Origin of the sequence: Streptomyces sp. NPDC001599, assembly GCF_042893535.1 — a bacterium.
GTDB lineage: Bacteria > Actinomycetota > Actinomycetes > Streptomycetales > Streptomycetaceae > Streptomyces.
Genome location: NZ_JBIAVA010000001.1, coordinates 851,093 through 905,037 on the forward strand (window position 1 = coordinate 851,093; position 53,945 = coordinate 905,037).

The 53,945-nt window shown below is 70.9% G+C and carries 60 protein-coding genes (1 of these 60 cut by a window edge); 43 read left to right on the forward strand and 17 right to left on the reverse strand.

Annotated elements, in window-relative coordinates; genetic code table 11:
- On the reverse strand, nt 1-918 hold a 918-nt coding region (locus ACFYZ3_RS03850; protein ID WP_388513780.1), incomplete at its 3' end, for an ABC transporter ATP-binding protein.
- Between the two features lie 85 nt (nt 919-1,003).
- Complete coding sequence (locus ACFYZ3_RS03855) at nt 1,004-1,792, reverse strand: AAC(3) family N-acetyltransferase (RefSeq protein WP_352176898.1); 789 nt, start codon at nt 1,790-1,792, stop codon at nt 1,004-1,006.
- Nucleotides 1,793-1,962: 170 nt separating this feature from the next.
- Between ACFYZ3_RS03855 and ACFYZ3_RS03860 the strand changes: the two genes are divergently transcribed.
- From ACFYZ3_RS03860 to ACFYZ3_RS03920, 13 genes are all read left to right on the forward strand, one after another.
- A complete protein-coding gene (locus ACFYZ3_RS03860; protein ID WP_003976893.1) occupies nt 1,963-2,721 on the forward strand; it encodes a metalloregulator ArsR/SmtB family transcription factor in 759 nt (252 codons plus the stop codon).
- A complete protein-coding gene (sufB, locus tag ACFYZ3_RS03865) occupies nt 2,718-4,139 on the forward strand; it encodes a Fe-S cluster assembly protein SufB (protein WP_003976894.1) in 1,422 nt (473 codons plus the stop codon). The genes ACFYZ3_RS03860 and sufB overlap by 4 nt, the downstream gene beginning before the upstream one ends.
- A gap of 63 nt (nt 4,140-4,202) precedes the next feature.
- On the forward strand, nt 4,203-5,387 hold the full coding sequence (sufD, locus tag ACFYZ3_RS03870; protein WP_388513782.1) for a Fe-S cluster assembly protein SufD: 1,185 nt from the start codon (nt 4,203-4,205) through the stop codon (nt 5,385-5,387).
- The gene (locus ACFYZ3_RS03875) at nt 5,384-5,701 is read left to right on the forward strand and encodes a non-heme iron oxygenase ferredoxin subunit (RefSeq protein ID WP_003976896.1); all 318 of its coding nucleotides are present in this window, start codon (nt 5,384-5,386) and stop codon (nt 5,699-5,701) included. The genes sufD and ACFYZ3_RS03875 overlap by 4 nt, the downstream gene beginning before the upstream one ends.
- Before the next feature lie 7 nt (nt 5,702-5,708).
- Nucleotides 5,709-6,473, forward strand: coding sequence for a Fe-S cluster assembly ATPase SufC (gene sufC / locus ACFYZ3_RS03880; protein WP_031046948.1), 765 nt, complete (start codon nt 5,709-5,711; stop codon nt 6,471-6,473).
- A complete protein-coding gene (locus ACFYZ3_RS03885) occupies nt 6,470-7,726 on the forward strand; it encodes a cysteine desulfurase (RefSeq protein WP_388513784.1) in 1,257 nt (418 codons plus the stop codon). Before sufC ends, ACFYZ3_RS03885 begins: the two co-directional genes overlap by 4 nt.
- A 17-nt stretch (nt 7,727-7,743) precedes the next feature.
- Nucleotides 7,744-8,214, forward strand: coding sequence for a Fe-S cluster assembly sulfur transfer protein SufU (gene sufU / locus ACFYZ3_RS03890; RefSeq protein ID WP_030868583.1), 471 nt, complete (start codon nt 7,744-7,746; stop codon nt 8,212-8,214).
- Complete coding sequence (locus ACFYZ3_RS03895; RefSeq protein ID WP_003976900.1) at nt 8,211-8,543, forward strand: metal-sulfur cluster assembly factor; 333 nt, start codon at nt 8,211-8,213, stop codon at nt 8,541-8,543. Before sufU ends, ACFYZ3_RS03895 begins: the two co-directional genes overlap by 4 nt.
- 101 nt (nt 8,544-8,644) lie before the next feature.
- The gene (locus tag ACFYZ3_RS03900; RefSeq protein WP_003976901.1) at nt 8,645-8,965 is read left to right on the forward strand and encodes a multidrug efflux SMR transporter; all 321 of its coding nucleotides are present in this window, start codon (nt 8,645-8,647) and stop codon (nt 8,963-8,965) included.
- Nucleotides 8,965-9,558, forward strand: a complete 594-nt coding sequence (locus tag ACFYZ3_RS03905; RefSeq protein WP_388513786.1) for a TetR/AcrR family transcriptional regulator — start codon at nt 8,965-8,967, stop codon at nt 9,556-9,558. Before ACFYZ3_RS03900 ends, ACFYZ3_RS03905 begins: the two co-directional genes overlap by 1 nt.
- A 9-nt stretch (nt 9,559-9,567) precedes the next feature.
- The gene (gene dapD, locus ACFYZ3_RS03910) at nt 9,568-10,557 is read left to right on the forward strand and encodes a 2,3,4,5-tetrahydropyridine-2,6-dicarboxylate N-succinyltransferase (protein ID WP_109031970.1); all 990 of its coding nucleotides are present in this window, start codon (nt 9,568-9,570) and stop codon (nt 10,555-10,557) included.
- A 247-nt stretch (nt 10,558-10,804) separates the two neighbouring features.
- Entirely contained in the window at nt 10,805-12,553 is a 1,749-nt protein-coding gene (locus ACFYZ3_RS03915) for an ATP-dependent endonuclease (RefSeq protein WP_388513788.1), read from the forward strand.
- 423 nt (nt 12,554-12,976) lie between these two features.
- Nucleotides 12,977-13,528 carry an HD domain-containing protein gene (locus tag ACFYZ3_RS03920; RefSeq protein WP_388513790.1) on the forward strand — a complete coding sequence of 184 codons (552 nt, stop codon included), beginning with the start codon at nt 12,977-12,979 and terminating at the stop codon, nt 13,526-13,528.
- Here ACFYZ3_RS03920 and ACFYZ3_RS03925 read toward each other — a convergent pair.
- The gene (locus tag ACFYZ3_RS03925; RefSeq protein WP_189749928.1) at nt 13,525-13,995 is read right to left on the reverse strand and encodes an NUDIX hydrolase; all 471 of its coding nucleotides are present in this window, start codon (nt 13,993-13,995) and stop codon (nt 13,525-13,527) included. The two genes, ACFYZ3_RS03920 and ACFYZ3_RS03925, sit on opposite strands and share 4 nt — an antisense overlap.
- 51 nt (nt 13,996-14,046) lie before the next feature.
- Nucleotides 14,047-14,778, reverse strand: coding sequence for an XRE family transcriptional regulator (locus ACFYZ3_RS03930; RefSeq protein WP_381667246.1), 732 nt, complete (start codon nt 14,776-14,778; stop codon nt 14,047-14,049).
- Between the two features lie 152 nt (nt 14,779-14,930).
- Between ACFYZ3_RS03930 and ACFYZ3_RS03935 the strand changes: the two genes are divergently transcribed.
- From ACFYZ3_RS03935 to ACFYZ3_RS03980, 10 genes are all read left to right on the forward strand, one after another.
- Entirely contained in the window at nt 14,931-15,287 is a 357-nt protein-coding gene (locus tag ACFYZ3_RS03935) for a hypothetical protein (protein WP_326653622.1), read from the forward strand.
- A gap of 2 nt (nt 15,288-15,289) precedes the next feature.
- Nucleotides 15,290-16,645: an FtsK/SpoIIIE domain-containing protein gene (locus ACFYZ3_RS03940; protein WP_388513791.1), complete on the forward strand. Its 1,356-nt coding sequence runs from the start codon at nt 15,290-15,292 to the stop codon at nt 16,643-16,645.
- A gap of 44 nt (nt 16,646-16,689) precedes the next feature.
- Nucleotides 16,690-17,355, forward strand: coding sequence for a DUF2637 domain-containing protein (locus tag ACFYZ3_RS03945; RefSeq protein WP_388513793.1), 666 nt, complete (start codon nt 16,690-16,692; stop codon nt 17,353-17,355).
- A 20-nt stretch (nt 17,356-17,375) separates the two neighbouring features.
- Nucleotides 17,376-17,567 carry a mobile element transfer protein gene (locus ACFYZ3_RS03950; protein WP_007387681.1) on the forward strand — a complete coding sequence of 64 codons (192 nt, stop codon included), beginning with the start codon at nt 17,376-17,378 and terminating at the stop codon, nt 17,565-17,567.
- Between the two features lie 12 nt (nt 17,568-17,579).
- A complete protein-coding gene (locus tag ACFYZ3_RS03955; RefSeq protein ID WP_063789674.1) occupies nt 17,580-17,735 on the forward strand; it encodes a hypothetical protein in 156 nt (51 codons plus the stop codon).
- 23 nt (nt 17,736-17,758) lie between these two features.
- Nucleotides 17,759-18,076 carry a SpdD-like protein gene (locus tag ACFYZ3_RS03960; RefSeq protein WP_361461873.1) on the forward strand — a complete coding sequence of 106 codons (318 nt, stop codon included), beginning with the start codon at nt 17,759-17,761 and terminating at the stop codon, nt 18,074-18,076.
- Nucleotides 18,077-18,164: 88 nt separating this feature from the next.
- Nucleotides 18,165-18,362: a hypothetical protein gene (locus ACFYZ3_RS03965; RefSeq protein ID WP_191850935.1), complete on the forward strand. Its 198-nt coding sequence runs from the start codon at nt 18,165-18,167 to the stop codon at nt 18,360-18,362.
- Nucleotides 18,359-19,744, forward strand: a complete 1,386-nt coding sequence (gene repSA, locus ACFYZ3_RS03970; RefSeq protein WP_191850937.1) for a replication initiator protein RepSA — start codon at nt 18,359-18,361, stop codon at nt 19,742-19,744. The genes ACFYZ3_RS03965 and repSA overlap by 4 nt, the downstream gene beginning before the upstream one ends.
- A 2-nt stretch (nt 19,745-19,746) precedes the next feature.
- The gene (locus tag ACFYZ3_RS03975; RefSeq protein WP_153180436.1) at nt 19,747-19,947 is read left to right on the forward strand and encodes an AlpA family transcriptional regulator; all 201 of its coding nucleotides are present in this window, start codon (nt 19,747-19,749) and stop codon (nt 19,945-19,947) included.
- A complete protein-coding gene (locus tag ACFYZ3_RS03980) occupies nt 19,947-21,227 on the forward strand; it encodes a tyrosine-type recombinase/integrase (protein WP_388513797.1) in 1,281 nt (426 codons plus the stop codon). The genes ACFYZ3_RS03975 and ACFYZ3_RS03980 overlap by 1 nt, the downstream gene beginning before the upstream one ends.
- A gap of 49 nt (nt 21,228-21,276) precedes the next feature.
- Here the strand turns inward: ACFYZ3_RS03980 and ACFYZ3_RS03985 are convergent, their stop codons facing one another.
- Both ACFYZ3_RS03985 and ACFYZ3_RS03990 read right to left on the reverse strand, forming a co-directional pair.
- The gene (locus tag ACFYZ3_RS03985) at nt 21,277-21,993 is read right to left on the reverse strand and encodes a DNA alkylation repair protein (protein WP_388513798.1); all 717 of its coding nucleotides are present in this window, start codon (nt 21,991-21,993) and stop codon (nt 21,277-21,279) included.
- 56 nt (nt 21,994-22,049) lie between these two features.
- Nucleotides 22,050-22,238 (reverse strand): hypothetical protein, encoded by a 189-nt coding sequence (locus ACFYZ3_RS03990; RefSeq protein WP_388513799.1) that lies wholly within the window; start codon nt 22,236-22,238, stop codon nt 22,050-22,052.
- A gap of 119 nt (nt 22,239-22,357) precedes the next feature.
- Between ACFYZ3_RS03990 and ACFYZ3_RS03995 the strand changes: the two genes are divergently transcribed.
- Nucleotides 22,358-22,621 (forward strand): hypothetical protein, encoded by a 264-nt coding sequence (locus ACFYZ3_RS03995; RefSeq protein WP_388513800.1) that lies wholly within the window; start codon nt 22,358-22,360, stop codon nt 22,619-22,621.
- On the opposite strand, the gene dapA is transcribed toward ACFYZ3_RS03995, so the two are convergent.
- Nucleotides 22,606-23,523 (reverse strand): 4-hydroxy-tetrahydrodipicolinate synthase, encoded by a 918-nt coding sequence (gene dapA, locus ACFYZ3_RS04000; protein ID WP_388513802.1) that lies wholly within the window; start codon nt 23,521-23,523, stop codon nt 22,606-22,608. The genes ACFYZ3_RS03995 and dapA overlap by 16 nt on opposite strands.
- A 181-nt stretch (nt 23,524-23,704) precedes the next feature.
- Here dapA and ACFYZ3_RS04005 point away from each other — a divergent pair, with 181 nt between their 5' ends.
- From ACFYZ3_RS04005 to ACFYZ3_RS04015, 3 genes are all read left to right on the forward strand, one after another.
- Nucleotides 23,705-24,124 carry a phage holin family protein gene (locus ACFYZ3_RS04005; protein ID WP_226030390.1) on the forward strand — a complete coding sequence of 140 codons (420 nt, stop codon included), beginning with the start codon at nt 23,705-23,707 and terminating at the stop codon, nt 24,122-24,124.
- Nucleotides 24,121-24,585 (forward strand): DUF3618 domain-containing protein, encoded by a 465-nt coding sequence (locus ACFYZ3_RS04010; protein WP_388513803.1) that lies wholly within the window; start codon nt 24,121-24,123, stop codon nt 24,583-24,585. Before ACFYZ3_RS04005 ends, ACFYZ3_RS04010 begins: the two co-directional genes overlap by 4 nt.
- A gap of 153 nt (nt 24,586-24,738) precedes the next feature.
- Nucleotides 24,739-25,446: an antibiotic biosynthesis monooxygenase gene (locus ACFYZ3_RS04015; protein ID WP_388513804.1), complete on the forward strand. Its 708-nt coding sequence runs from the start codon at nt 24,739-24,741 to the stop codon at nt 25,444-25,446.
- Nucleotides 25,447-25,486: 40 nt separating this feature from the next.
- Here ACFYZ3_RS04015 and ACFYZ3_RS04020 read toward each other — a convergent pair whose 3' ends face one another.
- Entirely contained in the window at nt 25,487-27,325 is a 1,839-nt protein-coding gene (locus tag ACFYZ3_RS04020; protein WP_388513805.1) for an endonuclease/exonuclease/phosphatase family protein, read from the reverse strand.
- Nucleotides 27,326-27,541: 216 nt separating this feature from the next.
- Between ACFYZ3_RS04020 and ACFYZ3_RS04025 the strand changes: the two genes are divergently transcribed.
- From ACFYZ3_RS04025 to ACFYZ3_RS04040, 4 genes are all read left to right on the forward strand, one after another.
- On the forward strand, nt 27,542-28,969 hold the full coding sequence (locus tag ACFYZ3_RS04025) for a hypothetical protein (RefSeq protein WP_388513806.1): 1,428 nt from the start codon (nt 27,542-27,544) through the stop codon (nt 28,967-28,969).
- A 236-nt stretch (nt 28,970-29,205) separates the two neighbouring features.
- Nucleotides 29,206-30,684 (forward strand): PhoX family protein, encoded by a 1,479-nt coding sequence (locus ACFYZ3_RS04030; RefSeq protein ID WP_388513807.1) that lies wholly within the window; start codon nt 29,206-29,208, stop codon nt 30,682-30,684.
- A gap of 490 nt (nt 30,685-31,174) precedes the next feature.
- The gene (locus ACFYZ3_RS04035) at nt 31,175-32,776 is read left to right on the forward strand and encodes a TROVE domain-containing protein (RefSeq protein ID WP_388513809.1); all 1,602 of its coding nucleotides are present in this window, start codon (nt 31,175-31,177) and stop codon (nt 32,774-32,776) included.
- A 37-nt stretch (nt 32,777-32,813) separates the two neighbouring features.
- On the forward strand, nt 32,814-33,374 hold the full coding sequence (locus ACFYZ3_RS04040) for a TetR/AcrR family transcriptional regulator (protein WP_388513810.1): 561 nt from the start codon (nt 32,814-32,816) through the stop codon (nt 33,372-33,374).
- Between the two features lie 49 nt (nt 33,375-33,423).
- Here ACFYZ3_RS04040 and ACFYZ3_RS04045 read toward each other — a convergent pair whose 3' ends face one another.
- From ACFYZ3_RS04045 to ACFYZ3_RS04080, 8 genes are all read right to left on the reverse strand, one after another.
- Complete coding sequence (locus ACFYZ3_RS04045) at nt 33,424-34,623, reverse strand: TerD family protein (RefSeq protein WP_388513987.1); 1,200 nt, start codon at nt 34,621-34,623, stop codon at nt 33,424-33,426.
- Between the two features lie 85 nt (nt 34,624-34,708).
- Nucleotides 34,709-34,927 (reverse strand): hypothetical protein, encoded by a 219-nt coding sequence (locus ACFYZ3_RS04050; protein ID WP_388513812.1) that lies wholly within the window; start codon nt 34,925-34,927, stop codon nt 34,709-34,711.
- A gap of 149 nt (nt 34,928-35,076) precedes the next feature.
- On the reverse strand, nt 35,077-36,066 hold the full coding sequence (locus ACFYZ3_RS04055) for a zinc-dependent alcohol dehydrogenase family protein (RefSeq protein WP_388513813.1): 990 nt from the start codon (nt 36,064-36,066) through the stop codon (nt 35,077-35,079).
- Entirely contained in the window at nt 36,063-36,941 is an 879-nt protein-coding gene (locus tag ACFYZ3_RS04060) for a carbohydrate ABC transporter permease (RefSeq protein WP_388513815.1), read from the reverse strand. The genes ACFYZ3_RS04055 and ACFYZ3_RS04060 overlap by 4 nt, the downstream gene beginning before the upstream one ends.
- Complete coding sequence (locus ACFYZ3_RS04065) at nt 36,938-37,882, reverse strand: carbohydrate ABC transporter permease (protein ID WP_003976920.1); 945 nt, start codon at nt 37,880-37,882, stop codon at nt 36,938-36,940. Before ACFYZ3_RS04065 ends, ACFYZ3_RS04060 begins: the two co-directional genes overlap by 4 nt.
- Nucleotides 37,879-39,249, reverse strand: a complete 1,371-nt coding sequence (locus ACFYZ3_RS04070; RefSeq protein ID WP_388513816.1) for an ABC transporter substrate-binding protein — start codon at nt 39,247-39,249, stop codon at nt 37,879-37,881. Before ACFYZ3_RS04070 ends, ACFYZ3_RS04065 begins: the two co-directional genes overlap by 4 nt.
- A gap of 100 nt (nt 39,250-39,349) precedes the next feature.
- Entirely contained in the window at nt 39,350-40,126 is a 777-nt protein-coding gene (locus ACFYZ3_RS04075; protein ID WP_388513818.1) for a DeoR/GlpR family DNA-binding transcription regulator, read from the reverse strand.
- Nucleotides 40,127-40,409: 283 nt separating this feature from the next.
- Entirely contained in the window at nt 40,410-41,219 is an 810-nt protein-coding gene (locus tag ACFYZ3_RS04080; RefSeq protein WP_388513820.1) for an NAD-dependent epimerase/dehydratase family protein, read from the reverse strand.
- 235 nt (nt 41,220-41,454) lie between these two features.
- On the opposite strand from ACFYZ3_RS04080, the gene ACFYZ3_RS04085 reads away from it, so the two are divergent.
- From ACFYZ3_RS04085 to ACFYZ3_RS04095, 3 genes are all read left to right on the forward strand, one after another.
- Entirely contained in the window at nt 41,455-42,405 is a 951-nt protein-coding gene (locus ACFYZ3_RS04085; protein WP_388513822.1) for a 5-dehydro-4-deoxyglucarate dehydratase, read from the forward strand.
- The gene (locus ACFYZ3_RS04090) at nt 42,402-43,574 is read left to right on the forward strand and encodes a hypothetical protein (RefSeq protein ID WP_388513823.1); all 1,173 of its coding nucleotides are present in this window, start codon (nt 42,402-42,404) and stop codon (nt 43,572-43,574) included. Before ACFYZ3_RS04085 ends, ACFYZ3_RS04090 begins: the two co-directional genes overlap by 4 nt.
- 78 nt (nt 43,575-43,652) lie before the next feature.
- Nucleotides 43,653-44,045, forward strand: a complete 393-nt coding sequence (locus ACFYZ3_RS04095) for a VOC family protein (protein WP_388513824.1) — start codon at nt 43,653-43,655, stop codon at nt 44,043-44,045.
- Here ACFYZ3_RS04095 and ACFYZ3_RS04100 read toward each other — a convergent pair.
- Nucleotides 44,034-45,278, reverse strand: a complete 1,245-nt coding sequence (locus tag ACFYZ3_RS04100; RefSeq protein ID WP_388513825.1) for an MFS transporter — start codon at nt 45,276-45,278, stop codon at nt 44,034-44,036. The genes ACFYZ3_RS04095 and ACFYZ3_RS04100 overlap by 12 nt on opposite strands.
- A gap of 141 nt (nt 45,279-45,419) precedes the next feature.
- Here ACFYZ3_RS04100 and ACFYZ3_RS04105 point away from each other — a divergent pair, with 141 nt between their 5' ends.
- The 9 genes from ACFYZ3_RS04105 to ACFYZ3_RS04145 form a co-directional block, all read left to right on the forward strand.
- Nucleotides 45,420-46,019, forward strand: coding sequence for a TIGR03086 family metal-binding protein (locus ACFYZ3_RS04105; protein WP_361007775.1), 600 nt, complete (start codon nt 45,420-45,422; stop codon nt 46,017-46,019).
- Nucleotides 46,020-46,200: 181 nt separating this feature from the next.
- Nucleotides 46,201-46,869 (forward strand): GntR family transcriptional regulator, encoded by a 669-nt coding sequence (locus tag ACFYZ3_RS04110; RefSeq protein WP_388513827.1) that lies wholly within the window; start codon nt 46,201-46,203, stop codon nt 46,867-46,869.
- Nucleotides 46,866-47,774 carry a dihydrodipicolinate synthase family protein gene (locus ACFYZ3_RS04115; RefSeq protein WP_388513828.1) on the forward strand — a complete coding sequence of 303 codons (909 nt, stop codon included), beginning with the start codon at nt 46,866-46,868 and terminating at the stop codon, nt 47,772-47,774. The genes ACFYZ3_RS04110 and ACFYZ3_RS04115 overlap by 4 nt, the downstream gene beginning before the upstream one ends.
- Nucleotides 47,771-49,501 carry an L-arabinonate dehydratase gene (araD, locus tag ACFYZ3_RS04120; RefSeq protein WP_388513830.1) on the forward strand — a complete coding sequence of 577 codons (1,731 nt, stop codon included), beginning with the start codon at nt 47,771-47,773 and terminating at the stop codon, nt 49,499-49,501. The genes ACFYZ3_RS04115 and araD overlap by 4 nt, the downstream gene beginning before the upstream one ends.
- Nucleotides 49,502-49,619: 118 nt before the next feature.
- The gene (locus ACFYZ3_RS04125) at nt 49,620-50,555 is read left to right on the forward strand and encodes a carbohydrate ABC transporter permease (RefSeq protein ID WP_109031995.1); all 936 of its coding nucleotides are present in this window, start codon (nt 49,620-49,622) and stop codon (nt 50,553-50,555) included.
- Nucleotides 50,552-51,448, forward strand: a complete 897-nt coding sequence (locus tag ACFYZ3_RS04130; protein WP_003976934.1) for a carbohydrate ABC transporter permease — start codon at nt 50,552-50,554, stop codon at nt 51,446-51,448. The genes ACFYZ3_RS04125 and ACFYZ3_RS04130 overlap by 4 nt, the downstream gene beginning before the upstream one ends.
- A complete protein-coding gene (locus ACFYZ3_RS04135; protein WP_388513832.1) occupies nt 51,445-52,602 on the forward strand; it encodes a Gfo/Idh/MocA family protein in 1,158 nt (385 codons plus the stop codon). Before ACFYZ3_RS04130 ends, ACFYZ3_RS04135 begins: the two co-directional genes overlap by 4 nt.
- A complete protein-coding gene (locus ACFYZ3_RS04140; protein WP_388513833.1) occupies nt 52,599-53,444 on the forward strand; it encodes a PmoA family protein in 846 nt (281 codons plus the stop codon). The genes ACFYZ3_RS04135 and ACFYZ3_RS04140 overlap by 4 nt, the downstream gene beginning before the upstream one ends.
- Nucleotides 53,441-53,945: the 5' end (the start) of a family 43 glycosylhydrolase gene (locus ACFYZ3_RS04145; protein ID WP_388513835.1), read on the forward strand. The gene runs 1,070 nt beyond the window's last position; 505 of the gene's 1,575 nt are visible here — the first part of the coding sequence; its start codon is at nt 53,441-53,443; its stop codon lies beyond the right edge, outside the window. The genes ACFYZ3_RS04140 and ACFYZ3_RS04145 overlap by 4 nt, the downstream gene beginning before the upstream one ends.

Consider the following 53,945-nt stretch of genomic DNA (forward strand, 5'->3'; position numbering starts at 1 on the left):
GCGCAGCTCCTTGCCGGTCAGCTCCAGAAAGACGTCCTCCAGTGTGTGCCGCTCCACCGAGATGCGGTCCGGCATCACCCCGTGCTGGGCGCACCAGGAGGTCACCGTCGCGAGCAGTTGCGGGTCGACCTTGCCGTTCACCCGGTAGGAGCCCGGGGTCAGCTCGGCGGCGGCGGAGTCCGGGGGCAGCGCCTTGAGCAGGGACGCGACGTCCAGTCCCGGGCGGCCCGTGAACCGCAGGGTGTTCTCGGCGCCGCCGCGGCACAGCTCCTCCGGGGAGCCCTGGGCGACGACCCGGCCGGTGTCGACGATGGCGACGTCGTCGGCCAGCTGCTCGGCCTCGTCCATGTGGTGCGTGGTGAGGATCACTGAGACCCCGTCCCCGCGCAGGTCCCGCACGAGGTCCCAGGTGGCCCGGCGGGCCTGCGGGTCCAGGCCGGCGGTCGGCTCGTCCAGGAACACCAGCTCCGGGCGGCCGACCACGGCCATCGCGAGGGCGAGCCGCTGCTGCTGCCCGCCCGAGAGCCTGCGGTACGTGGTGCGGCCGCACGAGCCGAGACCGAGCCGCTCGATCAGCGCGTCGACGTCCAGCGGGTGGGCGTGCAGCTTCGCGACGTGGCGCAGCATCTCGTCCGCGCGGGCACCGGAGTAGACGCCCCCGGACTGGAGCATCACGCCGATGCGCGGGCGCAGCTCGGCGCCCTGCCGCACCGGGTCCAGGCCCAGGACGCGCACCGTCCCGGAGTCCGGTCTGCGGTACCCCTCACAGGTCTCGACCGTGGTCGTCTTGCCCGCCCCGTTGGGGCCGAGCACGGCGGTGACGCCCGTGCGGGCCACCAGGTCGAGGCCGTCCACCGCGGTCTTCGTTCCGTACCGCTTCACCAGGGCCTGGACCTGGACCACGGGCTCGCTTCGCATGGGTCACGAGTTTAGGGAGACGGACGACCTGCCGGGCGCGGGGGTGTGGAAAACCGTGGGTAACCCCTCCGGCCCGGGGCGGGGCTCACTCGCGGGGGCGGTGCAGGGGCAGCCACCGCTCGGCGTACGCGACCGCGTCGGTCAACGGGAACAGGCGTGCCTCGGCCGCGCCGACCCTGCCGCGCACCACGGGGCGGTCCCGTTCGAAGTCGTGGCCCAGTTCGTCGAAGCGCTCCGAGGTGATTGACACCTCCGTCACCCGCTCCCAGCCCACCGGCCCCGGGCGCCCCACCTCCACCAGCGGGGCGTGGATCCGGTACTCGGCGAGGTGGAAGGCGGTGCACGCGTCGTAGCCCGCGCCGAGCAGCAGGACGCGGGCGTCCAGCCGTTCCAGCGCGGCCAGGGGGCTCCGCTCGCCCAGCCGGCAGTCGGTCGCGTGGTCGGCGACCACCTCCTCGGCGCGGGCGCCGAGGGCCGCGAAGGAGGTCTGCGGATGGGCGCTGCGCCGGGCACCCGGCCAGGTGCGCACCGTCTCGGGGACCACCCCGACGCCGCGCGAGGGCGTGATCAGCGGGTCGTAGGCGGGCGTCGCGGCGCGCACGGTCTCCCACCACTCCTCGGGCACCGGCGGGCTGGTCCACAGGGCCGGGTCGGAGAGGTCGCCGGTCTGGGTCGGGACCACCAGGGTGCCGCTCGGGCCGAGGACGTCGAGCAGCGCCTGGACCACCGCGACGGGGCCGCCGCAGACCCAGCCGAGGGAGCTGAGGGAGGAGTGCACGAGGAGGGTGTCGCCGGTCCGCACACCCAGTTCGCGCAGCCCGGCTGCGATCGAGCCGCGGGTGACGAGTGGGCCGGTCGGAGGCGGTGTGGGCATGCGGGGGAGTGTTCCGGAAGCCGGTCGTGGACGCCAGTGGATTGCTCCCGGCTGATCGATCAAAGATCGTTTCCGCAGGTCAGTTTAGGTATGCCTAAGTGACGCAGGGCACCGTCCGATGATCCGGACGCGGCTTGCCCGCCCCGAAGGAATTACGCAACAATGGCGTTGTGAAAAACGTCGGTGAGGCTCCGCAGGAGGAACTCGCGACCGGTGAGCGGTCCACCCGCAACCGGGTCGCGCGCTCCATCCTGGACCACGGGCCGTCCACTGTCGCCGAGCTCGCCGGACGCCTGGGCCTGACCCAGGCCGCCGTCCGGCGCCACCTCGACGCCCTGGTCGCCGACGACGTGGTCGAGCCCCGCGAGCAGCGGGTCTACGGCGCGCGCACACGCGGGCGGCCCGCCAAGGTCTTCGCGCTCACCGACTGCGGCCGGGACGCCTTCGACCAGTCGTACGACAAGCTGGCCGCCGACGCCCTGCGCTGGATCGCCGAGCAGGAGGGCGGGGAGCAGGCGATCGCCGCCTTCGCCCGCGCCCGGATCGCCGCCCAGTCGGGCGCGTACCGCGCGGCCGTGGAGTCCGTCCCCGCCGAGAAGCGCGCCGAAGCGCTGGCCAAGGCCCTGAGCGAGGACGGGTACGCTGCTACCGCGCGGAGCGCACCCCACCCCCAGCAGGGCGAGCAGCTGTGCCAGCACCACTGCCCGGTCGCCCACGTCGCGGAGCAGTTCCCGCAGCTGTGCGAGGCGGAGACGGAATTTTTCGCCGAGCTGCTCGGTACGCATGTACAGCGTCTCGCGACCATCGCGCACGGCGACGGGGTCTGCACCACGTTCATTCCGAAGACTTCGCACGCGCCACCCCCGGCGCGCGCGTCCGAGAACACCGCTAACGCATCTGCAAGCACGGCCGGGAGGAACCCCGCATGACTCTCCCCACGGAGACTGCTCACCCCGAGCTCGAGGGCCTGGGCAAGTACGAATACGGCTGGGCCGACTCCGACACGGCCGGCGCCTCTGCCAAGCGCGGCATCAACGAGGACGTCGTCCGCGACATCTCCGCGAAGAAGAACGAGCCGGAGTGGATGACCAAGCTCCGTCTCAAGGGCCTGCGCCTCTTCGAGAAGAAGCCCATGCCGAACTGGGGCTCGGACCTGTCGGGGATCGACTTCGACAACATCAAGTACTTCGTGCGCTCCACGGAGAAGCAGGCGGAGTCCTGGGAGGACCTGCCCGAGGACATCAAGAACACGTACGACAAGCTCGGCATCCCCGAGGCGGAGAAGCAGCGCCTCGTCGCCGGTGTCGCCGCGCAGTACGAGTCGGAGGTCGTCTACCACCAGATCCGCGAGGACCTGGAGGAGCAGGGCGTCATCTTCCTGGACACCGACACGGCCCTGAAGGAGCACCCGGAGCTCTTCAAGGAGTACTTCGGCACCGTCATCCCGGTCGGTGACAACAAGTTCGCCTCGCTGAACAGCGCCGTGTGGTCCGGCGGCTCCTTCATCTACGTGCCGAAGGGCGTGCACGTCGAGATCCCGCTCCAGGCCTACTTCCGCATCAACACGGAGAACATGGGCCAGTTCGAGCGGACCCTGATCATCGTCGACGAGGGTGCCTACGTGCACTACGTCGAGGGCTGCACCGCGCCGATCTACAAGTCGGACTCGCTGCACTCCGCGGTCGTCGAGATCATCGTCAAGAAGAACGCCCGCTGCCGCTACACGACCATCCAGAACTGGTCGAACAACGTCTACAACCTGGTCACCAAGCGCGCCGTGGCGTACGAGGGCGCGACCATGGAGTGGATCGACGGCAACATCGGCTCCAAGGTGACGATGAAGTACCCGGCCGTCTACCTGATGGGTGAGCACGCCAAGGGCGAGACCCTGTCCATCGCCTTCGCGGGCGAGGGCCAGCACCAGGACGCCGGCTCCAAGATGGTCCACATGGCGCCGAACACCTCCTCCAACATCGTCTCGAAGTCCGTGGCGCGCGGCGGCGGCCGCACCTCCTACCGCGGTCTGGTCGAGATCGGCGAGGGCGCCCACGGCTCCAAGTCGAACGTGCTGTGCGACGCGCTGCTGGTCGACACCATCTCCCGCTCCGACACGTACCCCTACGTGGACGTCCGCGAGGACGACGTGTCCATGGGCCACGAGGCGACCGTCTCCAAGGTCTCCGAGGACCAGCTCTTCTACCTGATGAGCCGCGGCCTGAGCGAGTTCGAGGCGATGGCGATGATCGTGCGCGGCTTCGTCGAGCCGATCGCCAAGGAGCTGCCCATGGAGTACGCCCTCGAGCTCAACCGGCTGATCGAGCTGCAGATGGAGGGCGCGGTCGGCTGACCCCCGCCGCCCCCGCAGCAGTCACCAGATCCAGGAACGTAGGAAGAGAGCAGACCGACAGCCATGGCTGAGGCTCAGAACATCCCCGTGGGGTCCACCACCGCGGGCCAGATCGCGGTGGCCGCCGAGTCGACCGTCGCCACGCGCATGAGCGCGCCCGCGTCCTTCGACGTGGCGGACTTCCCGGTCCCCCACGGCCGCGAGGAGGAATGGCGGTTCACCCCGCTGGAGCGGCTGCGCGGGCTGCACGACGGCACCGCCGCCGCCACCGGTGACGGAGTGAAGGTCGACGTCGAGGCGCCCGAGGGCGTCGTCGTCGAGACCGTCGGCCGCGACGACGCACGCATCGGCAGGGCCGGGACCCCCGTGGACCGGGTCGCCGCCCAGGCCTACTCGTCCTTCGAGAAGGCCGGCGTGATCACCGTCCCCAAGGAGACGGTCCTCACCGAGCCGATCCGCATCGCCGTGCACGGCGAGGGCGGCACCCGCTTCGGCCACCAGGTGATCGAGCTCGGCGCCTTCGCCGAGGCCGTGGTCGTCATCGACCACACCGGCGACGCGGTGCTCGCCGCCAACGTCGACTACGTCCTGGGCGACGGCGCCAAGCTGACCGTCGTCTCCGTCCAGGACTGGGACGACAAGGCCGTCCACGTCGGCCAGCACAACGCGCTCGTCGGCCGCGACGCGACCTTCAAGTCCTTCGTCGTCACCTTCGGCGGCGACCTGGTCCGGCTGCACCCGCGGGTGGCCTACGCCGGACCCGGCGGCGAGGCCGAGCTGTTCGGTCTGTACTTCACCGACGCGGGCCAGCACCAGGAGCACCGCCTCCTGGTCGACCACAACGTCCCGCACTGCAAGTCGAACGTCGTCTACAAGGGCGCGCTCCAGGGCGACGACGCGCACGCGGTCTGGATCGGCGACGTGCTCATCGAGGCCGCGGCCGAGGGCACCGACACCTACGAGATGAACCGCAACCTCGTCCTCACCGACGGCGCGCGGGTCGACTCGGTGCCGAACCTGGAGATCGAGACCGGCGAGATCGTCGGCGCCGGTCACGCCTCCGCCACCGGCCGCTTCGACGACGAGCAGCTCTTCTACCTGATGGCGCGCGGCATCCCCGAGCTGGACGCCCGCCGCCTGGTGGTCCACGGCTTCTTCGCCGAGCTGGTCCAGCAGATCGGCGTCGCGGACATCGAGGAGCGCCTGCTCAGCAAGATCGCCGAGGAGCTGGAGGCGTCGGTCGCATGACCTTCGTACGCGTCTGTGGAGCGGACGAGCTGGAGGAGGACACCCCCAAGCGGGTGGAACTCGACGGCACGCCGATCTCCGTCGTGCGCACCGAGGGCGAGCTGTTCGCGATCCACGACATCTGCTCGCACGCGAACGTCTCGCTGGCCGAGGGCGAGGTCGACGACTGCCACATCGAGTGCTGGCTGCACGGCTCGCGCTTCGACCTCCGCTCCGGCAAGCCCGACAGTCTTCCGGCGACGCGCCCCGTCCCCGTTTACCCCGTAAAGATCGAAGGGGACGACGTGCTCGTCTCCCTCACCCAGGAGTCCTGAGGCACCCATGGCAACGCTTGAAATCCGAGACCTGCACGTCACCGTCGAGGCCGACAACGCCACGAAGGAGATCCTCAAGGGCGTCGACCTCACCGTGAAGCAGGGCGAGACGCACGCCATCATGGGCCCCAACGGCTCCGGCAAGTCGACCCTCGCCTACTCGCTGGCGGGTCACCCCAAGTACACGATCACCGGCGGCACCGTCACCCTCGACGGCGAGGACGTCCTGGAGATGTCCGTCGACGAGCGCGCCCGCGCCGGCCTCTTCCTCGCCATGCAGTACCCGGTCGAGGTCCCCGGCGTCTCCGTCTCCAACTTCCTGCGCACCTCCGCCACCGCCGTCCGCGGCGAGGCTCCCAAGCTGCGGCACTGGGTCAAGGAGGTCAAGGAGGCCATGGAGCGCCTCAACATGGACCCCGCCTTCGCCGAGCGCAACGTCAACGAGGGCTTCTCCGGCGGTGAGAAGAAGCGCCACGAGATCCTCCAGCTGGAGCTGCTCAAGCCGAAGGTCGCGATCCTCGACGAGACCGACTCCGGCCTCGACGTCGACGCCCTGCGCGTCGTCTCCGAGGGCGTCAACCGCGTCCGCGAGACCGGCGAGGTCGGCACGCTGCTGATCACGCACTACACGCGCATCCTGCGCTACATCAAGCCCGACCACGTCCACGTCTTCGCCAACGGCCGCATCGCCGAGTCCGGCGGCGCCGAGCTGGCCGACAAGCTGGAGGCCGAGGGCTACGAGGCATACACGAAGGGCGGCGCATCCGAGTGACACAGCTGCCGGGCCTCCTCGACACCGAGGCGATCCGCAAGGACTTCCCCATCCTGGACCGCCAGGTCCACGACGGGCACAAGCTCGTGTACCTGGACAACGCGGCGACCAGCCAGAAGCCGCGGCAGGTGCTGGACGCGCTCAGCGAGTACTACGAGCGCTACAACGCCAACGTCCACCGCGGCGTGCACGTCCTCGCCGAGGAGGCCACGGCGCTGTACGAGGGCGCGCGTGACAAGGTCGCGGAGTTCATCAACGCGCCCTCGCGCGACGAGGTGATCTTCACCAAGAACGCCTCGGAGTCGCTCAACCTGGTCGCGAACATGCTGGGCTGGGCCGACGACCCCTACCGCGTGGACCACGAGACCGAGATCGTCATCACGGAGATGGAGCACCACTCCAACATCGTGCCGTGGCAGCTGCTCTCGCAGCGCACCGGCGCGAAGCTCCGCTGGTTCGGTCTCACGGACGACGGCCGCCTGGATCTGTCCAACATCGACGAGGTCATCACCGAGAAGACGAAGATCGTCTCCTTCGTGCTGGTCTCCAACATCCTGGGCACCCAGAACCCGGTCGAGGCGATCGTGCGCCGCGCCCAGGAGGTCGGCGCGCTCGTGTGCATCGACGCCTCCCAGGCCGCGCCGCACATGCCGCTGGACGTACAGGCCCTCCAGGCCGACTTCGTGGCCTTCACCGGTCACAAGATGTGCGGTCCGACCGGCATCGGCGTCCTGTGGGGCCGCCAGGAGCTGCTCGAGGACCTCCCGCCGTTCCTCGGCGGCGGCGAGATGATCGAGACCGTCTCGATGCACTCCTCCACCTACGCTCCGGCCCCGCACAAGTTCGAGGCGGGCACGCCCCCGATCGCGGGTGCGGTCGGCCTGGGCGCGGCGATCGACTACCTGAACTCGATCGGCATGGACAAGATCCTCGCCCACGAGCACGCGCTGACCGAGTACGCGGTCAAGCGCCTGCTGGAGGTCCCTAACCTGCGCATCATCGGCCCCACCACGGCCGAGGAGCGCGGCGCGGCGATCTCCTTCACGCTGGGGGACATCCACCCGCACGACGTGGGCCAGGTCCTCGACGAGCAGGGCATCGCGGTCCGGGTCGGCCACCACTGCGCCCGCCCGGTCTGCCTGCGCTACGGAATTCCTGCGACCACGCGAGCGTCGTTCTATCTGTACTCCACGCCGGCCGAGATCGACGCGCTGGTCGACGGCCTGGAGCACGTACGGAACTTCTTCGGCTGACGGGACGAGCGAAGAGCATGAAGCTGGACTCCATGTACCAGGAAGTCATCCTGGACCACTACAAGAACCCGCACGGGCGGGGCTTGCGGGATGGCGACGCCGAGGTCCACCACGTCAACCCGACATGCGGCGACGAGATCACGCTCCGTGTGAAGTACGACGGGACGACGATCAGCGACGTCAGCTACGAGGGCCAGGGCTGCTCCATCAGCCAGGCGAGCGCCTCCGTGCTGAACGACCTGCTGGTCGGCAAGGACCTCGCCCAGGCGCAGCGCATCCAGGAGACCTTCCTGGAGCTGATGCAGTCCAAGGGCAGGATCGAGCCCGACGACGCGATGGAGGAGGTCCTGGAGGACGCGGTCGCGTTCGCCGGGGTCTCGAAGTACCCGGCCCGGGTCAAGTGCGCCCTGCTGAGCTGGATGGCCTGGAAGGACGCGACCGCCCAGGCGCTGGACGGCGCCGACGCCGAGAAGGAGACGACGGCATGAGCGAGACCCTGGAGATGAAGCCGGCCTCGGAGGAGGAACTCCGCGAGGCCCTGATGGACGTCGTGGACCCCGAGCTGGGCATCGACGTCGTCAACCTCGGCCTGATCTACGGCATCCACGTCGACGACGCGAACATCGCGACCGTCGACATGACCCTGACGTCGGCGGCCTGTCCGCTGACCGACGTGATCGAGGACCAGGCCAAGTCCGCCACGGACGGCCTCGTCAGCGAGCTGCGCATCAACTGGGTCTGGATGCCGCCGTGGGGCCCCGACAAGATCACGGACGACGGACGCGAGCAGCTGCGCGCGCTCGGGTTCAACGTCTGAGACACATCGGCAGCAGCGTTTTCGGGAGCGGCGGCACCTCCGGGTGTCGCCGTTCCCGTGTTCGCACCCGCCCGCGTCCCGCGTTATGTACGCTCGTACACATGGGATATCTGCTCCTGGCCGGAGCCATCGCCGCCGAGGTCGCCGGCACCACCGCCATGAAGTACAGCGAGGGCTTCAGCAGACTCGTGCCGTCCCTGCTGACGGCACTCGCCTATGTCCTCTCCTTCGCGCTGCTCGCCCAGACCCTGAAGATCCTCGCCGTCGGCACGGCCTACGCCATCTGGGCCGGAGTGGGCACCGCCGCCATCGCCACCATCGGCGTCGCCTTCATGGGCGAGGGCATGACGCTCACCAAGGCCGCGGGCATCGCGCTGATCATCATCGGCGTCGTCGTCCTCAACCTGGGCGGAGCGCACTGATGCCCCGCCGCCACGATCCGGAGCGCCGCCAGCGCATCATCGACGCCGCGATCAGGGTGGTCGGGCGGGCGGGCATCGCCGGGCTCAGCCACCGCAGCGTCGCCGCCGAGGCGGACGTGCCGCTCGGCTCCACGACGTACCACTTCGCGACCCTCGACGACCTCATGGTCGCCGCCCTGCGCCAGGCCAACGAGGGCTTCGCCCGGGTCGTCGCGGCGCACCCCGCCCTGTCCGACCCCCAAGCCGACCTGCCCGGCGAACTCGCCCGCGTCCTCGGCGCATGGCTGGGCGGCGACCGCACCGGCGTGGAGCTGGAGTACGAGCTGTACCTCGCCGCTCTGCGCCGTCCCGCGCTGCGCCCGGTCGCCGCCGAGTGGGCCGAGGGCGTGGGCGCCCTGCTCGCCGCCCGCACGGACCCCACGACGGCCCGCGCCCTGGTCGCCGTACTGGACGGCGTCTGCCTCCAGGTGCTGCTGACGGACACGCCCTACGACGAGGAGTACGCCCGGGAGGTGCTGACCCGGCTGATCCCCGCGCCCGGCACGCGAGACGCTCCCGGGCCCGGCTCGCATCGGCGGGCGGCGGCCGGTTAGGTTGCCCTCATGACCGACACGACTGCTCCCCGCACCACCGGCGCCGTGGCCGCCGGCCTCGCCACGATCGCCGCCGACGGCACCGTCCTCGACACCTGGTTCCCGGCCCCCGAACTGTCCGACGAGCCCGGTCCCTCCGGCACCGAGCGCCTCACCGCCGAACAGGCCGCCGAACTCCTGGGCGGCGGCGCGACCGCCGCGGTCGGTCCGGACGCCCGCCGCGGCGTCGAGGTGGTCGCGGTCCGCACGGTCATCTCCTCGCTGGACGAGAAGCCGGTCGACACCCACGACGTCTACCTGCGGCTGCACCTGCTCTCCCACCGCCTGGTCAAGCCGCACGGCCAGAGCCTGGACGGCATCTTCGCCCACCTCGCCAACGTCGCCTGGACCTCGCTCGGCCCGGTCGCCGTCGACGACATCGAGAAGGTCCGTCTCAACGCCCGCGCCGAGGGCCTGCACCTCCAGGTCACCTCGATCGACAAGTTCCCCCGCATGACGGACTACGTCGCCCCCAAGGGCGTCCGCATCGCCGACGCCGACCGCGTCCGCCTCGGCGCGCACCTGGCCGAGGGCACCACGGTCATGCACGAGGGCTTCGTCAACTTCAACGCCGGCACGCTGGGCACCTCGATGGTCGAGGGCCGCATCTCCGCGGGCGTCGTCGTCGGCGACGGCTCCGACATCGGCGGCGGCGCCTCCACCATGGGGACCCTCTCCGGCGGCGGCAACGTCCGCATCGTCATCGGCGAGCGCTGCCTGGTCGGCGCCGAGGCGGGCGTCGGCATCGCCCTGGGCGACGAGTGCGTGGTCGAGGCCGGCCTCTACGTCACCGCGGGCACCCGCGTCACGATGCCCGACGGCCAGGTCGTCAAGGCCCGTGAACTCTCCGGCGCCTCCAACATCCTCTTCCGCCGCAACTCGGTCACCGGCACGGTCGAGGCCCGCCCGAACAACGCGGTGTGGGGCGGCCTGAACGAGGTCCTGCACAGCCACAACTGATCACGGGCGGCCGTGACCTGCGGCCGTCTTATGGATCAACGCCCTGACCTGCTGCTGAGCTGTCGGTAGCTGTCGACGTTGGTCATTGTTGAGCGCCCTTCCACGGCCCTAGGACGGCCCGGGAGGGCGCTCTCTCGATGGGCCCCTCTTGCAAGATCCTCGGCGTCAAGAGGGCGACGCAGCACCCCATCGCAGCAATTGGGGTAAACCGCTGTCCAGGTGGGAGTGGGGAAACTACAGTGGTCAAGTGCTGAAGAAGCTGCGCCTGAATCACTTCAAGGGCTTCGCCGAGTTCGAAATTAATTTCGGGCAGGAAGTAGTCCTAGTTGGACCCAACAATGCCGGGAAGAGCACCATTATCTCGGCCCTAAGGCTCGCGGCGGAGGAAGTATCTTTCGCTCGCCGTAGGAACTGTCGCGACCGATTCGATCTGGATGGTAATAAGTGGGCTCTGGGTCATCAACTCTCTAGCGGAATTGGAAACCCATCCGGATTTGTAGGTGAAAATATCCGGCATGAGTTTCGAGAATCTGAAACACGGCTTGAGTTGACGTTCAGTTCCGGAGCGACTCTCAAATCTGTATGGCCGGTGGGAGAGTTTCCATTTTTCTGTCTGGTTAAAGATGATGGGTCGCTTGTTAGTACAAGCGCCGTCGCTAGGTCTGTGACGCCGTCAATTGGTGTCGTTCCTACTTTGACCCCTGTTCAGCATCGTGAGCTTATTCTGACGGAAAAGTACGTCAGGGAAAGTCAGACGACGCGTCTATCGAGCAGTCATTTCAGAAATCAACTCTACTATCTCAGGCGGGAGGACCCAGACGCTTACCGCGATCTGAGCGATTTCATCCTAGATAATACTCCCGAGATTCAAGAAATTAGCATTGAGGCGAGCTCTACTGGCGATGCCACTGAACTTGACCTGTACTTCACTGAGACTGCTACAAGGTCCGTCAAAGAGCTCTTTTGGGCCGGTGATGGGCTTCAGATTTGGCTCCAATTCTTGCTCCATCTGTATCGCCACAGGGCCGCTAAGACGCTTGTTTTGGACGAGCCAGACGTCTTCTTGCATCCAGATTTGCAGCGCAGGCTAGTTAACGTTCTGGAAGAGAGAGATCAGCAGTGGATCCTTGCTACTCACGCTCCTGAGATCCTAGCTGAGGCCCGCAGAGACGCGGTGATCCTGGTAGACAGAACGCGCAAGCGCGCTAGGCATCTTCGCGACTCAAAGTCGATGGAGCAGGCTAGTCAGTCGCTTGGCACGGGGTTTAACCTAGGTCTCGCACGAGCACTTCGCTCTAAAGTGGCCCTCTTCGTGGAGGGGCAGGACATGAAGATCCTGCGGAATGTCGCACGCAAGGTTGGCGCTAGTAGGCTCGCCAGAGAAAAAGGCGTTGCCGTCATTCCTCTCGGTGGTTTCGATAAGTGGGCTCAAGCTGGTTCGTTTGCCACGCTTAGTGAAAGTCTGCTTGGCGATTCGGTGAAGGTGCACGTTATTCTCGATCGGGATAATCGAACCGAAGGCCAAGCTTTCGATGTGACCAGCGCGCTATCGCGATCGGGGGTGCACTGTCATGTTTGGCAGAAGAAAGAACTTGAAAGCTACTTTTTGATTCCAAGTGTTATTTCGAGACTCTCCGGCGCGGATTTTTCGCTCAGTCGAGATCTATTGGCCGAGGCGATCAGTGAGCAGAAGGTGGATGCTCAAGCCCAGTTCCTGTATCGCCGCCAGACGGACCTTGTAAGTGCGAGCTCACATGCCATGGAAGTTACGCGAGCCGCCATCCCGGAGTTTGATCAGTGGTGGGATGATGAAGAGAAGAGGGCGGGGATGGTCCCTCCGAAAAAGGTTCTCTCGTCTCTGAATGTGAAATTGATGGGGCGTGGCTACAAGGCTATCAGTGTTCGTGCAATTTCGAACAATATGAGAGCAGAAGAAGTTGTTCCCGAGCTCCGAGATCTCCTCTTGGAGATTGAGTCTGCCATCGCCGGATATTAGCGTTCGGCGTCACGAACTTCTACGATAGGTCGGTGGAGCGGCTTTGGGCTGGAGCTGCTTTGGGGCGAGTGATCTTGGCCCCGTAAGCTGATGGCGAGTCGGGCAGTCTGTGGACCTGCCCGTTAAAGCACGACGTTGGGGCCAAGATCTTAGAGGCTCGCCCCAAAGTGGCTGCCTAAAGCCGTGGAGCCGACCGCCCAGCCACAGAGGGTGTCTCCCCACTTCATGCCCGCAGCCGCCGAGCGCGCCGCCGGGCGCGGCCAGCCGGGGCGAAGACAGGAGGCGGGCCGCGCCGTGGAGGCGGCGCGCGCCCGCGCCGTGCGCGGGCCTTGATGAAGTAGGGAAAGTTCTACCGCGTCCATGATCCGGAACGGATGCTCCCGGGCTGTCGGCTACGTGCCCGTCTCGGCTACCGTGCGACCTATGCCCTCTGGATTGGACACGCCTCAAGGCGCTGCCGAACTGGCCGAGTCGCTGTTGCCCCCGCTTGGGAACCGCTGGCTGCACACTCAGGCCGTCGCGGCTCGTGCCCAAGAGGTATCCGCGGCTGTGCCCGAGGAGGATCGCGATCTGCTTGTGGCTGCGGCCTGGCTGCATGACCTCGGCTACGCGCCCGAGCTGCGGGACACGGGGTTCCACCCGATCGATGGTGCGCGGCATCTCGAATCGCTCGGGGCGCCGGCACGGCTCGTCCGCCTGGTCGCTCACCACTCCGGGGCTGTCTACGAGGCCGAACAGCGTGGGCTGACTGCGGAGCTGGACGTCTACGAGCGGGAAGACTCGCCGGTCCTGGATGCCCTGATCTACGCGGACATGACGACCGGTCCGGCCGGGCAGTCCTTCGACTTCGATCGCCGCATTGACGAGATCCTGGAGCGGTACGCGGAGGGCAGTGAAGTCCATAACGCGATCAGCAAGGCGCGTCCGTATCTCGGGGCCGCCGTCGAGCGGACGCGCGCTCGCCTCGCACGTTAGCCGATGTGAGGAGCGGTCTCGTCGGATAGGCCGTGATCGATCCGCATCCGCATCGACGGGTGGATGTTCAGGCTGTCGAGTCGGCTCGGGTCCACGAACGCCACCTCCTTGCTCTCGCTGCTCGTGCGCAGCTCGCCGCCGACGATGCGGGCGCGGAAGCAGATGGAGAACTGCTGGCGGACCTCGCCGTCGTCGTACGCCATGACGTGAGCCGGGTTGGTGTAGATGCCGACCAGGCTCGTCACCTCGACGTCGAAGCCGGTTTCTTCCTTCGTCTCCCGTACGGCGGCGTCGGGGGCCGACTCGCCCACGTCGACTCCGCCGCCGGGCAGGGCCCAGAGGTTGTTGTCTGTCTTATGGATGAGCAGGACTTCCCCGGCCTCGTTGACCGCCACCGCGGTTACTGAGGGGACGATGCTGTTCGCCTTCGGGGCGTCCGGGTCGTTGAAGTAGTCGATGCGGGCCATGGGTCAAGCCTCGCATGTCCGGGGGCTGGTGGCGGTTGTGCCGGCATCCCCCTACGCGGGGCCTCCGCGCTCCCAGGCGTAGTCGAAGCTGCGCATGTAGTGCCGGAACGTCCGGGCTCCCGGGATGTACCGGAAGTGCAGGACCGGGTTCTGTCCGGCCGGTGCTCCGAGGACATGCGGGTTCACCAACACGTCGTCGTCGAAGCGGTAGATCGAGTTGTAGAGGATCGTGTCGTGCAAGCGGACCTCGACGCCGGGTGTCGTCATCGCCGGTTCGAGGTAGCGACGTGTAATGCGGGCGCGTGCGGCCAGGTCGCCGCCGATGCCCTCCTCCTCGCCGCGCTGGCGGACCATTTCGGAGTCGGGGTCTCCCAGGAGGATCCGGATCTGTGCCCCGGCCTTGGCCTTCTCCGCCAACTGGTCCGGCAGGTCCGGGTGACTGTCGAAGAGGAACAGTCCCGCGTACACGAGGACGTCTACCTGGTCCTTGGCCTTCTCGATCAACGATGACCACAGGGCGGTCGGCACGGCTCCCCGGTGCGGGTAGTACGTGATCAGTTCCGACGTACTCGCGGTCTCCGCCTGCTTCTGCACGCTGGGCCAGATGTAGACCTCATCGACGCCGAGGAAGCTCGCAGCCTTCCAGCGGTGTCCCCGGTGCGGCGTGCGGTCCGTTGTGATCCACCGTTCCACGCTCTTGGGGTCCACTCCGACGTGCTGAGCCACGGACTGGATCGTCTTGCCCTTCGCTGAAATCGCCGCGCGCAGACGCTCGTTCGCCATGACGTGTCCTCCCCTGGGACGCCGTAGGGACGTTTTGACGATAGCTCAGACGTCCCTAAACGTCCATACGGACCGTGATGCGTCCACTACCTCTCGCGGTCTCCTGATCTCACCGCCGCATTGCGGCTCAACTGAGAACAGGAGAACAGACGATGCGTCAGATCCCCGTCGACACCTCCACCGCCACCGTGATGGTGGCCCAGGTCCCCGAGCCGAAGATCCGTGACCGCCGTACCGGCGAGATCGCCACCGACGCCGAGACCGGCGCGACCCTGATGACCGTGAACGTGATGTTCGCCCTCAACGGCGACGTCGAGATCCTGAGCGTCACCGTGCCGGAGACCGGCGTCTCCGGAGAGCTGACCATGGGCACCCCGGTCGCGCTCACGGGACTGATCGCCCGACCGTGGGAGAACGAGTTCAACGGCCAGAAGCGGCACGGGATCGCCTTCCGCGCGGTCGCCGTCACCTCGCTCGCCGCCGACATGTCGAAGTCGAAGGCGGCCTGACCGTGACGTCGCTCATCGTCCTTCTGGTGCTGGTCGCCGCCGCTGCGGGACTCCTGCGGTGGCGGCGCCCCGCCTGGTTCTGGCTGACCTTCGGGGTCACCTTCGCGGCCCTCCGGGTCCTGGTCCGGTACGGCTCGGTCATGGACGCCTGCGGCCTGACGGTTCCCGCCGCCCGCTGGCGCATCGGCCTGGCCCGGATGACCAACCGGCCCGTCCCCGGCCCTCGCGCCCCGCGCATCCTCCGGGTGCGGCCGACCCGGACCGGCCTGGTGCTCCGGCTCAAGCTCCGGCCCGGTCAGGACGCCTTCGACGTAGCCGCGTCGTGCGACCGGCTCCGGCACTCGTTCACCGTGTACGGCGTCACCTCCCGTGAGCTGCGCTCCGGCGTGGTCGAAGTGCGGATGACCGGCTATGACGTGCTCAAGCGCGTGCAGATGCCCGCCGTGACCGAGACCCGTCCGATGCGTGTTCCGGTGGCCCTGCGCGAGGACGGCTCGGTCCACTTCCGCGACTACCGCACGGTTCCGCACGCGCTGACGCTGGGCGCCACGGAGTCCGGCAAGTCGGTCTATCAGCGCAACCTCGTCGCCGCCCTCGCCTCACAGCGGGTCGCCCTGGTCGGCATCGACTGCAAGCAGGGCGTAGAGCTGTTCCCGCTGGCTCGTCGCTTCTCCGCGCTGGCCGACAACCCCGACTCCGCCGCCGAACTCCTCGACGCGCTCGTGTCCCACATGGAGGACGTCTACCAGCTCATCCGTGCCGAACAGCGGATCACCGCTGACGTGCCGGACGCCGAGATCGCCGCCGATATCTGGGACCTGCGCGAGGACCTGCGCCCGATACCCATCGTGGTCCTGGTCGACGAGGTGGCCGAACTCGCCCTCTTCGCGACCAAGGACGAGGAGAAGCGGCGGGACCGGATCATCACCGCGCTCGCCCGTCTCGCCCAGCTCGGCCGCGCTGCCGGCATCTACCTCGAAATCTGCGGACAGCGGTTCGGCTCCGAACTCGGCAAGGGCATCACGATGCTCCGTGCCCAGCTCACCGGGCGTACGGCACACCGCGTCAACGACGAGTCCAGCGCCAACATGGCCTTCGGTGACATCGCTCCGGATGCCGTGCTGGCCGCGATCCAGATCCCCACGGACACGCCGGGCGTCGCCGTCACGGGTGACTCCACGGGCGGCTGGGCCCGTATCCGTGCCCCTCACACCTCGCTGCGGCAGGCCGTGAACATCTGCAACCGGCACGCCGACCTGACCCCGGACGTCCCCGCTCTGGCTCCCTTCCGGCCCGCGCTCGGCGCTCCCGCTCCGGCCCTGGTGCCCGCCGTCGAGTCCGCTCCGGCTGCGGCCTGAGACCGCCCTCTCCCTGGCCTGACCCTCGCGAAGGAGGTGACGACATGACCCGCTCGATTCGCCCGGACGCCGTTCTCGTTCAGGCCGTGATCGCCGGTGCCCTGTCCTTCGCCCACCTGCACGACCTCGCCGCTGCTGCCGGGCAGACAGGTTGGAAGGCATGGGCCTACCCGGTCAGTGTCGACCTGCTGTTGGTCGCGGCCTGGCGACGACTGCGCAACGACGGGCCGTCCCGACTGGCCTGGTGCTGGTTCCTCATCGCCCTGGTGGCCTCGCTCGGTGCCAACGTCGCCACGGCCGGGTTCCTCGACCTGGAGCACCCGCCCGCTCTCCTCCGGCTCGGCGTCGCCGGGTGGCCTGCCCTCGCCTTCCTCGGCGGCACGCTGCTCGCCCACGCTCCCAACTCCGCCACCGAAGACCGGACGCCGGTTCCGTCGCCGCCCACGGCGGCCTCCGCCTCGGACCCCGGCCCAGAGCCCGTTCCCGCCGCTGAGCCTGAGCCCGTCTCGGCCGCTGACGACACCCCGGCTCTCCCGGCCGCTGAGCCTGCTCCTGCGGTGCCGGTCCCGGCCGCGCTGGTCGACCACGCCCGCAAGGTCGCCGCCGACCACGAGCAACGGACCGGTGCCCGCATCGACACCGACACGCTTCGCGCCCGCCTCGGCGTCCCCGCGCCCATGGCGGATGCCATCGCCGCTCAACTCGCCTGAACCGAGAGGAGATCACCGTCATGCCTGCCCGCGACTTCTTCCACTCCGTGATGCGGATCGGACCGGTGCAGATCGGTACCCACCGCGACCGCCACGGCCAGACCAAGCACGCCGCCGTGTGCAGCTCGGACGGCTGCGGTTGGTCCGCCGACTACACCAGCCAGTCCGCCGCACAGCTCGCCGCCCGCACCCACCGCTGCAAGGTCCGCTAGGAGGCCATCGTCATGGACGTCCCGCTCTGGTTCGCCCTGCTCTGCGTCGGAGTCCTCGGCGTCAAGCTCATCCGCCCGCCCTGGTGGCTGATCGGCGTGCTCCTGCTCGGCGGGTTCCTCCTCGCCGACAGCGTCTTCGCCCCCGCCGTCGACGGCTTCGTTAAGTAGTCCACCCAGAAGGGAGATCATCCATGCTGCGTCCCAAGGTCCCGACCAACCCCGCGCCCACGGGCTTCGTGTCCCCGCCCGCCGTCATCGAGCCGACCGCCGTCGTGCCGAGCGTCCAGGCCCCGCCTCCCGTCGTGGCGGCTCCGGCGCCCGCTCGTCCCACGGTTCAGCTCACGCCCGGCTCCGTGCTCGCCCTCGTCGGTGGCGGCACTGCCGTGGTCCTCGTCGTCGGCGCCGTCCTCGTCTCGATGCTGCTCGCGGTCGCCATCACGGGCGCCTCGGTCGCCGTGTGCGCCGTCGTCCTGCGCTCGCTGCTCGCCTCCGAGTCCAAGCGGCGCTGACCGGCCCCCGGAGCGGCCTCAACCGCCAAGTCTCGTCCGCTCCGGGCGCCGTCCCTGTCCGATCTCTCAACCGGAAGGAACCTCCATCATGACCGGCTCCGCCCCGGCCACCGCCGCATCCCCGCGGATCTGCCCGAACTGCGACGGCTTCGCCACCGCCGCCGTATCCTCCGGCGATCGCGACGCCTCCGGGCAACTGCCCACGCTCGCCGTCGACTGCCCGGCCTGCCACGGTGCCGGCACACTGCCCGCCTCCGCCGTCCAGTTCGTCGGGGGGCGCGCATGACCAACCCCGCGACCTTCGCGGGCCTGGACCCGGTCACCCTCTCCGACACGCTGAGGGTGGCCGGGTCTCCGGGCTTCGACCGCTGGCAGGACCAGGTCCGCCGCACCGGTGGCTGCGCCGATCCGGTCCACTTGTCCGGCTGGGTCATTCACAAGGACAAGACGACCGGCGAGACCCTGCACCACTACTCAACCGAGCATGAACCGGGCGGACGCCTCCGGGTCGCCTGCGGCAACCGCCGTGCTTCTCGCTGCCCGTCCTGTGCCTGGACCTACGCGGGCGACACCTACCGTCTGATCCGCGCCGGGCTCGCCGGAGACGAGGACAAGGACATACCTGCCACGGTCCGGAATCACCCCCGCGTCTTCGCGACGCTCACGGCGCCTTCCTTCGGCCCGGTCCACAACCGGCCCGATCACGGGCCCTGCCGTTGCGGGACTCCGCACGCCTCGGATGACTCCGCCCTCGGCACGGCGCTGGACCCGGAGACGTACGACTACGCGGGCAATGTCCTGTTCAACAACCACGCCGGGGACCTCTGGCAGCGATTCACGAACCGTCTCCGGCGCGAGATCGCCGCCCGCGCGGGCCTCACGCAGCGCGAGCTGAAGGAGTGCGCTCGCCTCTCGTACGGCAAGGTCGCGGAGTTCCAGAAGCGGGGCGCCGTGCACTTCCATGCCGTGATCCGCATCGACGGGGCCGAGGGTCCAGACTCCGCGGCGCCGTCCTGGGCCAGCGCGGAGCTGCTCAGTGATGCGATCCGGGCCGCCGCCCATCACTCGTACACGACCGTCAGTGTCCCCGCCTCGGGGGACCAGCCTGCCCGTACGTTCCGGTGGGGCCGCCAACTCGACGTCCGGCCGGTCAAGGCGTTCGGAGACGGCTCCGATCTCACTGAACAGGCCGTGGCCTCGTACGTGGCGAAGTACGCGACCAAAGCCGCCGAGAACACCGGAACCCTCGATCGCCGGGTGGGCGAACTTGCCGAACTCGACCGTCACGGCGTCCCGGACCACGCCCGGCGCCTGATCACCGCATGCCGGGACCTGGACGGGCTGTATCCGGACCGGCGCCTGTGGGCCTGGGCTCACATGCTCGGCTTCCGGGGCCACTTCTCCAGCAAGAGCCGCCGCTACTCGACCACGCTCGGCGCCCTGCGACAGGCACGCGCCGACTTCCGCGCCGCGCAAGAACGCGAAGCCCTCGCACTCGAAGACCGCGAGCCTGACACCGTCCTCGTGCTGGCCGACTGGCAGTACGCGGGCCACGGTCACACCCCTGGTGAATCCGCCCTCGCCGCGACGATCGCCCGCGATCTGCAAGGCAACCGCGAGACCGCTCGCGAAGCTCTGGCAGAGCTGCACACCGAGGGGGAGTGGTGAGCATGCCGACTCGGCTGCCTGAGCGCTACCTCACGCCGGAAGACCTGGTCCAGCTCTTCGACCTCCCCAGCGTCGAGACCGTCTACCAGTGGCGACGCAAGCGTCTGGGTCCCCGCGGCTTCCGGGTCGGTCGGCACCTGCGCTACGACCCGAAGGACGTGCAGAGCTGGGTGCAGTCCCGCATGAAAGGGGCTGCTGCCTGATGGCCGGACACGTGCAAGACCGCTGGTACAAGAACGTCCCGGGCCCGGACGGCAAGACCGTCAAGGTCAAGACCGAGCGGTACGGCGTCGGACACCGCTACCGCGCCCGGTACATCGCGCCGGACGGCTCCGAGAAGTCGAAGAGCTTCCCGGACAAGCAGAAGCGCAAGGCTGACGCCTGGCTGTCCAACATCGAAGCCGACATGTCGCAAGGGCGATACATCGACCCTGCAGCGGGTGCGGTGACCTTCGGGCAGTACGCCAAGGAATGGATGGCGGGGCTCACGATCGACCCGGTGACCCGTGAGAGCGTCGAGATCCGGTTGCGGGTTCACGCCCTGCCGTACCTCGGTGACCGGCCCTTGGCATCCTTCCGGCCCTCGCACCTCCGCGCCTGGATGCGCCAGCTGGAGGAGACCGGGCGGGCGGCCTCCTACCGGCGATCCATCTTCGCCAACGTGTCCGCAGTCTTCACGGCCGCCGTGGAGGACCGGGTCATCGCCGAGAATCCCTGCCGGGCTCGCTCGGTGCGGGCGCCTGCCCTAGACGGGCGCAAGGTCAAGCCGTGGTCGGTCGACCGGGTCATGGCCATGCACGAGGCGCTGCCGGATGTCTACCGGGAGATGGTGTCCCTTGGGGCGGGCTGCGGTCTCCGGCAGGGTGAGATCTTCGGCCTGGCGGTCGAGGACGTCGACTTCCTTGGGGGAGTCCTGCGCGTCACTCGGCAGGTCAAGCTCATCCGTGGTGTTCAGGCGGTCTTCGGGCCGCCCAAGGGTGGCAAGGAACGCCACGTGCCGCTGCCCGAATCGGTCGCCGCCGCGCTGGAGGCGCACATCACCAGGCATCAGCCGGTGGACCTCACCCTGCCGTGGAAGGCGCCGGACGGGCCGCCCGTCACTGCCTCGCTGCTGTTCGTCAACGCGGGGCGCCAGTCGCTGCACCGGACTCGGTTCAACCGGGCCGTGTGGCACCCGGCGCTCGTTTCTGCCGGCATACCCCTCGGCCGTGAGAACGGTATGCACGCGCTGCGCCACTTCTACGCGTCCGTCCTCCTGGACGCGGGGGAGAGCATCAAGGCCCTGAGCGAGTACCTCGGGCACCACGACCCGAGCTTCACGCTGCGCACCTACACGCACCTGATGCCGAACAGCGAGACGCGCACTCGGGCCGCCGTCGATCGTGTCCTTCGCGGCCCGGACCACTCCCAGGACGGCCCCGATACGGCCCATGGCCCGGGTCAGGCGTCTGACCTGGAGGGTGATCAGAACAGCCACAACTGACCGACGGCGGTTCGGTGAGCGCCCTGTCCGTTTCTTGCGGGGAGGGCGCTCAGGTGGTTGCGGGGGCGGCCTGCTCCTCTTGGCGGCGCACGATCTCCGTGATCCAGGCGGGGGCGTACGGGGAGGTGCAGCCCGGGGGAGTCGGGTAGTCCTTCAGGACGCCGAGGCGTTCGCCGATGGCGAGGGCGCGGGCTCGGTGTTCGGGGTGGTCGATGCCGATCCGGGCCAGGCAGTGGTTCATCGCCCACTGGAGGCGGTCCGGGGCGTCCTTCATCTCGGACTCGACGGTGTCCAGCAGGGCCGTGAGGTCGAGACCCGCCGGGTTCCTCGTCACGCGTTCCGTGGTCAGCGCCCAGCCGGCGCTCGCGACCACCGGGTCGGGGTCGGCGGTCCAGGCCACGCGCAGTTCCTCGGCGTGCGGGTTCTTCTTCACCACGTAGTTCACCAGCCAGTCGTGCACCTTGGGGGTGCGGGCCCGGCGCAGCATGGTGTCCAGTTCGTCGCGGTCGTAGGACTTCGGGCGGCAGACCAGGAGGGCCAGCAGGCGGGCGGCGGTGTCGTCCGTGGCCCAGAGGCTGCGTGCGAGTTCGGGCTGTGTCTTCAGGCGCTTCGCGAGCGCGCGCAGCTTGGTGAGGTTCACACCGTGGTCGTCGCCGTGCTTCTCGTTCACGGCCCGGATCCGCGGGTCCTCGAGCCCGGCCAGCTCGGCCGTCACCTCGGCCGGCGTCGGCCCGGTCGGCGTCCTGTCCGGTGTCTTCTCCGGCATCTCGGCCGCCTCCTGTCGCTCCTGTCGGTCTCCTGCGCGCGCCCAGCCTACGGGGCTCACCTTTTCAGGGCCCGGTACCTCTTCAGCAGCGCGGTGATACGGGCCTGGTCTGCCGCGCCGTTCAGCTCGGTCAGGAGGTCGTCGGGGCACAGCTCGTAGTGGTCGCCCCACCAGCGGCGGCCCTTGGTGTCCCAGATGCGGTATCCGCCCGGGACGCCCCGGGCCACGTAGCGTCTTCTGCTCATCGCGCGCACCGTATCCCGCACGTACGGATGACCGCCCGTGACTTTCCGGTGGTCTTGGCGGATGAACGGGTGGACGCAGAGTCCGATCAGACGCCGATCCGACGAGACGAGGACCTGGGATGACGCCTGAGAACACGACCGAGACGCCGGACGAGCGGGTGAGGGCCGTGGCGCGCCTGCTGGCCGGGGCGGGGGCCGCGGTGCTGGTGTGCTGCGGGTCGGTGTGGGCCGCGGGCGCCGCGCACGCCGACGAGACGACGACCGGCTCCCACAACGGCCCCCGGGTGGGGCTCCTCAATGTCCACGTCGGGCAGATCGACGACCCCGCGGAGGACGTGCTGGAGCACACCCTGCTGTTCGGCGACGGCTACGCCTGGAACTGACCGGCGTCGGCGGCCAGTTCCTCGTAGGCCGCCAGCAGAGAGGCCGTGGTCTCCCGGTCCGCGGACCGCAGCGGTGCGCGGACCGGGCCCGCCGGCAGGCCCAGTGCGCCGAGGAGGGCCTTGGCGGTGACCGTGCCGGGCAGGCCGGCCGCCATCATCGACTCGACGAGCGGGACCGCCCGCCGCTGGAGCAGGGCGGCCCGGCCGGTGTCGCCCGCGTCGAAGGCGTCGAGGACGGCCCGGAACAGCTCCGGCACGACGTTGGCGACGGTGCTGACGTACCCCGCCGCTCCGATCGCGTAGAGGGGGAGGATCTGTTCGTCGCAGCCCGCGTAGTAGGCCAGACCGGTGCGGGACAGCACCTTCTGGGCGCCGAGGAGGTCGTAGGCGCAGTCCTTGACGGCGACGATGCGCGGGTGCGCGGCGAGCCGGACGACGGTGTCGGGTTCGATACGGGTGCCGGTGCGGCCCGGGATGTCGTACAGCATCACGGGCAGGCCGCTCGCGTCGGCGACCTCGCGGAAGTGCGCCTCCAGGGCGTCCTGCGGCGGCCTGCTGTAGTACGGCGCGACCACCAGCAGTCCGTCCGCCCCGGCCTTCTCGGCGGCCAGGGCCAGTTCCACGGTGTGCCGGGTCGCCGCGGTGCCGACCCCGGCGACGAGTGCCGCCCGGTCCCCGACCGCCTCCCGGACCGCCGTCACCAGCGCCGCCTTCTCGGCGTCCGTGGTGGTCGGCGACTCGCCCGTGGTGCCGGACAGCACCAGGCCGTCGCAGCCCCGCGAGACCAGCCGGTCCGCGAGCCGCTGCGCACCGTCGAGGTCGAGCGCGCCGGACCCGGTGAAGGGCGTGACCATGGCGCACAGGGCGCGGCCGAAGGGGGCGGAGTCGTCGTCTGTCGTCATGGGAGTAGTGTCGGCGGCCGAACAGTGTAGCTCCACTTAAATCTGCTACGAGGTACCTGTAAGGAATGCTTCGGAGTGGGGGGAGGAGTCAGGGACGGCGAGGGTGCGGGTGCGGGCAGGGGTAGCGCCGCTCGGCCCGGGGTACCCGGGGTGCTCCGAACCGAGAGGAGGCGGGAACACCGTGACCGGAACCATGCACACCAGGCCGGTGCGCGACGAGCAGCACTCCGTGGGCGAACTCGTCGGGCAGGCCACCGAACAGCTCTCCCGGCTCGTGCGCCAGGAAGTGGCCCTCGCCAAGATGGAACTGGCCGAGAAGGGCAAGCGCGCGGGGCGCGGCGGCGGAATGCTCGGTGCCGCGGGCGCCATCGCCTACGTGGGCCTGTTCGCGCTGGCCGGCACGGCCGCCGCCGCGCTCTCGCTGGTACTGCCCGTCTGGGCCGCGGCGCTCATCGTGACGGCGGCGCTCTTCGTGATCGCCGGCGTACTGGCCATGACCGGTCGCGCCCAGCTCCGCCGGGCCGTGCCACCCAAGCCCGAGGAGACCCTCGGCAGCGTCAGGGCCGACGTGGACCAGATCAGGGAAAGGGCACATCGATGACCGACGCGACGAGCCGGGACGGCTCGAGGAGCGGCTCCACCGAGCAGCCGGTCGGCGGGGCAAAGGGCCCCGACGAGCTGCGGAGGCAGATCGAACAGACCCGCGGCCAGCTCGGCGACACCGTGGAGGAGCTGGCGGGCAAGGCCGACGTGAAGGGCCGCGCCAAGGCCAGGGCCGCCGACCTGAAGGACAGGGCCGGCGCCATGAGCGTGCAACTGCGCAGCTCCGCAGCGCACGCCGGGCACACCGTCCAGGACAAGGCGGGCCGGGCCGGGCACACCGCGCACGACAAGGCGGGCCGGGCCCGGGATGCCGCGGAGCGGCACGCGTCGCCCGGGCGGGCCCGCGGCACGGTGCGGTCCGGGCTCGGGCATCCGCGCGCCGTGCTGGCCGCCGGGGCGGCGGCGGGCATGGTGGTCGCGGCGAGCCTCGTGCGGCGCCGTCACCACGGGCACTGCTGAGCGCCCGCCCGGGGGCGCGGTGCGGCGAGGGGCTCCGGGCGGGGCCTCTCGCCGCACCACGCTCCGCCGGTACCGGAGGTACTTGACCTCAACCTTGGTCGAGGTCGGAGGGTGGTGCGTGCACACGACGACCACCGATCACTGGAGGCCGGCATGACCCGCCGTACCGACGCCCACCCCGACCTCACCCGCTCCGACGTCCGGGCGCCCTTCTTCAGCACCTGGCGGGTCGGCACCCCCGAACGGCAGCGGCAGACCGTCGACGCCATCGCCCGCACCTGGGAGAGCCGGCCCTGGCCCGCCGAAGACCTGCACGGCTACCACGTCTACACCGGGCACGACGGCAGCACGCTGCTGCACCACTCCCAGTGGGCGAGCGAGCAGGCCTACGAGGCCTTCGTGAAGACCCAACGGCAGGAGCGCGTCGACGAGATCGACACCGCCGTGCCGGGCATCGAGCGGCTGGGGCTCGGCAGGTACCGGCGCTACCGCAGCGCCACCCGCGAGGACCGGGCGGCAGCCGCGGTCCCCGGCTGCATCGTGATCGTGGACGTCGAGTTCGAGGGACCCGACCCCGACCGGCAGCGCGCCTGGGTCGACGCCGTCTTCGAGGCCCTGGAGAGCGAGCCGACACCGAGCCCGGGAGGAATCTCCGCCCACTTCCACCTCAGCACCGACGGCACCCGCGTCCTCAACTACGCCGAGTGGGAGAGCGCACAGGCCCACCTCGACGCCCTCGCCGCACCCGGGGACGGTGTCGGCTCGGCGACGCCCGAGTGGAAGCGGGTGCACGACTGGCCGGGCGTGCGCGGCGGCACGGTCAGCCGCTACGACCACGTGCTGGGCCTCGTGCCCCGCTGAAGCCGACGAAGCCGCGGAACCCGCCCCCACTGCCGGCCGGTCACGGACGGAACCGCAGCACCTGCGGGTCGTGGTCGCTGATCTGGTCGTGGAACTCGGCGTTGACGTGCACGCTGTCGTAGGACAGGTGTCCGGCGCGGCGCACCGACGGGCTGACCAGGATCTGGTCCAGGACCTGGCTGTTGCCCTGGTAGACGTACGAGTAACGCTCGCTCCTCGGCAGCGACTTCACCGCCGACCACAGGGCTCCGTCACCCTCCAGGATGCGGGCGGTCCGGGAGAACTCGAAGTCGTTGATGTCGCCGAGAGCGACGACGGCCGCGTTCTTCTGGGCGGCCAGGATCTCCTTGACGAAGGTGTTCACCACCGTCGCCTGGGCGTGGCGCTGGGTCTCCGAGCCGCGCGACGGCGGCTGGTACTGCGCCGTCAGACCCTGGTCGCCGCCCTTGGAGTTGAAGTGGTTGGCGATGACGAAGACCGTCCGGCCGCGGAAGACGAACTCACCGGCCAGCGGCTTGCGGCTGTCCTCCCAGGCCGGGTTTGCCGGGTCGACCCGGCCGGGGGAGAAGGTCAGCGCCGCCTTGCCGCGCGCCTTGCGCACCCCGGTCGCGGTGGTGGCGTCGCCGCCCGCGCGGTCGGTGAAGGAGACCCGCTCGGGATTGAAGAGGAACGCCTGGCGGATGTTGCCGCCGGGCTCGCCGCCGTCCGCCTTGTCCACCGGGTCGATGCCCCGCCAGTCGTAGCGCGGGCCGCCGGCCGCGACGATCGCGTCGATCAGCCTGGTGACCGTCGCATCGGCCGCCACGGTGCCGTCGTCCGTGGCGCCGTTGTTGTCCTGGATCTCCTCCAGCGACACGATGTCGGGGGACTTCAGGTGGTGCACGATCGTTTCGGCGTGCGCGGTGAAGGTGTCGTCCGACGGGTCGAGGTTCTCGACGTTGTACGTCGCCACCGCCAGCTCGCGCGCGCTCTGCCGACGGGTCGACTCGCGCTCCGTCGCGCCGCTCTCCAGGGTGCCGATCTCGCTCGCGACCAGGGTGTAGCCGCCGTACTGGTTGTAGTCCAGCGGACCGGCGGTGGTGCCGGCCAGCGTGTCGCCCACGTTCGCCTCGGGGAAGTCGGCCGGCTTGCCCAGCGACTGGATCTGCAGCCGGCCGGTGTTCTGGTCGTCGTAGGAGCCGTAGACCGTGCCGCCGCGGCGGTTGGCGTTTTCCCAGGGCTTCACCGTGACCCACAGCTCGGTGTACGGATCCGAGGCGCCGACGACGCGGGCGTCGGACACCCGGACGTTCATGCCCTCCAGGGACTCGTAGTAGTCCAGGGCGTACTGCGCGGGCCTCAGCGGCAGGGCGTTGACCGACCCGTTCGCGCTCGCGTCGCCCTCCGGGGCGTACGCCCGGGGCACGGAGCGGGCGGAGACGGTCGTCGCGGCCGGGACCGCGTTGCCGCTGGAGACGACGGTGACCGTCGGGCGGGTGATCTCGGTCAGCGACTGGTTCCCCGAGGACGTGCCGCCGGGGACGTACTCCGAGACCGTGCCGGAGACGGTGACCGCGTCTCCGACGGCGACCTCGGGGGGCCTGCTCGTGAAGACGAAGACGCCCTCACTGGTGTCCGGGTCCGCGTCCGGCCGCGGGTCCTGGATCCAGAAGCCCTTGGAGGAGCCGTAGCCGCGGACGCCGGTGACGATTCCGGCCACGTCCGTGACCTGCCGGCCGGCGTACGGGGACAGCCGGGTGCTGCCCTGGACGTCGTGGATCCGCACGGAGCCGGCCGGTGCGGGGCCGGCGTGCGCGGGCGCGGTGAGGACGACGGTGGACGCCGAACAGACGGCGGCGACGGTGAGCGCGGCGAGGCGCGCGGAGGACTTGCTGGCCAACGGATCCCTCCGGGGATGTGACGCGGCGCGGGACTCTACGCGCGTCAATCTCCTGCCTGCTCCGGCCAGTTGTCAAGGTTTCGGCCATGTACACCACCCGACGGGGAGATGAACCGGGCGGCATGGGGCGAAACCCGTCTAGGCTGAGCCGTTGAGCCGTACGCGGTCCGAACGCGGCCGTACGGCGGTCAAGAGGCGCGCGAGGAGAAACTTCCGATGTCAGACAGCTCCACCCTGCCGCCCGCACGGCTGCGCCCCGAAGCGGAGCTGGCCCGCGACGCGCTGTCCGCGCCGGTGCTCGCCCGGGCCGCGCGGCTGGCCCGCTGGGCCGGTCCCGGCACCCGCGTCGACGCCGGGGGCGGACTCGTCGAGGAGCAGCTGCCGGCGGCGGCCGAGCAGCTCGGGCTGAGTGGGGACGACGCCGCCGCGTACGCGAGCGAGGCCTGGCGGATCGCCGTGGACACCGGGCTCGTCGAGATCACCGACGAGGAGGCGGGCACCGTGGCCGCGGGCGAGGACCTCGCCCTGCTCACCGGCGGTTCCCCCCAGGACGTGCTCGGGGTGTGGCTCACCGCCCTGGAGGCCGTGCTCGCCGACGCGAGCGTGCCCGACCTCGACGACCTGGTCGACGCGATGGCCGAGGGCGGCGAGGTCGACCTGTCCTCCCTCGACTGGGACCCCGAAGCCGAGTCCGAGTTCCTCGACGGTGTGCTCGGCAACCTCTACCTGCTCACCGTCGGCGAGGAGGGCCCCGGCGAGACCCCGGTGCCGCTGCCCGCGCTGGCCGCCTCCGTGATCGTGCCCAGCGACATGGGCGAGCCCAGCAACGAGGTCCTCGAACAGGTGTCGGACGCGATGATGCGCCTGGACGACCAGTTCCGGCTCCTCGAACCCGTCGGTCTCGTCGAATACCAGCCGGTCGACGAGGCGCTCATGGCCGACGCCGACGAGGAGCCCGCCGCCCCCGTCGACGACGCCGACGTCACCCGCTACGGCATGGTGCGGCTCACCCCGCTCGGGCTGTACGGACTGCGCGCCCGGCTCCTGGACGCAGGCTTCGAGGCCCCCGCCGTCGGTGACCTCACCGACAAGGGCGCCGACGCGCTGCTCGACGGCACCGCCCCCTTCCCGCCGGCCGCGGCCCACGCCGAGACCGAGCTGTGGCTGGCCGGGCGGAGCCCGCTCGACGCCGCCCGCGAACTGCTCGCGGCGGCCCGCGGTTCCGACCCCGGCGCACCGCTGCGCCGGCTGCGCTGCCAGCAGGCGCTCTCCCTCGTCGGCGCGGAGGCCGAGCCCGCGCTGCGGGAGGTCCTCGACGACGCCGAACTGGGCGGCCTGGCCCGGGTCTGGCTCACCGAGCACGGGGCCCGGGACGTGCCCGCACCGCCGCAGGAGATGGTCTTCTGGCTGACCATCGACACCGTCGCCGCCCAGCTCGCCGCCGAGGGCAACTCCGAGGAACTGCGCGCCCTGGTGGAGGGCCTCGCCCGCCAGCACAGCGGCTTCTTCGACACGGTCTGGCGGGTCGAGCACCCGGCCACCCCGGAGGTCCTGGAGGCGATGGGGCGGCTGCACCCCGACAAGAAGATCGCCAAGGAGGCCCGCAAGGCGGCGTTCAAGGCACGCTCCCAGCAGGGCGGCTGAGCGCCGTACGGCGGCGTACGGGGGCGGGCGGCGGCCGAGGGCGACCGGAAAGCGGGGCCGCGGCCGAGCGGCGTACGGGGCGCGGCAGGCGGCGGCCCGAGGGCGGGGGAGAGGTCTCCGCCAGTTCAACTTCCGTTCAGGCACCGGCGGGATCCCCGTTCAGGCGCGGGCGGAACCGTGACGCCGGATCGAGGTCCGCCACCCTCCACGGCTCGCCCACCGTCACAGGAGACACCATGTCGCTCACCCGCAGGGACTTCGCCAGCCGATCCGCGCTCACCGGCGCCGGGGTCGTACTGGCGGGCAGCGTCGGCGCCCTCGCCACCGCCCCGAACGCCCTCGCGTCCACGGACACCGACAGCGTGGGGGAGGAGCACGGCCACGGGCACGACGGTCACCACGACCACCACGGCCACGGCGGGGTCGGCTACGGGCCGCTGCTCCCCGACCCGGACGGCATCCTCGCCCTGCCCGCCGGTTTCCGGTACGAGATCATCACCTACTCCGGCCGGACCAAGCTGGAGTCCGGCGAGTACACCCCGTCCAACCACGACGGCACCGCCGCCTTCGACGGGCCGCGCGGCACCACCCTCCTCGTCAACAACCACGAGCTCGGCGGCCACCGCGACGACTGGCCGCACCCCGTCCCGCTCACCGAGGGCCTCGTCTACGACCCGGCCGCCGCCGGCGGCTGCACCGTCGTCGAGGTACGCCGCGGCGGACACGTCGCCGAGTGGGTCGGCATCGCCGGTACCGCCACCAACTGCGCGGGCGGCAGCACCCCGTGGGGCACCTGGCTGACCTGCGAGGAGACCGAGGACAAGGCCGGCGAGGAGGGGATGACCAAGGACCACGGCTACGTCTTCGAGGTCGACCCCGAGGACCGCCGCGCCAACCGCGACCCCAAGCCCGTCAAGGCGCTTGGCCGCTACGCCCACGAGGCCGTCGTCATCGACCCCAAGCGCGGCCACGCCTACCTCACCGAGGACGCCTCGGGACCCAACGGCCTCCTGTACCGCTGGACCCCGCCGGAGCACTTCCGGCACGGCCGCGGCCGGCTGCGCGCCCTCGCCGACGACGCCGGGGTCCTCCAGGCCTTCAAGTGCTTCGACTCCGGCGGCAAGTTCGTCGACGATCTGTCCCGCGCCACGAAGACCGGCACCGTCTACGGCGTCGACTGGGTCGACGTCCCCGACCGCGACGCGCGGACCACCTCCGTGCGCAAGCAGTTCGCCGCCGGTGAGGTCACCCGCGCGCGCAAGCTGGAGGGCATGTGGTGGGCCGACGGCGGCACCTACATCGTCTCCTCCTTCGCCCGTGACGAGAGCCCCGGCCGCCCGCACGACGGCCAGGTCTGGTTCTACGACCCCAAGCGCCGCACCCTGACGCTGAAGGTCCTGCTCGGCGTCAACGCCGACCCGTCCGCCGAAGGCGCCTTCGACGGCCCCGACAACATCACCGTCTCCCCGTACGGCGGCCTGGTCGTCGCCGAGGACGGCGACGGGGTCCAGCACCTGTTCGGCGCCACCGACAGCGGCCGCACCTACCCCATCGCCCGCAACGAACTGAACCTCGGCACCGAGGACGACCCCGAATACAGCGAGTTCACCGGCGTCACCTTCTCGCCCGACGGCCGGACCCTCTACGCCAACATCCAGACGCCGGGCATCATGCTCGCCATCACCGGGCCGTGGAAGCGCCAGAAGCGCCGGTAATTAAATCGGTCGCCCGACCGACGACCGCCCTTTTAGAGTGATGAACGTCCAGGTGCGAAGGCAGGACCTACTTCCACTCATAATGGGGCGGCCACGGGTTCGAGTCCCGTCACCGGCACAACGCGCCGGTGTAGCTCAGGGGTTAGAGCACCTTGTCGGTTCCGCCGACCTGAACTCTGGACACCTACAACTTCACGCACCTCCCGGTGCGCGGGCCGCGGCTACTTCTTCTGCAAAAAGAATCCCATGCCGCAGCCCACTTGATCTCGGGAGGCCCAGCAGTCGAAGGGTGCCCGGTGCGCAGGCAGCGGATACTTCCTTTGATCGGACGGTTGCGGGTTCGAATCCCGTCATCGACTTCGGGTCGGTGTAGCTCAATTCGGCAGAGCATCCGCACAGTCCCGTCGCCGATTCCGACCTCGGGCACCCTTCCGCTGCCGTGTCTCCCTCCGGAAATGTTCCAGCTTTCGAGAATTCGGGGGAATTCACCATGGCGCGATTCAACACCAAGGCCGCGAAGGCACAGCCCACCTCGCGCGTGACCTCGACGGGCCGCGTGCTGCGCACCTGCGAGGGCGGCCGGGGCGCCGAGCGCGACGCGCGTTCCGAGCTCTTTCTGCTGTCGGTGGCCAACTTCGTGTCCCAGCAGACCTTCTACGAGAGCGGCGCCGCCCGCGACGACCGCTTCGCCACGCTGGTGCGCGAACTCGCCCTCTCCGACCCGTCCTGGACGGCCGGCCTGCTCGGCTGGCTGCGCGGCGAGGGCAACCTGCGCACCGCCTCGATCGTCGGCGCCGCCGAGTACGTCAAGGCGCGGCTCGACTCCGGAGTCACCGACGGACCGGCGAACCGGCAGGTCGTCGCCTCCGTCCTGCGACGGCCCGACGAGCCCGGTGAGCTGCTCGCGTACTGGACCGCGACGTACGGGCGCGCCGTGCCCAAGCCGGTCAAGCGGGGGATCGCCGACGCCGTGCGGCGGCTCTACCACGGCAAGTCGCTGCTGAAGTACGACACCGCGTCCAAGGGGTACCGCTTCGGCGACATCCTCAACCTGGTGCACGCGGCGCCCGACCCGGACAAGCCCTGGCAGGGCGAGCTGTTCCAGTACGCCCTCGACCGCCGGCACAACCCGGACACCGCGGTGCCGCCCGCCTCGAACCGCGTCCTGACCGCGCACCGCGAGCTGATGGCGCTGCCCGTCGCCGAGCGGCGAGCCGTGGTCACGGCACCCGACGGCGCCGAGCGGCTCGCGGCGGCGGGCATCACGTGGGAGATGCTGGCCGGCTGGCTCCAGGGGCCGATGGACAAGGCCGCCTGGGAAGCGGTGATCCCGTCCATGGGAGCGATGGCGTTGCTCCGCAACCTCCGGAACTTCGACGAGGCCGGTGTCTCGGACGAGGTCGCCGCCCGGGTCGCGGCGCGGATCAGCGACCCGGCCGAGGTGGGGCGCTCGCGGCAGTTCCCCTTCCGCTACCTCGCCGCGTACCGGCACGCGCCGTCGCTGCGCTGGTCGTACCCCCTGGAGCAGGCGCTCGGCCACTCGCTGGCCAACGTGCCCGCGCTGGGCGGCCGGACGCTGGTCCTCGTGGACCGCTCGGGCTCGATGTTCTTCTCGCGGATGTCGGACCGCTCCGAGCTCACCCGGGCCGACGCGGCGGCCGTCTTCGGCACGGCGCTGGCGCTGCGGGCGGCCGACGCGGACCTGGTCGAGTTCGGTTCGTCGAGCAACCGCGTGAGGTACCGCGAGGGCGAGTCGGTGCTGAAGGTCCTGGCCCGCTTCGGCGACCTCGGCGGCACCGACACCACCGAGGCGGTGCGGCGCCACTACAAGAAGCACGACCGGGTACTGATCGTCACCGACGAGCAGTACGCCCACAGCCGGTACGGCGACCCGACCGAGCAGGTGCCGCCGCACGTGCCCGTGTACACCTGGAACCTCGCCGGGTACCGGGCGGGCCACGGTCCGTCGGGCCGGGCGAACCGGCACACCTTCGGCGGGCTCTCGGACGCAGCGTTCCGGATGGTTGCGCTGCTCGAGGCGGGCCGGGACGCCGACTGGCCCTGGGAGGGCCGTGCCGAGCGCGCGCGGTAGGGTGCCCGGAAGGTTGCCCGCTGTGCAGGGAGGGGCTGTGGCGCAGGTCAGGCCCATGCGGGCGGATGCCCGGCGTAATCGTGAGCGGTTGCTGGCGGTGGCGGCGGAAGCGTTCGCCGAGCACGGTGAGGGTGCCTCCCTGGACGACATCGCCCGGCGCGCGGGGGTGGGCGTCGGCACTCTGTACCGGCACTTTCCGACGCGGCAGGCGCTGCTGGAGGCCGCCTACCTGGAGCGGCTGGAGGCGATCGCGGCCCGCGCCGACGTGATCGCGGCCGCGCGGCCGCCGGGCGCGGCGCTCATGGCGTGGCTCGACGAGCTGGCCGTCGGGATGCTCCAGGTGCGCGGGCTCAAGGCGCTGCTCGGCACGGCCGTCACCGGCGGCGGGCCCGCGTGCGGCGACTGCGTGCGCGGCGCGGCGACCCGGCTCGTGCGGGCCGCGCAGGAGGCCGGTGCGCTGCGGACGGACGTGGAGCCGGTCGAGGTGCTGAGACTGCTGCACGGCGTGGTGACGGCGGCCGAGGCGGCCGACGAGGTGGACGGCACGGCCGTACGGCGTTACCTGTCCCTGCTCGTGGAGGGACTGGGGCGGGACTAGACCCCCAGGGGCGCCCGCCGTCGGGCGCCCCCAGGTGTCCTCCGGTCGCCTACAGCGCCTGCGCGGCCGGCTTCACCATGCCGCGGACCGTGCGGGACTTGACGAAGTCGCCCATGGCGGTCATCTCCCACTCGCCGGAGAACTGGCGGATCAGCTTCGCCATCATCACGCCGGTCTGCGGCTCGGCGCTGGTGAGGTCGAAGCGGACCAGCTCCTCGCCGCTCGCGGCGTCGATGAGGCGGCAGTAGGCCTTGGCGACCTCGGTGAACTTCTGGCCCGAGAAGGAGTTCACCGTGAAGACCAGGCCGCTGACCTCCTGCGGGAGCCGGCCCAGGTCCACGACGATCACCTCGTCGTCGCCGCCGCCCTCGCCGGTCAGGTTGTCGCCGGAGTGCTTGATCGCGCCGTTGACGATCGAGAGCTTGCCGAAGTAGCAGCTGTCGATGTGGTTGCGCTGCGGGCCGTAGGCGATGACGGAGGCGTCCAGGTCGATGTCCTTGCCGCGGAACGCCGGCTCCCAGCCGAGGCCCATCTTGACCTGGGAGAGCACCGGCCGGCCGCCCTTGACCAGGGACACCGTCTGGTTCTTCTGGAGGCTGACCCGGCCCTTGTCGAGGTTGATCTTGCCGGTGCCCGGGGCGGGGGCCGGGGGTGCGGCGGGCGGGGCGGGCGGGGCGGCGGGCATCGTGGGCGCGGCCGCGGGGGGCGGCGGTGGCGTGACCGCCTGGGGCTGGGGCGGCGTCGCCGGGGCGGCCGGTTCCTCCACCGTGACGCCGAAGTCCGTGGCGATGCCGGCCAGCCCGTTGGAGTAGCCCTGGCCGACCGCGCGGGCCTTCCAGGCGCCGTTGCGCAGGTAGACCTCGACGATCACCAGCGCGGTCTCGGTGCCGAGCTGCGGGGGCGTGAAGGTGGCGAGCACCGAGTTGTCGTCCGCGTTGCGGATGGTGGCGGTCGGCTCGATGCCCTGGAAGGTCTGGCCGGCGGCGTCCGGGCTGGCGGTGACGACGATCTTCTCGATGCCCGGCGGGACGGCGGAGGTGTCGACCACGATCGCGTCCGGGGCGCTGCCGCCGCCGGAGCGGTAGGTCACGCCCTGGCCGGTGGGCTGGTTGTAGAAGATGAAGTCGTCGTCGGAGCGCACCTTGCCGTCGGCGGTGAGCAGCAGGCCCGATACGTCGAGCCGCACGGGCGCGGCGACGTCCACCGTCACGCGGGCGGCGGAGAGGGGGATGTTCGAGCCGGGGGTCATAGCTGTCATGCCGGGTGAACGAGCGAGGGCGTTTTACCGTTCCCTTACCCGGGGGCCAATCGGGTCGGGGCCCTGTTCCGCCTGGTCAGCGGCGGTTTCGGGGGTGGTTGCGGGCCGTGCGTTCGTTGCCGTGCTTGTAGTTGCCGGTCCAGCGGGCCATGACCAGCTGGGGGTCGCCGGACGTGACCTCTTCGAGGAAGCGGGCGGCTCGGGAGCCGTTGAGGGTGGTGGCGGGGTGGTTGTGGTGGGTGATGTGGACGGTGCCGGATGCGGTGGTGTAGGCGAAGCCGTTCGGTTTGGGCATGCGGGGGATCGTACGGGGGGTGGGGGCAGCGTCCCCATGGGTTTTCGCCCCCGCCGCCCCTTCCCTTCCCGTCCCTGGGGGCTGCCGCCCCCAGGCCCCCGCTTTCGGCCTGGACGGCCTCGTCCTCAAGCGCCGGACGGGCTAGATGGTTACGGGACGACCACGATCTTGCGGCCCACGCCCGCCGCGAACTGCTCCAGGGCCTGCGGGTAGCGCGCCAGTTCGATGCGGTCGCTGATGAAGACGTCCGGGTCCAGGACGCCGTTCGCGAACAGCTCCGCCGCGCGTTCGTAGCTGTGCAGGACGGCCATCGAACCCGTGATGGTGATCTCCTGGTTGTAGATGCGGTACGGGTCGATCTGGACGCGGGTCGCGTAGTCGGCGACGCCGAACTGGAGGAAGGTGCCGGCCTTGGCGACGCGGTCGAGGCCGTCCTGGATCGCCGCCGCGTTGCCCGTGGCGTCGATGACCAGGTCCCAGCCCTGGGGGCGGTCCAGCTCGTCGGGGGTCGCGGCCGAGGCCGAGACGCCGAGGCCGCGGGCCGTTTCCAGGCGCGCAGGGTTGAGGTCGACCATGTCGACGCTGGCCGCGCCGGTGCGCTTGGCCAGCTCCAGCATCATCAGGCCCATCGTGCCGGAGCCGTAGATCAGGACGTGGGCGCCGAGGCGGGACTGGAGGACGTCGTAGCCGCGGACGGCGCAGGAGAGCGGCTCGATCAGGGCCGCGTCCTGGGTGCGGACGTGCTCGGGGAGCTTCACGCAGTTCGCGACCGGCGCCACCGCGTACTGGGCCGCGCCGCCCGCCGTCGTCACCCCGATGGCGGCCCAGCGCTCGCAGAGGTTGTTGTGACCGGTTCGGCAGTAGCGGCACTCGTAGCAGTACAGGGAGGGGTCGACGGCCACCTGGTCGCCGACCGCCACCTCCGTGACCTGGGCGCCGACGCCGACCACGGAGCCTGCGAACTCGTGGCCCGGCACGATCGGGAGCTTGGGCGCGAACTCGCCCTGGAGGATGTGCAGGTCGGTGCCGCACAGGCCGCAGGCGGCGACCTCGACGACGACCTCGCGCGGCCCTGGCGTCGGGTCGGGGACCTCGGTGACGACGGCGCGGCCCACGGACTCGATGACGGCGGCCTTCATTTCACGGCTCCCAACGACAGGCCCTGGACCAGTTTGTCCTGGGCGGCGAACCCCGCGGCGAGCACCGGCAGGGAGATGACGAGCGACGCGGCGCACACCTTGGCCAGGAAGAGGCCCTGGCTGGTGATGAAGCCGGTCAGGAAGACGGGGGCGGTCTCGGCGACCACGCCCGTCAGGACCCGGGCGAAGAGCAGTTCGTTCCAGCTGAAGATGAAGCAGATCAGGGACGTCGCCGCGATGCCCGGGAGGGCGATGGGGGCGACCACGCGGACCAGGATGGTGGGCAGCTTCGCGCCGTCCACCCGGGCCGCCTCGATGATCGCGACCGGGACCTCGGCCAGGAAGGACTGCATCATCCAGACCGCGATCGGCAGGTTCATCGACGTGTAGAGGATGACCAGCAGCCAGATGTTGTCCAGCATGTCGGTGTTCTTGGCGAACAGGTAGATCGGCAGCAGGCCCGCCACCACCGGCAGCATCTTGGTGGACAGGAAGAAGAACAGGACGTCGGTCCACTTCTTCACCGGGCGGATGGACAGGGCGTAGGCGGCGGGCAGGGCCAGGACCAGGACGAAGAGGGTCGAGGCGATGGACGCGACCGCTGAGTTGACCAGGGCGGGCCAGGGGCTGGCGCCGCCGCCCGCGCCGAAGAACTCGCGGTAGCCGTCCAGGGTCAGGGACGCCGCGAAGGACGGCGGGTTGGTCGCCGCGTCCGACTCCGAGTGGAAGGAGGTCAGCGCCATCCAGGCGATGGGCAGGAAGAAGACGATCCCGACCAGCCAGGCGACCAGGCCGAGGCCGGCACCGGCCGTGCGGCGGGTGCGTACGGGCGGCTTGGCGTCGGTGACGACGGGGCGTACGGCGGTGGCGCTCATGCGCGGCCGACCTCCTCGCGGAACAGGGACGACACCACGCGCAGCGCGAAGGTGGCGATGATGATCGAGCCGATGACGACCAGGACGCCCGCGGCCGAGGCGAGGCCGTTCTCGTGGGCCTGGTAGAAGCTCTGGTAGACGGTGTAGGGCAGGTTGGCCGTGCCCAGGCCGCCGGACGTGATCGTGAAGACCGCGTCGAAGTTCTGGACGATGTAGATCGAGCCGAGCAGGGCGCCAAGTTCGAGGTAGCGGCGCAGGTGGGGCAGGGTGAGGTGGACGAAGATCTGCCAGTCGCCCGCGCCGTCCACCCGGGCGGCCTCGATCTGCTGCTGGTCCCGGCTCTGCAGTCCGGCCAGCAGGATGAGCATCATGAACGGCGTCCACTGCCACACCAGCGAGGCCTCGACCGCGAGCAGCGGGGTGTTGGAGATCCAGTCCGGCTGGGGTCCGCCGACGTAGTGCAGCAGGCCGTTGAGCAGGCCGTACTCGGGGTTGTAGAGGACGTGCTTCCACAGCAGCGCCGCCGCGACCGGGACCACCAGGAACGGGGCGATCAGGAGGGTGCGGACCACGCCGCGCCCCTTGAACCTGCGGTCGAGGAGCAGGGCGAGGGCCAGGCCGAGGACCAGGCTGACCAGGACGACCGCCACGGTGAGCAGGATCGTCGTCCACACCGACTTGCGCAGGGCGGGGTCGCTCAGGACGTCGCCGTAGTTGGCGAAGCCGGTGAAGCTGCGGGCGTCCGGGTAGAGGGCGTTCCAGTCGAAGAAGGAGATCACCAGCGTCGCCACGAAGGGCAGCTGGGTGACCACGATCATGAAGATCAGGGCGGGGAGGAGCGGGGCTCGGGTGGCCCAGGCGCGCAGCCGGTTGGACGGCGGGCGGACGGCGGGGCGGGGGTGTTCGGGTGCGGCCGAGGGGGCCGTGGTCGTGGCGGTCATCGTCCCTCGTACTCCTCGGAGATCTGCTCGGCGAGCTGCTGGGACTTCTTCAGGGCCTCCTCGACGGACTGGCGTCCGGCGATGGCCGCGCTGATCTCCTGCGAGACCTTGGTACCGAGGTCGGTGAACTCGGGGATGCCGACGAACTGGATGCCGGGCGCGGGCCGCGGCTGCACGCCGGGGTCCTTGGGCCTGGCGCCCTCGATGGCCTTGCGAGTCATCTCCTGGAAGGCGGCGGCCTCCTTGACGTAGGCCGGGTTCTCGTACGTCGAGGCGCGCTTGCCGGCCGGGACGTTGGACCAGCCGATCTCGTCGCCGACCAGCTGCTCGTACTCCTTGCTGGACGCCCAGGAGACGAACTTCCAGGCCTTGTCGGCGTTGCGGGAGGCCTTCTGGATGCCCCAGGCCCAGGTGTAGAGCCAGCCGGAGGAGTCCGTCTTCTCCACCGGGGCGGGCGCGTAGCCGATCTTGCCCTTGACCGGGGAGTCGGCGGCGTCCAGGGAACCGGCCGCGGAGGTGGCGTCGTACCACATGGCGACCTTGCCCTGTGTCATGTTGTTCAGGCACTCGGCGAAGCCGGACTGGGCGGCGCCGGACTCGCCGTGCTCGCGGACCAGGTCGACATAGAACTTCGTCGCCTTCTCCCACTCGGGGGAGTCGAGCCGGGCCTGCCAGTCCGTGTCGAACCAGGTGCCGCCGAAGGTGTTCACGACCGTCGTCAGCGGTGCCATCAGCTCGCCCCAGCCGGGCAGTCCGCGCAGGCAGATGCCCTTCATGCCGGGCTCGGACCCGTCGAGCTTCTCGGCGAAGGAGGCCACCTGGGTCCAGGTGGGGTGCTCGGGCATGGTCAGGCCCGCCTTGGCGAACAGGTCCTTGCGGTACATCAGGAAGGAGGACTCGCCGTAGAAGGGCTGGCCGTAGAGCTTGCCGTCGTCGGCGGTGAGGGACTCGCGCATCGGGCCGAGGATGTCCTGCTCGTCGTAGGCCGGGTCCTCGGCGACGTAGGAGTCCATCTCGTGCAGCCAGTCGTTGCGGGCGTAGATCGGTATCTCGTAGTTGGAGAGGGTGGCGGCGTCGTACTGGCCGGCCTGGTTGGCGAAGTCCTGGCTGATCTTGTCCCGGACGTCGTTCTCCGGCAGGACGGTGAAGTTCACCTTGATGCCGGTCTCCTTGGTGAAGTGGTCGGCGGTGAGCTTCTGCAACTCGACCATCTGCGGGTTGTTGACCATCAGGACGTTGATGGCGTTGCCGCCGGATCCGGCGCCGCCCGCCCCGACCCAGCAGCCGGTGAGCAGCGGGGCGAGCAGCGTCCCTGCGGCGGCCATGGCGAGCGTGGCTCGCGGCCTCCGTCGGCTCTGGGTTCGCATGGATCGCTCCTGAACGTATGGGGAGGTATGGGGAGTTATCGGGAGGCAAAGGGCAGTAGAGGGTGTGGGTGTGCCCGCGCGGGACGGGGTCGGGTGGTTCTCAGACGCGGATGATCTGGGGGCCGAGCAGGGAGTAGCGGTGGGCCTCGGCCGAGGGCAGCAGCGTGCTGGTGACGATGGCCTCCAGGGCGCCGACCTCCGCGAACCGGCAGAAGCTCACCGCCCCGAACTTGGTGTGCGCGCCGGCGAACACCGTGCGGCGGGCGGCCCGGATGGCCTGCGCCTTGACCTCGCTGACCGCGGGGTCGGGGGTGGTGAGACCGTGCTCGCGGGAGATGCCGTTGGCGCCGATGTACGCCAGGTCGATGACGAAGCCGGCCAGCATCTTCGTCGTCCAGTGGTCGACGGTGGCCAGGGTGCCCGAGCGGACCCGGCCGCCGAGCAGCAGGACGGAGGTGTCGCCGGCCTCGGCCAGCGCGCCCGCCACCGGCAGGGACGCGGTGACCACGGTCAGCGGCCGGTCCCGGGGCAGGGCCTCGGCGATGAGCTGGGGGGTGAAGCCCTCGTCGACGAAGACCGTCTCCGCGTCGCCGAGCAGTTCGACGGCGGCGGACGCGATCCGGCGCTTCTCGGGCACGTGGCTGGTGGCGCGGAAGGCGAGCGTGGTCTCGAAACCGGCGCTCTCCACCGGGTAGGCGCCGCCGTGGGTGCGGCGGACCAGGCCGTGGTCCTCCAGGGCGCGCAGGTCCCGGCGTACGGTCTCCTTGGCGACGCCCAGTTCGGCGGCGAGCGCGGTGACGTCGACCGAGCCGGTGGCGCGGGCGACCCGCACGATCTCGTGCCGGCGTTCTTCCGTCGTCCTTGTCCCCGTGCTCATGCCGAACACCTGCCTCACCGCCTCGTCGCCGTGTGGTTGCCCGTTCGGGCCCGTGTGGCCCTTGGGGGAAGTTCTACAGCGGTCGTGCGGCACTGACCAGGCCTGTTGCGGACCCGATACTGCCCGGGTGTGCCCGTTTGCGCTGCCGGGTGCCCGTCTCGGACCTGGGGTTCGGCGCGGGGCGGGGTGAGAACGGGCAGCGCGGATGCCCGCATGCGGAAGCGGACGGGCCCGTTCGGTGCCCGTCCGCTTCCTCGGTCGTTCTCGCGTGGTCGTCTTCCGGTCAGTACGGCCAGATCGGGGGGTCGGTCACGAAGTGGCCGCCCAGGCGGGCGTGCGCCGGGTCGCCGGGGTCGAGGTCGCCCTGTTCGGCGACGAGCTTGCCGGCGTACGGCTCGGAGTCGTCCTGCGGTTCGTAGCCGAGCGCCCGCGCGGAGGTCAGGTCCCACCACAGGCGGGTGTTGGCGGAGGAGCCGTGGACGACGGTGTGCCCCACGTTCTCGGCGGTGAGTGCCGCGTGGAAGAGGCGGGCGCCGTCCGCGGGGCTCATCCACACCGAGAGCATGCGCACGCTGGTCGGCTCGGGGAAGCAGGAGCCGATGCGGACGGAGACGGTCTCGATGCCGTGCTTGTCCCAGTAGAGCTGGGCGAGGTCCTCTCCGAAGCACTTGGACAGGCCGTAGAAGGTGTCCGGGCGGCGTGGCGTGTCGATGGGGATGAGAGGGTCGTCGCCCTGCGGCCGGGGGGTGTAGCCGACGGCGTGGTTGGAGGAGGCGAAGACGACGCGGCCGACGCCCTCCTCGCGGGCGGCCTCGTACAGGTTGTACGTGCCCTCGATGTTCGCCGCGAGGATCTTCTCGAAAGAGGCTTCCAGGGAGATGCCCGCGAGGTGGATGATCGCGTCGACGCCGCGGACCGCCTCGCGCAGGGCGTCCCGGTCGGCGAGGTCGGCGACGATCGCGTCCGGCTCGCCCTCGACCGGGAGCAGGTCGAGCAGGCGCAGCTGGTAGCCGTGGCCGGGGAGCAGTTCCCGCATCAGGGTGCCGAGGCCGCCGGCGGCGCCGGTGAGCAGGACGGTGCGGGGAGCGGGCATCCTCGGGACTCCTAGGTCGGTCTGGGACAGCGGCAGGCGTGCGCACGCGTGCCGGTGTGTGCCTCACGTTCAGATGTGTGGACACGCTAAGGAGCAGGTGGTCGGGCGTCAAGAGGGCGCCTGCTTGACGGTGTTCGTGGTGCGGCTTAGCGTGGTCGCGTTCAGAAATGTAGACGCAGGTCATGAATATGACGACGTCCGTGAATCGACCCTGCACCTGGAATGGGGAGCGCCCGTGACCTCAGCCTCTCTCGCCGCCCGGCTCACCGCGCCCAGCGGCCCGCTGTTCTTCCCCGTCACGGCGTACGGACCCGACGGCGGACTCGACCTCGACGTCTACCGCACCCATGTGCGCCGCGGGGTCGAGGCCGGTGCCGCCGCCGTGTTCGCCTGCTGCGGCACCGGCGAGTTCCACGCGCTGACGCCCGAGGAGTTCGCGGCCTGCGTCCGCGCGGCCGTCGAGGAGAGCGCGGGTCGGGTGCCCGTCCTCGCGGGCGCGGGCTACGGCACCGCCCTCGCCGTGCGCTACGCCCGCCTCGCCGAGGAGGCCGGGGCCGACGGGCTGCTCGCCATGCCGCCCTACCTGGTGCTCGCCGGGCAGGAGGGACTGGTGCGGCACTACCGGGAGGTGGCGGCCGCGACCCCGCTGCCCGTGATCGTCTACCAGCGCGACAACGCCGTGTTCACCCCTGAGAGCGTCGTCGAACTCGCCCGCACGAACGGCGTCGTCGGCCTCAAGGACGGGCTCGGCGACCTCGACCTGATGCAGCGGATCGTCAGCGCGGTGCGCACGGAGCTGCCCGACGGCGAGTTCCTGTACTTCAACGGACTCCCGACCGCCGAACAGACCCAGCTCGCCTACCGCGCGCTGGGCGTCCCCCTGTACTCCTCCGCCGTGTTCTGCTTCGCCCCCGAGATCGCCGTCGCCTTCCACCGGGCGCTGCGCGAGGGCGACGACACCACGGCGCACCGCCTGCTGGACGGCTTCTACCGGCCGTTCGTCGAACTCCGCGCCCGGGGCCGCGGATACGCCGTCGCCCTGGTCAAGGCGGGCGTACGGCTGCGCGGCCTGGACGTGGGGGAGGTGCGCACGCCCTTGCAGGAGCCGGCCGAGGACCATGTGAAGCAGCTCGCGCGGATCATCGAGCGGGGTCAGGAACTGCTCGGGGAAGGGGCCGGCCGGTGAGGGCCTCGGCGTTCGTCTACCCCTGGGACGTCAACGGCGACCCGGAAGCACCCGCGCGCGTCGCGGACCTCGGCGTGGCGCAGGTGACGCTCGCCGCCGCCTACCACTCCACCCGCGCCCTCACCCCGCGCCACCCGCGCCACCGCGTCGTCACCGCCGAGCACGCCGCCGTCCTCTACCCGCCGGACGGCGCCCGCTGGCAGGGCCGCACACTCCGCCCGTACGAGGCCGGTGACTGGGCGCCCGGCGACGCGTACGGCGAGGCCGCCGCCGCCCTCGCGGAGGCGGGCCTCCAGGTGCACACCTGGGTCGTCCTCGCCCACAGCTCCCGCCTCGGCGCGGAGCACCCGCACACCTGCGTGGTCAACGCCTACGGCGACCGCTACCCCTGGGCGCCCTGCATCGCGCAGCCCGCCACGCGCGCGTACCTCACCGGCCTGGCCGCCGAGGCGGCGGTGCGGCCCGGGGCGCGCGGCACGGAACTGGAGTCGCTGGGCTGGTACGGGCTGGCCCACCTGCACGCCCACGACAAGACCGGCGGGGTGGCCCTCGGGGACGCCGGTCAGTATCTGATGTCGCTGTGCTTCTGCCCCGACTGCCGGGCGGGGTACGGCGCTCAGGGCCTCGACGCCGACGCGCTCGCCGCCGCCGTGCGCACCGCGCTGGAACCGGTGTGGCGGGGCGCGGCGCCCTCGGACGGGGGCTGGGCGGGCGTCGAGAAGCTCCTCGGCGCCGCGCCCGCGAACGCCACCCGCGCGTGGCGGGACGACCGGGCCCGCACGCTCCAGGAGGCGGCGGTCTCGGCGGTCCGCGCCGCCGCGCCCGACGGCTTCCAGGTCCTGCTGCACGCCGACCCGGTGTCGTACCACTGCGGCGCCAACGCCGGTGTCGACCCCGCGCACATCCTCTCCGTCGCGGACGGCGTGGTCGTCCCCTGCACGGGCGGCGCGGGCCTGCTGACGCCGTTCGCCGAACAGGCCGGTGACGGGACCGTCCTCGCCGCCAACCTCACGGTGGTCTCGGGCATGGGCGGCAGCCCCCGCACCCTCGCCGCGGACGCCGCCCGCGCCCGGGACCTCGGGGCGACGGAACTGCGGCTGTACCACGCGGGGTTGGCTTCGGACGGAGATCTGGAGGGGGTGCGGGCGGGGCTCGCGGCCCTCGCGTAAGGTGCGGACGACGGTGTCCGGGCCGGTCGTCACCGACTGACCCGGCAGTCCTCGTCGCGCTCCGACGGAGGGATGCCCATGGAACTCGCCCAGGTCCGCCTCCTGGTCACGGACTTCCCCCGCTGCTACCGCTACTACCGGGACGTCCTGGGGCTGAAGCCGCAGTTCGAGGCGGAGGACGGCCCGTACGCGAAGTTCACCCCCGACGGCGGCACCGCGGGCATCGCCCTGCAGGACCGCGCACAGCTGGCCCAGGTGCTGGGCGGACTCGCCGACGACCCGGCCGGCCACCGGTCCCTCGTCGTCCTGCGGGTCGACGACCTGGACCGCTGCTGCGAGGAGGTCACCGCGCGGGGTGCCGAACTCGTCCACGGCCCGGCCCCCATGACGGACCGCATGCGTGTCGCCCACCTCGTGGATCCGGCGGGCAACCTCGTCGAACTCCAGGAGTGGCTGGCCCTACGCGGCTGACGGCCTTCGTCCGGCCCGCCGCGGCGCGGACGCCAGCACCGCCGCCGTCCCCAGCAGCACCGCCCCCACGGCCGGCAGCAGCAGGCGCGGGCCGGTCAGCTCCACCAGGGCCGCGCCCGCGGCGAGCCCGAGCACGTTGGGCGCGAAGACCAGGGAGCCGGCCGTCGCCGTGACCCGGCCCAGCAGCGGCCCCGGCGTCTCGTGCTGGACGGCGGTCAGGGCGGCGATCAGCACCGCGGGCAGCCCCGCGCCGATCGCCGCGCTGGTGGCCAGGGCCACGGCGTCGTACGGCGCCGCCCGCACCGCCAGCGCCACCGCGAGCAGGGCGATCCCCGCGGTGGCGAACCGCCGTCCGCCCAGCCGTCGCAGGGCCGGTCCGGCGAGCAGCCCCACCACCACGGACCCGGCGCCCTGGACGGCGTACAGCGCGCCGGCGTACGCGGGGGAGTGGCCGAGGGCGTCGACGACGGCGTAGGCCGTGGCGCCGTTCACGCCCGCGCACAGCATCGTGACGCCGCCCGCGAGGACGAGCGGGCGCAGCCCGGGGTGCCCCCACAGGTACCGGGCGCCCTCGGCGGTGCGCCGCCGCCAGTTCGACGCGGGGCGCCGCGCCGGCGCCTCGCGGACCCGCAGGGCGGCGTAGACACCGGTGGCCAGCACGAACGTGGCCGCGTCCAGCAGCGCCACGCCCGGTCCGCCGTACGCCGCGTACAGGCCCGCCCCGGCCGGCGGCGCCACCATCTTCATGCCCTCGTTGGCGGTCGTGCGCAGCCCGTTGAAGTCGCCGAGCAGGCCCGGGTCGACGGCGGCGGCGACGAGCGCCGACTCCGCCGCGTCCTGGACGACGCCCGCCGCGCCGTACACGAGGAGCACCGCGAAGAGCAGCCACAGCGTGTCCCGTGAATCCACGGCGAAGAGCGTGAGCAGCAGGCAGGACATCAGCAGACTGGTGGCGATCAGCAGCGGCCTGCGGCGGACGCGGTCCGCCAGGGTGCCCAGCGCCGGACCCACGAGCGTCGGCGCCCACATCGCGAGCACGCACAGGGCCGCGAGCCCGTCCGAGCCGGTGAGGTCCTTCACCCACACACCGGCCGCCAGCCACAGCGCCGAGGTGCCGAAGCCGGACACCACCACGCCGCAGAGACACAGGGCCGCGTCGCGGTCGCGCAGGACGCGGACGAGGGGCCGGTGGCCGTCCCGGCCCGCGGAATGCTTCGTTCTTGCCGTCGTCATACCCGGTCAGCCTGGGCCTAAGGCCCCGGTCCGGGCATCGGGCAGCTGCCCTAGTACCGGCCCCGGCGGCCGATGAGTTTCGCGGGTGCGACGAGTCCACCCTCCGAGAGAGCCGGCCACGTACATCCCGAGGAGCAGCCGATGACCGCCGAGACCACCACCCTCGACCTGGGTCCGCAGACGCGGATCCTCACCCGCCTCGCCGACGGCGTGCGCGAGGACCGGCTCGCGGACCCGACGCCCTGCCCCGGCCTGGCGGTGCGCAACCTGCTCGGCCACCTGACCGGTCTCGCCGTCGCCTTCCGCGACGCCGCGCGCAAGGACCTCGGGCCCACCACCGACACCAGCCCCGAGGCGTCCGTGCCGGACATCGGTCCCGGCTGGCGCGAGGAGCTCGCCGCCGCGCTCGGCGAACTCGCCGAGGCGTGGCAGGACCCCGGGGCCTGGACGGGCATGACCCGGGCCGGCGGCATCGACCTGCCCGGCGAGGTCGCCGGTGCCGTCGTCGCCGACGAACTGGTCATCCACGGCTGGGACCTGGCCCGCGCGACCGGCCAGGAGTACGCCCCCGACGCGGCCGCGCTGCGGGCGGCACACGGCCTGCTCGCCGCCGCCGCGGAGGAGTCCGAGCGGGACCAGGGCATGTTCGGGCCGGTCGTCGCCGTCCCCGCGGACGCGCCGCTGCTGGAGCGCGCGGTGGGGCTGAGCGGGCGTGACCCGGGCTGGACCCGCACCGTCTGAGGAAGGCGGCACCCGGCACAACTTCCTTTGTCAGAAGCATTGACGTGGCCGCGCGCCCCTCTTACCTTCAACGCGTCGTACTCCGTACGTCATATATGAGACGCGATACGCGAGATCTGATGTCGAGAGCTGATGTCCGAGATCTGTCCGCGCATCCGACGCGAGATTCCGAGAGGCGCGCATGACCTCTGTGCCCACGCCGATCCCCTCCCGCACGCAGTACGTGCTGGAGGAGATCAAACGCCGCATCCTCACCGGCCGGCTGACGCCCGGCCAGGCCCTGGTCGAGACCGACCTCGCCGCACAGTTCGGGGTGTCCAAGACACCGGTGCGCGAGGCGCTCAAGACGCTGGCCGGCACCGGACTGGTCGTGATGAGCCAGTACAAGGGCGTCACCGTGCGCATGGTGGACGCGGACATGGCGCGCGAGGTCTACGACGTCCGGCTCCTCCTGGAGCCCGAGGCGCTGAGGCGCGCCGTGCGCCGGGAGGCCTCCCTGGACGCCGCCCGCGAGGCCCTGGCCCGGGCCGACCGGGCCACGGACACGGCCGAACGGTCGCTGGCCAACCGCGAGTTCCACCGTGCCCTGTACGTGCCGTGCGGCAACCCGCTGCTCGGCCGGATGCTCGACGAGGTCCGCGACCAGGCGGCCCTCGTCTCCGCGGTCGCCTGGGCCGCCGACCCCTCCTGGGAGCGGGAGGCCGGCGAGCACCAGGAGATCCTGCGCCTCGCCCTCGCCGGTGACGCGGACGGCGCGGCCCGCGCCCTGCACGCGCACATCGCGTCGTTCGTCGAGCGGGCCTTCCCCGGAGCGGGGAACGCGGCCCAGGAAGAGGACGGTCAGGCATGACAGCGACGTTCGAGACCCAGCGGGCGGCCCTGGCCGACGTGGTGGCGATCCCGGTGACCCCGTTCGCCGAGGACGGCACCGTCGACCCCGCCACCTACCGGGCCCTGCTGCGTCGTCTCCTCGACGGTGGCATCACGACCCTCACCCCCAACGGCAACACCGGCGAGTTCTACGCCCTGGACCCGGCCGAGCGCCGCCTCGTCACCGAGCTGACGATGGAGGAGGCGGGCGAGCGCGCGGACATCCTGGTCGGCGTCGGCCACGACGTGCCGACCGCGGTCGCCTCCGCCCGGCACGCCCGCGAGCTGGGCGCCTCCATGGTGATGGTGCACCAGCCCGTCCATCCCTACGTCTCCCAGGGCGGCTGGGTCGACTACCACCGCGCCATCGCCGAGGCCGTGCCCGAGCTGGGCGTCGTGCCCTACATCCGCAACGCCCAGCTCACCGGCGCCCGCCTCGCCGACCTCGCCGACGCCTGCCCCAACGTGATCGGCGTGAAGTACGCGGTCCCGGACGCCTCGAAGTTCGCCGCGTTCGCCCGCGACGCCGGGCTCGACCGGTTCGTCTGGGTCGCGGGGCTCGCCGAGCCCTACGCCCCCTCGTACTTCTCCGCGGGCGCCACCGGCTTCACCTCGGGCCTGGTGAACGTCGCCCCGGCCGTCTCGCTGAACATGATCGAAGCGCTTCGGTCGGGCGACTACCCGGGTGCCATGAAGGTCTGGGAGCAGATCCGCCGCTTCGAGGAACTGCGCGCGGCCAACGGCTCCGCCAACAACGTCACCGTGGTCAAGGAGGCCCTCGCCTCGCTGGGCCTGTGCCGCCGGGAGGTCCGCCCGCCGAGCAAGCCGCTGCCCGAGAGCGAACGCGCCGAGGTCGCCGCCATCGCCGCGGGGTGGTCCATATGACCCCCAGGAAGTCCCCGGAAGAGCTGCGCAGTCACCAGTGGTACGGCACGGACGGCCTGCGCTCCTTCAGCCACCGCGCCCGCACCCGCCAGCTCGGCTACCTGCCCGAGGAGCACCTCGGCAAGCCCGTCATCGCGATCCTCAACACCTGGTCCGACATCAACCCCTGCCACGTCCACCTGCGCGACCGCGCCCAGGCGGTCAAGCGGGGAGTGTGGCAGGCGGGCGGCTTCCCCCTCGAATTCCCGGTCTCGACACTCAGCGAGACCTTCCAGAAGCCGACCCCGATGCTCTACCGCAACCTCCTCGCCATGGAGACCGAGGAGCTGCTGCGCTCCTACCCGGTCGACGGCGCCGTGCTGATGGGCGGCTGCGACAAGTCCACGCCCGCCCTGCTCATGGGCGCCGCCACGGTGGACCTGCCCGCGGTGTTCGTCCCCGCCGGGCCCATGCTCCCCGGGCACTGGCGCGGCGAGACCCTCGGCTCCGGCACCGACATGTGGAAGTACTGGGACGACAAGCGGGCCGGCCTCATCGGCGACTGCGAGATGCAGGAACTGGAGAGTGGCCTGGCCCGCTCGCCCGGCCACTGCATGACGATGGGCACCGCCTCCACCCTGACCGCCGCCGCCGAGGCCCTCGGCGTCACCGTCCCCGGGGCCTCCAGCATCCCGGCCGTCGACTCCGGGCACGACCGGATGGCCGCCGCGGCCGGACTGCGCGTCGTCGAACTGGTCCACCGGGACCGGAGGCTGAGCGACATCCTCACCGCCGACGCCTTCGAGGACGCCGTCACCACCGTCCTCGGCCTCGGCGGCTCCACCAACGCCGTGATCCACCTGATCGCCATGGCGGGCCGTGCGGGCGTCACCCTCACCCTCGACGACTTCGACCGCATCGCCCGCACCGTCCCGGTGCTGGCCAACGTCCGCCCCGGCGGACAGACGTACCTGATGGAGGACTTCCACTTCGCCGGCGGACTGCCCGGCTTCCTCTCCCGCATCACCGACCTGCTCCACCTGGACCGGCCCACGGTCGCGCACGACACCCTGCGCGAGCAGCTGGAGGGCGCCCTCGTCCACCACGACGACGTCATCAGGACCCGTGACAACCCGGTCGCGAGCGAGGGCGGGGTCGCCGTACTGCGCGGCAACCTGTGCCCGGACGGCGCCGTCATCAAGCACATCGCCGCCGAGCCGCACCTGCTCAGGCACACCGGTCCCGCCGTCGTCTTCGACGACTACCGGACCATGCAGCGCACCATCAACGACCCGGAGCTCGGCATCACCGCCGACAGTGTGCTGGTGCTCCGCAACGCCGGACCCAAGGGCGGTCCGGGCATGCCCGAGTACGGCATGCTGCCCATCCCCGACCACCTGCTCAAGCAGGGCGTGCGGGACATGGTCCGGATCTCCGACGCCCGGATGAGCGGCACCAGTTACGGCGCGTGCGTGCTGCACGTGGCCCCCGAGTCGTACGTCGGCGGACCGCTCGCCCTGGTGCGCACCGGCGACTCCATCACCCTCGACGTCGAAGCGCGCTCCCTCCGGCTCAACGTGGACGACGAGGAGCTGGAGCGCCGCAGGACCGCCTGGACACCGCCGCCCGCCCGCTGCGAGCGCGGTTACGGCGCGCTCTACAACGAACAGATCACCCAGGCCGACACCGGCTGCGACTTCGAGTTCCTGGCCCGCCCGGGCAAGGTGCAGGACCCCTACGCGGGCTGAGCCCGCCGACGGCGGGACCCCGCACACCCCTGCCCACGGAGAAAGCGCTTCCCACCGCGCCTCACGAACGCTCCGCGAACGCCCGCACGACGTAGACGTACTAGAACGGAGAACTGTCATGGCCCAAGCCGCAGCCGTGGCGAAACCGCCCGCGCCACCCCGGCGGCGCCGTGCCTCGGCCACGCCGCGCAGGCTCCCCTACCTGCTGATCGGACCGGCCGCCCTGCTGATGCTGGGCTTCATCGCCTACCCGGTCATCAGCGTCTTCTACTACAGCCTGCAGGAGTACAACCCCACCAAGCCGTGGCGGAACGGCTTCGCGGGCTTCGACAACTTCGTCAAGATCTTCACCGAGGACCCGGTGTTCTGGGACACCCTCGTCTTCAGCGCCAAGTGGGTCTTCGTCGAGGTCGGACTGCAACTGCTCTTCGGGCTGGCGCTGGCGCTCATCGTCAACCAGACCTTCGTGGGCCGGGGCATCGGGCGGGCCATGGTCTTCTCCCCGTGGGCCGTCTCCGGCGTCCTGACCTCCGCGATCTGGGTACTGCTCTACAACTCCCAGACCGGCGTCACCCGCTACCTCGCGGACATGGGCATCGGCTCGTACGGCACCAGCTGGCTCTCCGACACCTCGACGGTCTTCTCCGCGGCGGTGGTCGCCGACCTCTGGCGCGGCGTGCCCTTCTTCGCCATCCTCATCCTCGCCGACCTCCAGTCCGTCTCCAAGGACCTGTACGAGGCCGCCGAGGTCGACGGGGCGAGCCGGCTCAAGCAGTTCTGGCACATCACGCTGCCGCACCTGAAGGACGCCATCATCCTGTCCACCCTGCTGCGCGCGGTGTGGGAGTTCAACAACGTCGACCTGCTCTACACCCTGACCGGCGGCGGACCCGCGGGCGAGACCACGACGTTGCCCCTGTACATCGCCAACACCAGCGTCGACGCCCACGACTTCGGCTACGCGTCGGCCCTCACCACGGTCGCGTTCGTGATCCTGCTCTTCTGCTCGATCGTCTACCTGCGGCTGAGCAAGTTCGGAGGCGAGAACAAGTGATCACCAAAGAGGCCCCCGCGGCCGCCCCCGCCCCCACGCCGGTCGCCCCCGCGGCGGCGCGGCCCGGCAAGAAGCGCCCGGCCTGGGACGAGGTGCCCCGCTGGCAGATCTACCTGCCGCTCGGGATCTACCTGGTCTTCACCCTGATCCCGTTCTACTGGATCCTGCTCTTCGCGCTGCGCCCGACCGGGTCGACCTCGCTCGTGCCCTGGCCGATGACCACCGAGCACTTCGAGAAGGTGTGGACCGACCGCGGCTTCGGCACCTACTTCACCAACAGCGTGTACGTCGGGCTCGCCACCCTGGTGATGACCACGCTCGTCGCCCTGGCCGGCGGCTACGCCCTCGCCCGGTTCGACTTCAGGATCAAGCGCGGCTTCATGCTCGCCCTGCTCTGCTCGCAGTTCGTGCCCGGCGCGCTGCTGCTCGTGCCGCTGTTCGAGATCTTCGCCGGACTCCAGATGATCAACTCGCTCGGCAGCGTCATCATCGCCGAGACGGTCTTCCAGCTGCCGCTGTCGATCATCCTGATCAGCAACTTCATCAAGAACGTGCCGTACTCCCTGGAGGAGGCCGCCTGGGTCGACGGCTGCGGCCGGTTCCGGGCCTTCCGGATCGTCGTACTGCCCCTGCTGCGGCCGGGACTGATCGCGGTGGGCTCCTTCGCCTTCGTGCACTCCTGGAACCACTTCCTGTTCGCCCTGATGTTCCTCAACAACCAGAGCAAGCAGACCATCCCGGTCGGCCTCAACTCCCTGATGAGCGCGGACAGCGTCGACCTCGGCGCGCTCGCCGCCGGCGGCATCGTCGCCGCCGTTCCCGTCGTGATCGTCTTCGCCTTCATCCAGAAGTGGCTGATCACCGGCTTCAGCGCGGGGGCGGTGAAGGGATGAGCCGGGTTCCCGTCGTCCTCGCCGGCGCCCGCGGCCACGGCCGCTGGCACGTCGCCAACATCCGCCGCCTGGAGCGGGCGGGACTGGTCCGGCTGGCCGGCATCTGCGAGCTGACTCCGCTGACCGAACAGGAGGCCGGGGGTGAACTCCCCGAGCAGTCCGCCGACTTCGGCGCCCTGCTCGACTCCACCGGCGCCCGGATCGCCGTGATCTGCACGCCGATCCCCACCCACACCGACCTCGCGCTGACCGCCGCCCGGCGGGGCGTGCACCTGCTCCTCGAGAAGCCCCCGGCGCCGTCGTACGCCGAGTTCCGGCGCATGGCCGACGGGGTCGCCGAGGCCGGCGTCGCCTGCCAGGTCGGGTTCCAGTCACTGGGCTCGCACGCCGTGCCGGCCATCCGCGAGCTGATCGCCCAGGGCGCGATCGGCGAGGTCGTGGGCGTCGGCGGGGCCGGCGCCTGGGTGCGCGACGAGGACTACTTCCGCCGGGCGCCCTGGTCGGGCAAGCGGCGGCTGAACGGCGCCGACGTGATCGACGGCGCGCTGACCAACCCGCTGGCGCACGCCGTCGCCACCGCCCTCGCGCTCGGCGGCACCGACCGCGCCGAGGACGTCACCGGCATCGAGACCGAGCTGAGCCACGCCAACGACATCGAGGCCGACGACACCTCCTGCGTGCGGATCGGTACCGCGCGCGGGCACCGCGTCACCGTCGCCGCCACCCTGTGCGCGGAGCGGGCCGCCGAGCCGTACGTCCTGGTGCACGGCTCCAGCGGCCGCGTCACCTTCTGGTACAAGCAGGACCGGGTCCTGCTCCAGCGCGGCGGCCACGGCCCCGAGGAGTTCCACCACGACCGCACCGACCTGCTGGATAACCTGGTCGACCACCTGATCACCGGCGCCCCGCTGCTGGTCCCGCCGGACGAGACGGGCGCCTTCATGCGGGTGGTCGAGGCGATCCGCCGGGCCCCCGACCCGGAGCCGCTGCCCGAGGCCGCCTGGCGCCGCGTCCCCGGCGAACGGCGCCGCGTGGTCCCCGGCATCGACGGCCTCGTGGCCGCCGCCGCCGACACCCTCTCCCTCTACTCCGAACTGGGCGCGCCCTGGGCGCCGCGCACCGAGCACCCGCGATACGAGGTGAGCACCCGATGACCGGCAACGACTCCCCGGTGCTGCGCGTGGCGGGCCGCCCCGTCGCCCGCTACGTGACCCGGCCCGAACTGCCCCACCGGCTCTCCCCCCGCCCCTACCTGCACCCCGTCGCCACCCTGGCCGGCACGGCCGTCACCGAGTTCAGCCCGGCCGACCACCTCCATCACCTCGGCGTCGGTGTCGCCGTTCCCGACGTCGAGGGGCACAACTTCTGGGGCGGGCGCACCTACGTCCGCGACCAGGGGCCGACCGAGCTGGACAACCACGGCACCCAGCGGCACACCGCCTTCCAGCTCCGCGACCCCGACGGCTTCGTCGAGGAGCTGCGCTGGGTCGCCGCCGGCACCGAACTGCTGCGCGAGCGCCGCACGGTCGCGGCCGGCGAACTCACCGGCACCGCCTGGGCACTGGACTTCACCTTCTCCCTCACCAACGTCACCCCCGACCCGCTCACCCTCGGCAGCCCCGCCACCAACGGCCGCCCCGGCGCCGCGTACGGCGGCTTCTTCTGGCGCGCCCGCAAGGAGAGCACGGCGCCCGGCGTGTTCACCGCCGACCGGGAGGGCGAACGGGAGGTGCACGGCCGCAGCGCCGACTGGCTCGCCCTGACCGGGGAGACCTGGTCGCTGGTGTTCGCCGGAGTCACCGAACGCACCCGGCGCGACCCGTGGTTCGTGCGCACCGAGGAGTACCCGGGCGTCGGCTCCTCGCTGGCCCACGACGACCGCGTGACCGTCGCCCCGGGCGACACCCTGGTCCGGCGGATCGTCACCGTCGTCGCCGACGGCCGCCTCGACGCCGACGGCGCCGCCGCCCTCGTACGCAAGGCGGTGAGCCCGTGACCGCCGCCGAGAGCGCCATCGGGACGGCCACCGGGACCGCGGGGACGTACACCAACCCCGTCCTGAACGCCGACTGGTCCGACCCGGACGTCGTCCGCGTCGGCGACGACTTCTACCTGACCGCGTCCAGCTTCGGCCGCGCCCCCGGCCTGCCGCTCCTGCACTCCCGGAACCTGGTCGACTGGACCCTGGTCGGGCACGCCCTGGAGCGCCTGGAGCCCGAGCGGGAGTTCGTGCGGCCCCGCCACGACTGCGGAGTCTGGGCGCCGGCCCTGCGCCACCACGCGGGCCGCTTCTGGATCTTCTGGGGCGACCCGGACCAGGGCGTCTTCCAGGTCAACGCCCCCGACATCCGGGGCCCGTGGACCGCGCCCCACCTGGTCAAGGCGGGCAAGGGCCTGATCGACCCCTGCCCCCTGTGGGACGACGAGAGCGGCGAGGCGTACCTCGTGCACGCCTGGGCCCGCTCCCGCTCCGGGATCAAGAACCGCCTCACCGGCC

What these genes read in the sequence shown, in the direction of transcription:
- ACFYZ3_RS03925 (WP_189749928.1), bottom strand. Translation starts at nt 13,995, where the DNA reads ATGGCCCGCATCGACTACTTCAACGACCCGGACGCCCCGAAGGCGAAC.
- araD (WP_388513830.1), top strand. Translation starts at nt 47,771, where the DNA reads ATGACCCCCAGGAAGTCCCCGGAAGAGCTGCGCAGTCACCAGTGGTAC.
- ACFYZ3_RS03990 (WP_388513799.1), bottom strand. Translation starts at nt 22,238, where the DNA reads ATGAGCAGAAGACGCTACGTGGCCCGGGGCGTCCCGGGCGGATACCGC.
- ACFYZ3_RS04140 (WP_388513833.1), top strand. Translation starts at nt 52,599, where the DNA reads ATGACCGGCAACGACTCCCCGGTGCTGCGCGTGGCGGGCCGCCCCGTC.
- ACFYZ3_RS04035 (WP_388513809.1), top strand. Translation starts at nt 31,175, where the DNA reads ATGGCGCGATTCAACACCAAGGCCGCGAAGGCACAGCCCACCTCGCGC.
- ACFYZ3_RS04030 (WP_388513807.1), top strand. Translation starts at nt 29,206, where the DNA reads ATGTCGCTCACCCGCAGGGACTTCGCCAGCCGATCCGCGCTCACCGGC.
- sufD (WP_388513782.1), top strand. Translation starts at nt 4,203, where the DNA reads ATGGCTGAGGCTCAGAACATCCCCGTGGGGTCCACCACCGCGGGCCAG.
- sufU (WP_030868583.1), top strand. Translation starts at nt 7,744, where the DNA reads ATGAAGCTGGACTCCATGTACCAGGAAGTCATCCTGGACCACTACAAG.
- ACFYZ3_RS04095 (WP_388513824.1), top strand. Translation starts at nt 43,653, where the DNA reads ATGGAACTCGCCCAGGTCCGCCTCCTGGTCACGGACTTCCCCCGCTGC.
- ACFYZ3_RS03950 (WP_007387681.1), top strand. Translation starts at nt 17,376, where the DNA reads ATGCCTGCCCGCGACTTCTTCCACTCCGTGATGCGGATCGGACCGGTG.
- ACFYZ3_RS03960 (WP_361461873.1), top strand. Translation starts at nt 17,759, where the DNA reads ATGCTGCGTCCCAAGGTCCCGACCAACCCCGCGCCCACGGGCTTCGTG.
- ACFYZ3_RS03975 (WP_153180436.1), top strand. Translation starts at nt 19,747, where the DNA reads ATGCCGACTCGGCTGCCTGAGCGCTACCTCACGCCGGAAGACCTGGTC.
- ACFYZ3_RS03930 (WP_381667246.1), bottom strand. Translation starts at nt 14,778, where the DNA reads ATGGCGAACGAGCGTCTGCGCGCGGCGATTTCAGCGAAGGGCAAGACG.
- ACFYZ3_RS04065 (WP_003976920.1), bottom strand. Translation starts at nt 37,882, where the DNA reads ATGACCGCCACGACCACGGCCCCCTCGGCCGCACCCGAACACCCCCGC.
- ACFYZ3_RS03935 (WP_326653622.1), top strand. Translation starts at nt 14,931, where the DNA reads ATGCGTCAGATCCCCGTCGACACCTCCACCGCCACCGTGATGGTGGCC.
- sufC (WP_031046948.1), top strand. Translation starts at nt 5,709, where the DNA reads ATGGCAACGCTTGAAATCCGAGACCTGCACGTCACCGTCGAGGCCGAC.
- ACFYZ3_RS03965 (WP_191850935.1), top strand. Translation starts at nt 18,165, where the DNA reads ATGACCGGCTCCGCCCCGGCCACCGCCGCATCCCCGCGGATCTGCCCG.
- ACFYZ3_RS04100 (WP_388513825.1), bottom strand. Translation starts at nt 45,278, where the DNA reads ATGACGACGGCAAGAACGAAGCATTCCGCGGGCCGGGACGGCCACCGG.
- ACFYZ3_RS04055 (WP_388513813.1), bottom strand. Translation starts at nt 36,066, where the DNA reads ATGAAGGCCGCCGTCATCGAGTCCGTGGGCCGCGCCGTCGTCACCGAG.
- ACFYZ3_RS03855 (WP_352176898.1), bottom strand. Translation starts at nt 1,792, where the DNA reads ATGCCCACACCGCCTCCGACCGGCCCACTCGTCACCCGCGGCTCGATC.
- ACFYZ3_RS03955 (WP_063789674.1), top strand. Translation starts at nt 17,580, where the DNA reads ATGGACGTCCCGCTCTGGTTCGCCCTGCTCTGCGTCGGAGTCCTCGGC.
- ACFYZ3_RS04050 (WP_388513812.1), bottom strand. Translation starts at nt 34,927, where the DNA reads ATGCCCAAACCGAACGGCTTCGCCTACACCACCGCATCCGGCACCGTC.
- ACFYZ3_RS03985 (WP_388513798.1), bottom strand. Translation starts at nt 21,993, where the DNA reads ATGCCGGAGAAGACACCGGACAGGACGCCGACCGGGCCGACGCCGGCC.
- sufB (WP_003976894.1), top strand. Translation starts at nt 2,718, where the DNA reads ATGACTCTCCCCACGGAGACTGCTCACCCCGAGCTCGAGGGCCTGGGC.
- ACFYZ3_RS03995 (WP_388513800.1), top strand. Translation starts at nt 22,358, where the DNA reads ATGACGCCTGAGAACACGACCGAGACGCCGGACGAGCGGGTGAGGGCC.
- ACFYZ3_RS04045 (WP_388513987.1), bottom strand. Translation starts at nt 34,623, where the DNA reads ATGACCCCCGGCTCGAACATCCCCCTCTCCGCCGCCCGCGTGACGGTG.
- ACFYZ3_RS03900 (WP_003976901.1), top strand. Translation starts at nt 8,645, where the DNA reads ATGGGATATCTGCTCCTGGCCGGAGCCATCGCCGCCGAGGTCGCCGGC.
- ACFYZ3_RS04115 (WP_388513828.1), top strand. Translation starts at nt 46,866, where the DNA reads ATGACAGCGACGTTCGAGACCCAGCGGGCGGCCCTGGCCGACGTGGTG.
- ACFYZ3_RS04135 (WP_388513832.1), top strand. Translation starts at nt 51,445, where the DNA reads ATGAGCCGGGTTCCCGTCGTCCTCGCCGGCGCCCGCGGCCACGGCCGC.
- ACFYZ3_RS04025 (WP_388513806.1), top strand. Translation starts at nt 27,542, where the DNA reads ATGTCAGACAGCTCCACCCTGCCGCCCGCACGGCTGCGCCCCGAAGCG.
- ACFYZ3_RS04060 (WP_388513815.1), bottom strand. Translation starts at nt 36,941, where the DNA reads ATGAGCGCCACCGCCGTACGCCCCGTCGTCACCGACGCCAAGCCGCCC.
- ACFYZ3_RS04080 (WP_388513820.1), bottom strand. Translation starts at nt 41,219, where the DNA reads ATGCCCGCTCCCCGCACCGTCCTGCTCACCGGCGCCGCCGGCGGCCTC.
- ACFYZ3_RS04015 (WP_388513804.1), top strand. Translation starts at nt 24,739, where the DNA reads ATGACCCGCCGTACCGACGCCCACCCCGACCTCACCCGCTCCGACGTC.
- ACFYZ3_RS04075 (WP_388513818.1), bottom strand. Translation starts at nt 40,126, where the DNA reads ATGAGCACGGGGACAAGGACGACGGAAGAACGCCGGCACGAGATCGTG.
- ACFYZ3_RS04070 (WP_388513816.1), bottom strand. Translation starts at nt 39,249, where the DNA reads ATGCGAACCCAGAGCCGACGGAGGCCGCGAGCCACGCTCGCCATGGCC.
- ACFYZ3_RS03980 (WP_388513797.1), top strand. Translation starts at nt 19,947, where the DNA reads ATGGCCGGACACGTGCAAGACCGCTGGTACAAGAACGTCCCGGGCCCG.
- ACFYZ3_RS04125 (WP_109031995.1), top strand. Translation starts at nt 49,620, where the DNA reads ATGGCCCAAGCCGCAGCCGTGGCGAAACCGCCCGCGCCACCCCGGCGG.
- ACFYZ3_RS03875 (WP_003976896.1), top strand. Translation starts at nt 5,384, where the DNA reads ATGACCTTCGTACGCGTCTGTGGAGCGGACGAGCTGGAGGAGGACACC.
- repSA (WP_191850937.1), top strand. Translation starts at nt 18,359, where the DNA reads ATGACCAACCCCGCGACCTTCGCGGGCCTGGACCCGGTCACCCTCTCC.
- ACFYZ3_RS03945 (WP_388513793.1), top strand. Translation starts at nt 16,690, where the DNA reads ATGACCCGCTCGATTCGCCCGGACGCCGTTCTCGTTCAGGCCGTGATC.
- ACFYZ3_RS04010 (WP_388513803.1), top strand. Translation starts at nt 24,121, where the DNA reads ATGACCGACGCGACGAGCCGGGACGGCTCGAGGAGCGGCTCCACCGAG.
- dapD (WP_109031970.1), top strand. Translation starts at nt 9,568, where the DNA reads ATGACCGACACGACTGCTCCCCGCACCACCGGCGCCGTGGCCGCCGGC.
- ACFYZ3_RS03905 (WP_388513786.1), top strand. Translation starts at nt 8,965, where the DNA reads ATGCCCCGCCGCCACGATCCGGAGCGCCGCCAGCGCATCATCGACGCC.
- ACFYZ3_RS03920 (WP_388513790.1), top strand. Translation starts at nt 12,977, where the DNA reads ATGCCCTCTGGATTGGACACGCCTCAAGGCGCTGCCGAACTGGCCGAG.
- ACFYZ3_RS03895 (WP_003976900.1), top strand. Translation starts at nt 8,211, where the DNA reads ATGAGCGAGACCCTGGAGATGAAGCCGGCCTCGGAGGAGGAACTCCGC.
- dapA (WP_388513802.1), bottom strand. Translation starts at nt 23,523, where the DNA reads ATGACGACAGACGACGACTCCGCCCCCTTCGGCCGCGCCCTGTGCGCC.
- ACFYZ3_RS04105 (WP_361007775.1), top strand. Translation starts at nt 45,420, where the DNA reads ATGACCGCCGAGACCACCACCCTCGACCTGGGTCCGCAGACGCGGATC.
- ACFYZ3_RS04110 (WP_388513827.1), top strand. Translation starts at nt 46,201, where the DNA reads ATGACCTCTGTGCCCACGCCGATCCCCTCCCGCACGCAGTACGTGCTG.